This window comes from Danxiaibacter flavus (genome assembly GCF_041060425.1).
Taxonomy (GTDB): domain Bacteria; phylum Bacteroidota; class Bacteroidia; order Chitinophagales; family Chitinophagaceae; genus Danxiaibacter; species Danxiaibacter flavus.
In genome coordinates this window covers 57,672-115,342 of record NZ_JAULBC010000007.1, presented here as the reverse complement: position 1 = coordinate 115,342, position 57,671 = coordinate 57,672, and the positions used below count along the sequence as shown (strand labels likewise).

Annotated in this window: 44 protein-coding genes (2 of these 44 cut by a window edge); 22 read left to right on the top strand and 22 right to left on the bottom strand. The window is 41.4% G+C overall.

Going from position 1 to position 57,671, the window contains the following annotated elements; translation table 11 throughout:
- From QTN47_RS19905 to QTN47_RS19895, 3 genes are all read left to right on the top strand, one after another.
- Nucleotides 1-1,484, top strand: the 3' portion of a protein-coding gene (locus QTN47_RS19905; protein ID WP_369331172.1) for an FG-GAP-like repeat-containing protein. Its footprint begins 1,165 nt before the window's first position; only the last 1,484 of its 2,649 coding nucleotides appear in the window; the start codon falls outside the window, past its left edge; it ends in the stop codon at nt 1,482-1,484.
- A 483-nt stretch (nt 1,485-1,967) separates the two neighbouring features.
- On the top strand, nt 1,968-3,191 hold the full coding sequence (locus QTN47_RS19900) for a glucosidase family protein (protein WP_369331171.1): 1,224 nt from the start codon (nt 1,968-1,970) through the stop codon (nt 3,189-3,191).
- A 92-nt stretch (nt 3,192-3,283) separates the two neighbouring features.
- Complete coding sequence (locus QTN47_RS19895; RefSeq protein WP_369331170.1) at nt 3,284-3,643, top strand: hypothetical protein; 360 nt, start codon at nt 3,284-3,286, stop codon at nt 3,641-3,643.
- 405 nt (nt 3,644-4,048) lie between these two features.
- On the opposite strand, the gene QTN47_RS19890 is transcribed toward QTN47_RS19895, so the two are convergent.
- Nucleotides 4,049-5,308 carry a cation:proton antiporter gene (locus QTN47_RS19890; RefSeq protein WP_369331169.1) on the bottom strand — a complete coding sequence of 420 codons (1,260 nt, stop codon included), beginning with the start codon at nt 5,306-5,308 and terminating at the stop codon, nt 4,049-4,051.
- Between the two features lie 455 nt (nt 5,309-5,763).
- Between QTN47_RS19890 and QTN47_RS19885 the strand changes: the two genes are divergently transcribed.
- Nucleotides 5,764-5,913: a Sec-independent protein translocase subunit TatA/TatB gene (locus QTN47_RS19885; RefSeq protein ID WP_369331168.1), complete on the top strand. Its 150-nt coding sequence runs from the start codon at nt 5,764-5,766 to the stop codon at nt 5,911-5,913.
- 100 nt (nt 5,914-6,013) lie between these two features.
- Here QTN47_RS19885 and QTN47_RS19880 read toward each other — a convergent pair whose 3' ends face one another.
- The 4 genes from QTN47_RS19880 to QTN47_RS19865 form a co-directional block, all read right to left on the bottom strand.
- The gene (locus QTN47_RS19880) at nt 6,014-8,161 is read right to left on the bottom strand and encodes a catalase (protein ID WP_369331167.1); all 2,148 of its coding nucleotides are present in this window, start codon (nt 8,159-8,161) and stop codon (nt 6,014-6,016) included.
- Nucleotides 8,162-8,366: 205 nt separating this feature from the next.
- Nucleotides 8,367-9,323: a phosphate acyltransferase PlsX gene (gene plsX / locus QTN47_RS19875; RefSeq protein ID WP_369331166.1), complete on the bottom strand. Its 957-nt coding sequence runs from the start codon at nt 9,321-9,323 to the stop codon at nt 8,367-8,369.
- Between the two features lie 38 nt (nt 9,324-9,361).
- A complete protein-coding gene (gene rpmF / locus QTN47_RS19870; protein ID WP_369331165.1) occupies nt 9,362-9,556 on the bottom strand; it encodes a 50S ribosomal protein L32 in 195 nt (64 codons plus the stop codon).
- 21 nt (nt 9,557-9,577) lie between these two features.
- A complete protein-coding gene (locus QTN47_RS19865; protein WP_369331164.1) occupies nt 9,578-10,120 on the bottom strand; it encodes a YceD family protein in 543 nt (180 codons plus the stop codon).
- A 126-nt stretch (nt 10,121-10,246) separates the two neighbouring features.
- Here QTN47_RS19865 and QTN47_RS19860 point away from each other — a divergent pair, with 126 nt between their 5' ends.
- Nucleotides 10,247-11,332: a DUF3810 domain-containing protein gene (locus QTN47_RS19860; protein ID WP_369331163.1), complete on the top strand. Its 1,086-nt coding sequence runs from the start codon at nt 10,247-10,249 to the stop codon at nt 11,330-11,332.
- Between the two features lie 191 nt (nt 11,333-11,523).
- On the opposite strand, the gene dnaG is transcribed toward QTN47_RS19860, so the two are convergent.
- Both dnaG and pgi read right to left on the bottom strand, forming a co-directional pair.
- A complete protein-coding gene (gene dnaG / locus QTN47_RS19855; RefSeq protein ID WP_369331162.1) occupies nt 11,524-13,452 on the bottom strand; it encodes a DNA primase in 1,929 nt (642 codons plus the stop codon).
- Between the two features lie 492 nt (nt 13,453-13,944).
- On the bottom strand, nt 13,945-15,597 hold the full coding sequence (gene pgi, locus QTN47_RS19850; RefSeq protein ID WP_369331161.1) for a glucose-6-phosphate isomerase: 1,653 nt from the start codon (nt 15,595-15,597) through the stop codon (nt 13,945-13,947).
- A 270-nt stretch (nt 15,598-15,867) separates the two neighbouring features.
- On the opposite strand from pgi, the gene QTN47_RS19845 reads away from it, so the two are divergent.
- Nucleotides 15,868-18,261, top strand: coding sequence for a S9 family peptidase (locus tag QTN47_RS19845; protein ID WP_369331160.1), 2,394 nt, complete (start codon nt 15,868-15,870; stop codon nt 18,259-18,261).
- 328 nt (nt 18,262-18,589) lie between these two features.
- Here QTN47_RS19845 and QTN47_RS19840 read toward each other — a convergent pair whose 3' ends face one another.
- Nucleotides 18,590-19,603, bottom strand: coding sequence for a threonine aldolase family protein (locus QTN47_RS19840; protein WP_369331159.1), 1,014 nt, complete (start codon nt 19,601-19,603; stop codon nt 18,590-18,592).
- 342 nt (nt 19,604-19,945) lie between these two features.
- Here QTN47_RS19840 and QTN47_RS19835 point away from each other — a divergent pair, with 342 nt between their 5' ends.
- A complete protein-coding gene (locus QTN47_RS19835; RefSeq protein ID WP_369331158.1) occupies nt 19,946-20,803 on the top strand; it encodes a sigma-70 family RNA polymerase sigma factor in 858 nt (285 codons plus the stop codon).
- A 946-nt stretch (nt 20,804-21,749) separates the two neighbouring features.
- Here QTN47_RS19835 and nagB read toward each other — a convergent pair.
- Complete coding sequence (gene nagB, locus QTN47_RS19830) at nt 21,750-23,651, bottom strand: glucosamine-6-phosphate deaminase (RefSeq protein ID WP_369331157.1); 1,902 nt, start codon at nt 23,649-23,651, stop codon at nt 21,750-21,752.
- A 619-nt stretch (nt 23,652-24,270) separates the two neighbouring features.
- On the opposite strand from nagB, the gene QTN47_RS19825 reads away from it, so the two are divergent.
- The 4 genes from QTN47_RS19825 to QTN47_RS19810 all read left to right on the top strand — a co-directional run bounded on the left by QTN47_RS19825 (nt 24,271) and on the right by QTN47_RS19810 (nt 27,322).
- Complete coding sequence (locus QTN47_RS19825; RefSeq protein WP_369331156.1) at nt 24,271-24,810, top strand: CAP domain-containing protein; 540 nt, start codon at nt 24,271-24,273, stop codon at nt 24,808-24,810.
- A gap of 15 nt (nt 24,811-24,825) precedes the next feature.
- Nucleotides 24,826-25,587 (top strand): ABC transporter ATP-binding protein, encoded by a 762-nt coding sequence (locus tag QTN47_RS19820; protein ID WP_369331155.1) that lies wholly within the window; start codon nt 24,826-24,828, stop codon nt 25,585-25,587.
- A 469-nt stretch (nt 25,588-26,056) separates the two neighbouring features.
- On the top strand, nt 26,057-26,584 hold the full coding sequence (locus QTN47_RS19815) for a YfiT family bacillithiol transferase (RefSeq protein ID WP_369331154.1): 528 nt from the start codon (nt 26,057-26,059) through the stop codon (nt 26,582-26,584).
- A gap of 174 nt (nt 26,585-26,758) precedes the next feature.
- Entirely contained in the window at nt 26,759-27,322 is a 564-nt protein-coding gene (locus QTN47_RS19810; RefSeq protein ID WP_369331153.1) for an NUDIX hydrolase, read from the top strand.
- A gap of 109 nt (nt 27,323-27,431) precedes the next feature.
- Here the strand turns inward: QTN47_RS19810 and QTN47_RS19805 are convergent, their stop codons facing one another.
- The 9 genes from QTN47_RS19805 to panD form a co-directional block, all read right to left on the bottom strand.
- Complete coding sequence (locus QTN47_RS19805) at nt 27,432-28,124, bottom strand: LytR/AlgR family response regulator transcription factor (RefSeq protein ID WP_369331152.1); 693 nt, start codon at nt 28,122-28,124, stop codon at nt 27,432-27,434.
- A 103-nt stretch (nt 28,125-28,227) separates the two neighbouring features.
- The gene (locus QTN47_RS19800; protein WP_369331151.1) at nt 28,228-29,283 is read right to left on the bottom strand and encodes a sensor histidine kinase; all 1,056 of its coding nucleotides are present in this window, start codon (nt 29,281-29,283) and stop codon (nt 28,228-28,230) included.
- Nucleotides 29,284-29,386: 103 nt separating this feature from the next.
- Nucleotides 29,387-30,202, bottom strand: a complete 816-nt coding sequence (panB, locus tag QTN47_RS19795; protein ID WP_369331150.1) for a 3-methyl-2-oxobutanoate hydroxymethyltransferase — start codon at nt 30,200-30,202, stop codon at nt 29,387-29,389.
- Nucleotides 30,203-30,579: 377 nt separating this feature from the next.
- Nucleotides 30,580-31,467: a Ppx/GppA phosphatase family protein gene (locus QTN47_RS19790; protein WP_369331149.1), complete on the bottom strand. Its 888-nt coding sequence runs from the start codon at nt 31,465-31,467 to the stop codon at nt 30,580-30,582.
- A 198-nt stretch (nt 31,468-31,665) separates the two neighbouring features.
- Nucleotides 31,666-33,735: a polyphosphate kinase 1 gene (gene ppk1 / locus QTN47_RS19785; RefSeq protein WP_369331148.1), complete on the bottom strand. Its 2,070-nt coding sequence runs from the start codon at nt 33,733-33,735 to the stop codon at nt 31,666-31,668.
- Nucleotides 33,736-33,909: 174 nt separating this feature from the next.
- The gene (gene rfaE2, locus QTN47_RS19780) at nt 33,910-34,407 is read right to left on the bottom strand and encodes a D-glycero-beta-D-manno-heptose 1-phosphate adenylyltransferase (RefSeq protein WP_369331147.1); all 498 of its coding nucleotides are present in this window, start codon (nt 34,405-34,407) and stop codon (nt 33,910-33,912) included.
- The gene (locus QTN47_RS19775; protein WP_369331146.1) at nt 34,404-35,396 is read right to left on the bottom strand and encodes a lysylphosphatidylglycerol synthase transmembrane domain-containing protein; all 993 of its coding nucleotides are present in this window, start codon (nt 35,394-35,396) and stop codon (nt 34,404-34,406) included. Before QTN47_RS19775 ends, rfaE2 begins: the two co-directional genes overlap by 4 nt.
- A gap of 258 nt (nt 35,397-35,654) precedes the next feature.
- Entirely contained in the window at nt 35,655-36,713 is a 1,059-nt protein-coding gene (locus QTN47_RS19770) for an NAD(P)H-dependent flavin oxidoreductase (RefSeq protein ID WP_369331145.1), read from the bottom strand.
- A gap of 159 nt (nt 36,714-36,872) precedes the next feature.
- On the bottom strand, nt 36,873-37,217 hold the full coding sequence (gene panD, locus QTN47_RS19765; protein ID WP_369331144.1) for an aspartate 1-decarboxylase: 345 nt from the start codon (nt 37,215-37,217) through the stop codon (nt 36,873-36,875).
- A gap of 78 nt (nt 37,218-37,295) precedes the next feature.
- On the opposite strand from panD, the gene QTN47_RS19760 reads away from it, so the two are divergent.
- Nucleotides 37,296-37,760: a DUF6934 family protein gene (locus QTN47_RS19760; RefSeq protein WP_369331143.1), complete on the top strand. Its 465-nt coding sequence runs from the start codon at nt 37,296-37,298 to the stop codon at nt 37,758-37,760.
- Nucleotides 37,761-37,773: 13 nt separating this feature from the next.
- Nucleotides 37,774-37,935, top strand: coding sequence for a hypothetical protein (locus tag QTN47_RS19755; RefSeq protein WP_369331142.1), 162 nt, complete (start codon nt 37,774-37,776; stop codon nt 37,933-37,935).
- A 109-nt stretch (nt 37,936-38,044) separates the two neighbouring features.
- On the opposite strand, the gene panC is transcribed toward QTN47_RS19755, so the two are convergent.
- Nucleotides 38,045-38,893 (bottom strand): pantoate--beta-alanine ligase, encoded by an 849-nt coding sequence (panC, locus tag QTN47_RS19750; RefSeq protein ID WP_369331141.1) that lies wholly within the window; start codon nt 38,891-38,893, stop codon nt 38,045-38,047.
- 108 nt (nt 38,894-39,001) lie between these two features.
- On the opposite strand from panC, the gene QTN47_RS19745 reads away from it, so the two are divergent.
- The 9 genes from QTN47_RS19745 (at nt 39,002) to QTN47_RS19705 (ending at nt 51,057) form a co-directional block, all read left to right on the top strand.
- Nucleotides 39,002-39,817 (top strand): glycogen/starch synthase, encoded by an 816-nt coding sequence (locus QTN47_RS19745; protein WP_369331140.1) that lies wholly within the window; start codon nt 39,002-39,004, stop codon nt 39,815-39,817.
- Nucleotides 39,818-39,888: 71 nt separating this feature from the next.
- Nucleotides 39,889-41,142, top strand: a complete 1,254-nt coding sequence (gene metK / locus QTN47_RS19740; RefSeq protein ID WP_369331139.1) for a methionine adenosyltransferase — start codon at nt 39,889-39,891, stop codon at nt 41,140-41,142.
- A 389-nt stretch (nt 41,143-41,531) separates the two neighbouring features.
- Nucleotides 41,532-42,062, top strand: coding sequence for a hypothetical protein (locus QTN47_RS19735; protein ID WP_369331138.1), 531 nt, complete (start codon nt 41,532-41,534; stop codon nt 42,060-42,062).
- Between the two features lie 246 nt (nt 42,063-42,308).
- Nucleotides 42,309-45,974: a SusC/RagA family TonB-linked outer membrane protein gene (locus tag QTN47_RS19730; protein WP_369331137.1), complete on the top strand. Its 3,666-nt coding sequence runs from the start codon at nt 42,309-42,311 to the stop codon at nt 45,972-45,974.
- 12 nt (nt 45,975-45,986) lie between these two features.
- Nucleotides 45,987-47,447, top strand: a complete 1,461-nt coding sequence (locus QTN47_RS19725; RefSeq protein WP_369331136.1) for a SusD/RagB family nutrient-binding outer membrane lipoprotein — start codon at nt 45,987-45,989, stop codon at nt 47,445-47,447.
- 185 nt (nt 47,448-47,632) lie between these two features.
- Nucleotides 47,633-48,055: a PepSY-like domain-containing protein gene (locus QTN47_RS19720; protein ID WP_369331135.1), complete on the top strand. Its 423-nt coding sequence runs from the start codon at nt 47,633-47,635 to the stop codon at nt 48,053-48,055.
- A 66-nt stretch (nt 48,056-48,121) separates the two neighbouring features.
- Nucleotides 48,122-48,916 (top strand): phosphatase PAP2 family protein, encoded by a 795-nt coding sequence (locus QTN47_RS19715; RefSeq protein ID WP_369331134.1) that lies wholly within the window; start codon nt 48,122-48,124, stop codon nt 48,914-48,916.
- A 36-nt stretch (nt 48,917-48,952) separates the two neighbouring features.
- A complete protein-coding gene (locus tag QTN47_RS19710) occupies nt 48,953-49,951 on the top strand; it encodes a YncE family protein (RefSeq protein ID WP_369331133.1) in 999 nt (332 codons plus the stop codon).
- A 617-nt stretch (nt 49,952-50,568) separates the two neighbouring features.
- Nucleotides 50,569-51,057: a hypothetical protein gene (locus tag QTN47_RS19705; RefSeq protein WP_369331132.1), complete on the top strand. Its 489-nt coding sequence runs from the start codon at nt 50,569-50,571 to the stop codon at nt 51,055-51,057.
- Between the two features lie 297 nt (nt 51,058-51,354).
- Here the strand turns inward: QTN47_RS19705 and QTN47_RS19700 are convergent, their stop codons facing one another.
- The 3 genes from QTN47_RS19700 to QTN47_RS19690 all read right to left on the bottom strand — a co-directional run.
- Nucleotides 51,355-52,938 (bottom strand): Na+/H+ antiporter, encoded by a 1,584-nt coding sequence (locus QTN47_RS19700; protein WP_369331131.1) that lies wholly within the window; start codon nt 52,936-52,938, stop codon nt 51,355-51,357.
- A gap of 879 nt (nt 52,939-53,817) precedes the next feature.
- On the bottom strand, nt 53,818-56,241 hold the full coding sequence (locus QTN47_RS19695) for an ABC transporter permease (protein ID WP_369331130.1): 2,424 nt from the start codon (nt 56,239-56,241) through the stop codon (nt 53,818-53,820).
- 346 nt (nt 56,242-56,587) lie between these two features.
- Nucleotides 56,588-57,671, bottom strand: the 3' portion of a protein-coding gene (locus QTN47_RS19690) for a molybdopterin molybdotransferase MoeA (protein ID WP_369331129.1). It continues 110 nt past the right edge of the window; 1,084 of the gene's 1,194 nt are visible here — the last part of the coding sequence; its start codon lies off the right edge, out of view — the gene reads right to left on this strand; its stop codon occupies nt 56,588-56,590.

The window sequence follows — 57,671 nt, the reverse complement described above, 5'->3', positions numbered from 1 at the left end:
TAAAGTATACCGGCAATCTTCATGTTATCAAAAATTCGGCGACAAAACTCAGCGATATCAATATGGAGTTAGTCACTAATTATTACACTGGGGTGGGCCCAACAGCTATCAATATTTCAGACATTAACGGCGATGGTAAGCCGGATATTTTTGCATGTAACGAACACTACACAATAGCAGCTTTTGAAAATGCAAGTACAATCAACAATATTACATTTAATCCAAAGGTTGACTTTGCTGTACCTAAATTTATGCAGGACATGGCTATAGTAGACATTAATGGCGACGGTAAACCAGATCTGGTAGCTTCGCAAAATCCGGGCAGCACTGTCTATGTGTTCAAAAATCAACTGACAATGTCGGGAGCGGCACCCGTGATTACATCTTTTTTTCCGGACGGCGGCGGCACCAATGATACGATACTCATTAAAGGGAAAAATTTTACCGGAGTAAGAAGTGTTAAGTTTGGAAATGTTGACGCCACATATATCACGCCGCTGTCTGATAGTGCTATTACTGCAGTTATAGGCAGTGGCGCTACGGGAGATATATCTGTAACAACAGGCTCAGGAACCCACAGTCTGCCCGGATTTACATACTTAACGCAACCTAGAATAACCATATTTACAGATTCAACATCTGTTTGCCAGGGAAGCGTAGTTACTGTGCAGGCTATTCCTGAAAGGAGATATCCCGCTTACCATTATCAGTGGTACAAAAATGGCGCAAAGATCGGCGACCTTACCAAGCCTTATGTTACGACGAAATTGCTGGATGGGGATTCCGTGTGGGCGACTATGGTCAATCCAATGTATACTGGTAGTGTCAAAAGTAATATACTTCATTTTACGGTGTCGCCCTCAATAAAGCCTACAATTGTTATCTCAGCCGATAAACGAAGCCCTATATGCAAAGGCACGTCCGTTATGTTTACCGCAAAGATCACGAATGGCGGTGCTCTTCCCGTTTATCAATGGATGAAAAATCAAAAACCTGTAGGAACAAATGCGCCAACTTATACAGACGCGAATCTTCAGAATGGAGATTCGGTTTATTGTGTGTTGACTGTAGTGGAAAGATGCGCAGTAATTCCTGTAACCAGCAGGCCAAGCGTGTTTGCAGTAAATGATTGCAGTACTTCAGGTGCATTAGCTAACAACGCTGCGCGAATGATAAATAATCAGACACAATTTGCCGATAATGCAAACGTTGTATCAAATCAATCGGCGACATTTAATGTATATCCAAATCCGGCCAACAGTAAGGTAGCGGTTACGTTCTCCGGTGAACCCGGTGGTAGCTATGTTGTCCAGTTTTCTGACGCAAATGGCAGGATATTGCAATCACAAAAAATTACATTACAGAACGGCGTTAGTAATACACAATGGAATGTTGCAGGTTATGCACCGGGCGTTTATCATGTAACGCTTCTGAATAAAAACAAATTTGTAAACAGCAAACAATTATTAATCGGACATAAATAAATAAGAAGAATAAGAGATTAAGCCTTTCCGGTCGCAGAAACCGGAAAGGTTTTTTGTTTTCAGAAGGAGAGCTTGATCTTACTGAGGCAAGTGTTTGGTTTCTGACGCGAGTGTCCCGAAGGATCACACGTGTCTATTTGATGATTTTGTAGCCCCGGATCAACGGCGCGGGTGATACCGCAGAACACTCATGCCAGAACGGGAAAATTTATGAAGATTAATAGGAGAGTAAACCTTTGTATATTTATGACACAGGGGCTATTCAGGTAAAATGCAATAAGATTAGGACAATCAATTGTAGATATGATTATGGTATCTTGCACACAAATGATGCACGATTTTTAGCCTTCATATAAAACTCAAGAAATCAATTGCTATATGACCCGCAAATTTCTAACCATCCGCCCTTTATGTTGTTTATTTTTTTGCTGCTTTTTGCAGTTTTCTTCAGTGGCCACTGCACAACAGCAAACAGATTGCAGCGTGGCTAAAAAGGTTTTGTCTGACGCCAGGCTTGATACCATAAAGAACAGAGCCTTACGCTTATTGTCTGGTTTTACTGCAGGCACATCTTATGGTGAAATATGGATCCGCGATCTGAACACTTTTATTAACGGATCCCTGCAGGTACATGACAGGAAAAAAGTGAGAGACATTCTTTTGATGTTCTTTAAGATCCAGGGAAGCGATGGCAATATTCCCGACGGTATAATAGACACTGCAAAGGCCGGGGTTGGCTATCAATACCGCTATTCACCCTTATTGCCGGGTTGGGCAGCTCATAAAAATACAGTTGAAACAGACCAGGAGTCATCGCTTATACAAGCTGTAAAAAAATATATCGATGCCACGGGTGACCGGTCTATACTGGCAGTGAACATTGGGGGTGAAAGCGTGGCCACACGTATGGAAAAAGCTTTGTTATATATAATGCATGACCGTTGGTCCGATAAGTATAAACTTGTTACCGGCGCTACCACGGTTGACTGGGGTGATGTTCAGCCTGAAAAGGGGTGGGGAGTGGCCATTAACGACAAGACCAAATGGGCAATAGATGTGTACGACAATGCTATGTATGTAAAAGCGATCAGGGATTGGATGGATATGAAACCTTCCGGCTTCACTGCTAAAGAAGACTGGAAGGCAGTTGCCGCAAACATAAGATCCCAGGTAAGAAAGTTCTTATGGGATGATGAAGCAAAGAAATATATTCCACATCGTTATATTAACGGCTCTCCGTTCTCACCTGATTTTAACGAAACATCAATTATATACACTGGTGGATCAATTTGTGCAATGATAGCAGGCTTTAATACACCCGGTGAAATACAGGCCATTAACAGCCAGATTGTTGCAGCTGCGAAAAAAGAAAAATTCGCTACAATTGGCTTGACTGTTTATCCTCCTTATCCGGAAAAGGAATTTCCGAATATGAAACCATTTACATATCAGAATGGTGGCGACTGGACCTGGTTCGGTGCACGGCTTATCCTTGTGCTCATTGACAACGGACAGGCTAATGATGCGTACAATGAACTATTACCTATGATAGATCGCGCACTTGCCGCCAAGGGTTTTTATGAATGGTATGATGTGCTTTCCGGAGCCCCGAAAGGATCTGGAGATTTTCGTGGAGAGGCCGGCGTATTGTTTGACGCCATAACTGCTTTGCAGCGCTGGGCAATAAATAAATGTGGCCAGCAATGATAGCACTGATCAAAGTGGTTGTAAGAAACAGGCATGTTGTTCGGTTTGCTATAAAGAAGATGCATTGGTATTAAAAATAAATCATCCTGCCGATGAAAGGTCGTCCGGTTCCTGTTATTATTGTTGCCATCCTGTTTATCGTTACAGGTTGTATCGGCTTTGTATATCATGCAAAAGAGTTATTCGACCGGGATCATGTATTATCCGAAGTCATCTGGATTCTTGTTCTGCGGATCCTGGCTGTGCTATGTGGTGTTTTGCTTCTTTACAGGATTAATTGGGCACGCTGGCTTGCTGTCGCGTGGATGCTATATCATGTAGTAATTGGCGCATTGAATTCAGTTGATCAAATGATTGCTCATATCATTTTTTTAGTGATAATTGTGGTGTTATTGTTTTTGCCGGTGTCTTCAAAATACTTCCGGCTCAAAAATGGCGGTGCCAAAAAATAATGCTATTGGAACTCAGACTGAATAATACATGGTGTTTCGTGAGACACGAACCACGGCTGTCAGCTTTCAGTTTTAAGCTTTGGGCTTTAAGCTTCCCACTTCCCTCACACCTCCAGCTTCCTCTGCAGCTTCCTTCTCTGCCTTCTCGGCAATCGTTCAATTGAGAGTCCCTGTACAACAATAGAAAACAAGACAACACAATAAGTTGTAAACAGGAAAAGATCTTTATGCAACCCTTGCGAAGGACAGTGCCAATGCTGCTATGGCAATTCTTACGCCTTGGTTCGTGTCTCACGAACCAATTCTAGAACATCCTGACCGGGTAATACATGGTGTTTCGTGAGAGACGAACCATGACTGTCAGCTTTCAGTTTTAAGCTTTAGGCTTTAAGCTTTCCACTTCCCTCACACCTCCAACTTCCTCTGCAGCTTCCTTCTCTGCCTTCTCGCTAACCGTTCAATCGAGAGTCCTTGCACAACAATAGAAAACAAGACAACGCAATAAGTTGTAAACAAGAAAAGGTCTTTATGTAACCCTTGCGATAATGACAGTGCCAATGCAATCGAAATTCCTCCGCGAAGTCCGCCCCAGGTTAAGAACCACAGGATATACAAGTTCATTTTTTCCCGCAGCCTGATTACAAAGGACGGTAACCATAGCGATATAAAGCGTGCAAACAGCACAATGCCGATAGATGCAATTCCTGCAACCCAGTAGTATTGAAAATGTTTGATAAAGAGAATTTCAAAACCTATCAACGCAAATAAGATCACGTTAAGGATTTCTTCAATCAGCTCCCAGAACTTATCCAGGTAATCACGGGAAACGGGGGACATAGCGTATTTCTTTCCATAGTTACCAATAAAAATGCCGGCTGCGACCATTGTCAGCGGCGCGGAAACATTCAGTTTCTTTGCCAGCAGATAGCCGCCCATCACTACTGCAAGGGTAATCATCACTTCAATATTGTGGTCATCAATGCCCTTCACCGTTCTAAGCGCTATAAAGCCTAGCACAACGCCAAGAACCAATCCGCCAACAGCTTCTTTAAAAAAAATATAGCTGATCTCTTTGATTGTAATGCTTGCACCAGGATCGTGTACAGAACGTAATATGGTAAAAAATAACAACAGGGCTACGCCATCATTAAACAAAGACTCGCCGGCTATTTTTGTTTCCAGCGACTTGCTCATTTTAGCGTCTTTAAGGATACTCAAAACTGATACAGGATCGGTGGGAGAGATGAGGGCACCAAATAATAAACATTGCAAAAGAGGAACGTTCATATGAAGTGCCTGTAATATGATGTACATAAGAAAGCCAACGATAAAAGTAGAGATCACAACACTCAACGTTGAAAACAAAATAACTGAAAGCTGATGTTGATGAAGATCTGTTATACGAATGCGGATAGTTCCAGCAAAAAGCAGAAAATTAAGCAGAATGCTGATAAGTAATTGACTGAAATTAACTGTCTGAAGCAGTTTGAAACTATCTCTGAATAATACAGGAAATATGTTGCTTGTCAATAATAGAAGAAGGGACAGGATAGCAGCAATGATCATTACGCCGATGGCATTCGGCAATTTAAAAAACCGCTGATTGATGAAAGCCGTAAAGGCCGCCAGAACAATTACTATGGAAAAGGTGTTGTAAAGATCCATAGACGTTTTTTACAGAATAGCCTTCAGGCATATCAATTTTATTTTTGGTAAACTTCATCTTCCGCTTGCGGCATATTTTATTTGCCGCTGTAATAGGCGCGCACAGCGATATAAATAGATATAATGATGAAGGTTATTATTAAGATTCCGACGAGTATTGACGATAAATGTCTGGACAAGAAATTTTTTTTTCTTTCTGTTGGTTCACTTTTCGTTAACACAGTTTTCATAATATCTTTTTTAACTGTATCAGAAAAATATGCCATCAGGAAGGTTGAAAATTAAAGGACTGTAAATCAGTTAATTGTAGCCTTAGCTTCGATTGCTGGATCCTAATGATATGTGTATTATAATCACCACAGCGTAAAAAAGCGCTTTGGAAAAGTTATTTAAGGTCAACATTTACTATCTTGCTGTGGGTACAAACCTTTTTTCATCGTTTTAAATACAGCTATATGGGATTTCAGGAAATATTATTAATTGCAGTTGTGATACTGGTATTGTTTGGTGCTCGCAAAATACCTGAATTCATGAAGGGTGTAGGCAAAGGTATTCGCAGCTTCAATGAAGAAGTTGATACTGAAAAAAAGTCCGAAAAGAAATAACGATCATTGTCTTGCATCAACTTATTTAAAGGTTGCAGTTTAAAAGCTGCAACCTTTTTCACTTTTAGTAAATCTTCCTGCTACTGATAGCTGACTGCTACTACGCTGGCACTTTATGTAACTTCTCTCTTTCCCAAACCCTATGCTGCGCAATCGCCTTTATAAAAGCCTCAGGCGGTGAATTTAAAATCAATCCATCCTGGGCCAGGTTATCATTATCTTCCATCTTACTGTTCGCTGCGGATGCTTCCAGTAACTCAACACCATCATTATCTGCTGCAATGGCTTTGCAATGCCTGTAAGCTTCAGTAACAAAATGTATAGCGTCAGGCTCCTGTAATAAGGTGGCAGAGGCACCTCCCGGAACATATACTGCATCAAAAAACACGGAAGAGGACGTTAAAAAGCTTTGATCAATTTTCATTTCTTTTCCGCTTGCCGTTTTGAGGTATCCAAGTCTTGGAGCGATGATCATTGTCGTAGCACCTTCTGCCTCCAGGGCCTTTTTCATTTTATCAATCGCCTTATCGTCAGAACCATCGGCAGCCAGCATTGCTATCTGTCTTGATTTAATGGTATTCTTTATTGTATTTGCCATGCTTAAAGCTTCCGACCGCTCAATAGATGATTTTATCACTTTCGGTTGGTATTTTTTTGGATCAGCATCGGCCGGCATGCTGTGGTTCATTGGTTCTATTGGTTTTGCAGGTACTTTTAACCCCAGACCTGCAGCCACTTTTTCTGCCAGGATTTTATCAATTTTAGAAAGCAGGCCAAGCATTCTCTCCCTTATTTCTTCGCGGACAACTTTTCCCAATTCAAACCGCAGTGCGTCAATAATGTGATTCTTTTCGGGTTCTGACTGACTATTAAAGAACAAGGTAGCCTGACTAAAATGATCGAAGAAGCTCGAGCTACGTTCGCGTATTTTCTTCGCATCAATACGTTCTCCATAAGATGAGAATCCACCTTCTGCCATTTTCGCCTGGAACGGGCAGCCACCTCCTATAGAATTCGGGTGATAGCTTGCAACACCCTTATTGATCGTTTGACGCATATGTCCGTCGCGCTGATTATTATGCACCGGAACAACAGGCCGGTTGATCGGAATTTCATGGAAGTTCGGGCTTCCCAACCGGGATAGTTGTGTATCTAAATAGGAAAACAGTCTTCCCTGCAATAACGGATCATTGGTGAAGTCAATACCAGGAACAATATGCCCTGGATGAAATGCAACCTGTTCAGTTTCTGCAAAAAAATTATCCGGGTTTCTGTTCAGTGTCATTTTTCCAATACGCTGCACGGGAACCAATTCTTCCGGAATAATTTTCGTGGGATCCAGCAGGTCAAATTCAAATTTATGCTCGTCCTTTTCCGGCACTATCTGAACACCCAGTTCCCATTCCGGAAAGGCGCCATTTTCAATCGCTTCATACAGATCGCGACGGTGAAAATCCGGATCTTTTCCGCTAATTTTCAGCGCTTCGTCCCATGCCACGGAATGCACGCCCAGTAATGGTTTCCAGTGAAATTTTATAAACGTAGCCTCGTCTTTTTCGTTTACAAAACGGAAAGTGTGCACGCCAAATCCTTCCATCATTCTTAAGCTGCGTGGTATGGCCCTGTCAGACATTACCCACATGATCATATGCATGGATTCCGGCATTAGTGAAATGAAATCCCAGAACGTGTCATGGGCCGACGCCGCCTGCGGAATTTCATTATGCGGTTCCGGCTTTACGGCATGTATAAGATCAGGGAATTTTATGGCATCCTGAATAAAGAACACAGGTATGTTGTTTCCCACTAAATCAAAATTGCCTTCTTCTGTATAGAACTTGACTGCAAATCCCCGCACATCCCGCGCAAGATCAGTAGAACCTCTAAAACCTGCTACGGTCGAAAAGCGCACAAATACGGGTGTTTTTGCAGCTGAATCCTGCAGGAATTTGGCTTTTGTATATTTTGCCATTGATTCATATACCTGGAAGTAACCGTGTGCAGCAGTGCCCCTTGCATGCACAACGCGTTCCGGGATACGTTCGTGATCGAAATGGGTGATCTTTTCGCGCAGTATAAAATCCTCCAGCAGTGTGGGGCCGCGATCTCCGGCTTTTAAAGAATTCTGGTCGTCATTGATTTTTACACCCTGATCGGTTGTCATAAACTGATCCGCGCCTACCTCGATATCCGGTTGCAGGTCTTTGTCTTTTTCAGTGCCGCCTTTGGCATTCGGTTTACTTGGCATAGTTGTATGTTTAGGTGAACATGGAGAGATGGAAATCGTTCAACAAGAAACATACCTGTACAAAATAAGACGGATGAACGGCCTGGATGGATACCAAAGGAAAAAATAACCTCAGGTCAATTGTTGACTTTTGTACACAAGGGGATTATAGAAATAAAAAAAGGATAGAACATTTAGCTCTATCCTTTTTCAATATTATGTTTGTCTAGTCTACTTTTTCTGAATGAAAAGCGGATTTGATGATGTTACAAAAATCCGATTCCACCATTTTGACTGCCTGAAGGATCATATTTTTAAAAGCCACATCATTGCTGATGCCATGACCAATTAAAACTGGTTTTGCAACGCCCAGGATAGGAGTTCCTCCGTAGTTCTCATAGTGAAAACGATGCAGGTATTGATCGTCCTCCAGTTTTCTGTGCACTGCAATGTCATAAATGGTTTCAGCCATTTTAAGAATAACATTACCAGTGAACCCATCGCATACAACCACGTCTGCTTTATTCTGGATCAGATCGCGACCTTCAACGTTACCAATAAAATTGATGGACGCATTTTCTTTCAGCAGGGGATAGGTGGTCTGAGCCAACTGATTTCCTTTGCCTTCTTCTTCACCAATGTTCAGTAAGCCAACAGTAGGCTTGTCAATTCCAAGCACCTTTTGTGCATAGAGGTTGCCTAAAACTGCAAATTGATTCAAATGCTCCGGTTTACAGTCAACATTCAAACCAACATCAAGTAACAAACCTGTGGTGCCGTTTAATTTGGGAATAACAGTGGCAATAGTTGGACGTTGAACACCTTCAATGGCTTTGATGGTATACATTGTACCAACAAGCATTGCCCCGGTATTTCCGGCGCTTGCAAATGCATCAATCTTTCCGGAGGATAACAGGTGAAAGCCAATAGCAATAGAAGATTGCTGCTTTTCCTTCAACGCTTTGGCAGGATGTTCGTGATAACCGATTACCTCGGGAGCGTTAATTACTTTAATGCGCGACTGATCTATCTTGTGCTCTTCAAGCAAAGAAGTGAAATTCTCTTGCTGCCCGATACAAAATAAAGTAACCGGGCCAGTATATTCGTCTAGAAATAATTTAAGGCCTTTGATAGCCTCTAAGGGAGCGTAATCGCCTCCCATCATGTCTAAGCCTATATTCATGCCCGGCAATCTACAAAAATATGTTGGAAACTAAAAGGTTAAGCTTTCAAAGGTGCTTTCTCAGCCACTAATTTACCCTTGTAATATAATTTACCTTCACTAACATGTGCACGATGGCGAACATGTGTTTCACCTGTTGTTGTATCCTTGCTTAATGTAACAGTCTCAGCTTTATAATGCGTTCTTCTTTTTGCGCTGCGTTGCTGTGAGTGTCTGCGTTTGGGATTTGGCATAACTAACGATTTATTAAATAGTTATTCTAAATTTTTAAATTGATCTAAACCTTTCCATAATGGGTTCTTTTCCTCCTTCACATCATTTTCCATCTGCCTGAGTTTTTCCAAAACTTCTTTGTTGCATTTTGGTCCGCCCATTTCATCCTCTCCACACATCTTTTGCATCGGAATGCTCAGATTAATGAATTCATAGATCCAGTTGGCAATGTGCAAATGGCTTTCACCGCGGCTGATATAATAAACATCAGGATCTTCTTCCTGGTCGTTCATTTCCTCAGGATTGTCCACCATCTTCACTACAATTTTGAATTCATCCCACAATTGCAGCGGTAGAGGGTTTCCGCAACGGTCGCAGGAAACATCAACAGAACCTCCAATATCAAACTTCAGCAGCATAAAACCATTGTGCTTATCCAGTTGAAGTTTTACATTGGCGTTACAGTTGCTAAAATCCTGATCGCCATAAGGTATAAAGAACTTGTCCCTAATTTCATAATCAAACTCATGAATCCCCGGCTTTAAGCCCACAAATGCTATTTCAAATTCCCTCCGGTTACTCATCGGTTATTTTTTTAGGGGTGGCAAAGGTATGCTAAAAATACTAAATAGCAAAGGAAAATTGGTTTTATCCCTAATCTTTACTTAATTGTGAATAGATTTTACGGAACCAATAACTTTTGCACAAAGATGGAGATAAAAGCAGGATATAAATGGATTAAGACCGGAATATTGATTTTTATTGTTGTGCTGATCAGGATCTTTTCTGTTTTTGGTGATAGTGTTGAACGGTATTATTCAACAGGTTTCTTTCCCTGGTTCGCCCCAAAATTACGTGTAATCCAGTCCCATATACCTTTTAGCCTGGGCGATATTCTTTATGCACTTGTTGCCATATGGCTGATCAAGAGCCTTTTCTGGCTAATCATTGCACTAATCAGATTTCGGAAAGAAAAAGCTGCTTTGGCAGATTCAATTCGCATTGGCGTTAACCGGCTCTTATGGCTATACATCATTTTTAATGTTTTTTGGGGATTGAACTATGACAGGCTGGGGATTGCATACCAGTTAAAAATAGATCCGAGAGAATATGATGTTCCGGAACTGCAGCGTTTAACGGCAGATCTTTTAACAAAGGTGAATTCATGCCGGCGACAAATAGACTCTCAAAAGCTTGCCTATCCGTCAAACGAAAATATTTTCCACGGAACGGTTGAAGCTTACCAGTCCGTTCAGGCCAGCTTTCCTTTTTTGCGTTATGATCATCCATCAATAAAATCCTCGCTTTATGGCAAGTTGGGCAACTATATGGGATTTCTCGGCTATTACAATCCCTTTACTGCAGAGTCGCAGGTAAATGTTACGCCGCCGCGTTTTGTATTGCCTTATGTGACTTGTCACGAAGTTGCTCATCAACTCGGCTATGGAAGCGAGAGTGAGGCTAATTTTGTAGGTTATCTTGTCGCGGCAAGAAGTAAGGATGTCCGTTTTAATTATTCCGTTTATTTTGACCTTTTCAGCTATGCAAACAATGAACTGTTTATGCGTGACAGCGTTGCAGCCCGGGCAAATTATAAGCAGCTGGATACACTCGTTAAACTCGATATAAAAGAATACCGCAAATTTTTTAAACAATACAGAAACCCAATTGAACCTTTTATTAAAGTGTTCTACAGTAACTACCTGAAAGCCAATAATCAACCAAAGGGCATTGACAGCTATAATGAAGTGGTAGGGTGGCTGATTGCGTACAGGAAGAAGTATGGGGTTATTTAAGTTGTACGTTATAAGTTATACGTTTTACGTTGAAGACCAGATTGGTGCCAGCTTAAAGCTCAAAGCCTAAAGCTGAAAACTTAAGTTCCTCGAATGCCTGGTGTTTTTGATAGAAATAATATAATTGTGTCTTTGCATTTTGCTGATAGCTAATAGCTAATAGCTGACGGCTGACAGCTGATAGCTGCCAGCTACTTAATAATTACACTACCTATTATTTTCGTAAGCTCTATTTCAATCTTCTTAAGGTGCTTGTGAATTTCGATGAGACGCATTTGGTCCTCGAAGCTGGTCGCGTGCTCCATATCGTGCTGGTTCTGATCAAACATTTTTTTGATCTTGCTTAGCTTCAGATAGTTTACGCTTGAAATGGCATCCTGTATGCGGGTATCTTTGATAACAGAGATAATGCTTTCCATCTTTTCATCCCAGCGCTTACTTAGCTCGTGCCTGAAAAGCGTAAGATTCACGATCAGGTCGCGGATCTGTGCATCTTCATTATACAGAAGGGTTTTGGCAGACGGTTCCAGTCCCTGTTCGTATTGCGCCTTGTAGAGATCAAATACTTTTTCGAGCAACGGTGTTTCAATATGAAATTCCTCTAACTCGTCAAATATATATTGTGCGATCGTTCTGCCTTCTTCAAATTCATCCAGACCATATTCAACCAGAACACGCAATACACTTTTTTCATTGATCTCATCGCGTTGCAACAGATCTGCCCCATCGAAAAATTCTTCCGGCGGCGGAGGTTCCTGGAGAAAAGGATCATGAGCCGGAGCTGCAGCTTTCTTCTCTTCTTTTGCTAACTGATCCCTCTTGTACTTGTTGACAAGATTGGTGAGACCGAGTTCATCAATTTTCAGGATGGACGAACACTGCCTGATATATTCCTGCTGCTTGGTAAAATCCTCAGCACGGTTGATTTTGCTCAGGGTTTCCGCGACGTGGTTGACAACATCATTCTTTTTGCTGACATCATTACCGGCTTCCCTGAGCATTACCTCAAGCTGGAAAAGAATGAAATCCTTTTTATTGCCTTTAATGAATTCACGGAACTGGTCCGCACCGACCTTATTTACATAGCTGTCCGGATCTTCCTTGTCAGGAATAAGCACCAGCTTTACGTTCAGGCTTTCTTCCAGGGCCATATCCAACCCGCGCAGGGCAGCCTTTACACCCGCAGCATCGCCATCATAAATGATGGTCAGGTTGTTGGTGTATTTCTTGATCAGTTTTAACTGATCGATGGTGAGAGACGTACCACCGCTGGCCACAACGTTTTCTATGCCGGCCTGATACAGCGAAATAACATCCGTATAACCTTCAACCAGTAAACATTCGTCGTTCTTGTCTATTGCATGGCGTGCAAAATAGGATCCGTAAAGGATTTTACTCTTTACATAGATCTCATTTTCGGGTGTATTGATGTATTTGGGCGCCCGGTCAGCTTTGCCAATCACACGAGCACCGAAACCAATTATTTTGCCGCTGTTGTTATGAATGGGGAAAATGATGCGTCCGCGGTAATTATCAACCGGTTCTTCATACCGGTTAACAACAAGGCCTGATTTAACAAGTACATCAATATTGAACTGCTGTCCCAGTGCTTCTTTTACCAGGGCATTCTTTTCCTGTGGATTGTAACCCAGCTGAAATTTTTTTATAATATCATCCCGGAAGCCGCGTTCTTCAAGATAACTTAACGCAACACTCTGACCTTCATCGGAATTGAACAACTTATCTGCAAAAAACTTTTGAGCAAAATTGTTGATGATATATAAACTGTCAGCCGCCTGTTGATGTTGCCTTACTTCATCGCTTACTTCCGTTTCTTCTATTTCAACATTATAGCGATTGGCCAGCCATTTTAGCGCTTCAACATAGCTATATTTCTCCAGGTCCATCAGGAAGCTGATGGTATTGCCGCTTTTTCCGCATCCAAAGCATTTGTAGATCTCTTTCGCAGGAGAAACCGTAAAAGAGGGCGTTTTTTCGCCATGGAAAGGGCATAACCCCAGGTAATTGGCACCGCGCTTCTTCAGCTTAACAAACTCTCCGACAACATCAATTATGTCGATGCGACTTGTGATCTGTTGTATGGTTTGTTGTGTAATCATGATTAAGCGACAGGTTAAGAGTGCAAATGTAGAGAAAGTTGGAAGTTTTACGTTGTACGTTTTACGTTTTTGAATATATGCAACAAGTTCTGATTATTGTTTGCGTAACACCACAAATTGAATTTACTATCCATTTGCTTTGAAAGAAGCGACAATAATAATATTATATAAATTCGTACTACGAATTTATATTTTTGATGCTAGCTAAGCAAATAATACAAATAATCAAAGTATTTTCTTCAGAAGAAAAGAAAATTGAAAAGCCAAGAATGCTTATAAACTCTGTAGAAGATGAGTTTATCAATTTTTTAATGAATGGGCCGGTTTACAAAACAAAGGACATTCAAATAATACAGAAGAATCGTAAAAGTATCGCAGCATGGCGAACAAAAAGTGTGTAGGTTGTGTTGAATTGCCTTCCAAACAAGAAGAGAAGTTGTACGTTCTACGGTTCTTCAACGTAAAACGTACAACTTATAACTTACAACGTAACTATCGCATTTGCTTGTACAAATTAATCAATCCGTTGGTGGAAGAATCGTGAGATGCGATAACATCTTCATTTTCCAACTCCGGCAATATTTTACCGGCGAGTTGTTTGCCAAGCTCAACGCCCCACTGGTCAAAAGTGAAAATGTTCCAGATCACACCCTGAACAAAAATTTTGTGTTCGTATAATGCAATAAGGCTACCCAAACTTTCAGGTGTAATTTCTTTAACAAGAATAGAGTTGGTCGGTTTATTGCCTTTAAATACTTTGAATGGAAGTAATTTCTTTATTTCTTCCTCTGATTTGCCAGCCTTAACTAATTCCTCTTTTACTTCTGCTTCGGTTTTACCATTCATTAAGGCTTCTGTTTGAGCGAAGAAATTGCTTAGCAATTTTACATGGTGATCCCCAATTGGGTTGTGGCTAATTGCAGGAGCGATAAAATCACAAGGAATCAAAACAGTGCCCTGGTGAATCAACTGGTAAAATGCATGCTGGCCATTTGTTCCGGGTTCACCCCAGATCACCGGTCCGGTTGAATAATTTACTTCGTTGCCATTTCTGTCTACATACTTTCCGTTGCTTTCCATATTGCCCTGCTGGAAGTATGCGGGGAAACGGTGCATATATTGATCGTACGGTAAAATAGCTTCTGTTTGCGCACCAAAGAAATTGGTGTACCACAAACCGACAAGCGCCATTATCACCGGAATGTTTTTATCAAAAGCTGTTGTTTTAAAATGCTCATCAACAGCATATGCGCCCTTCAACAAAGATTCAAAATTGTCATATCCAACTGTAAGGGCAATTGAAAGACCGATTGCGCTCCACAAAGAATAGCGTCCGCCAACCCAATCCCAAAACGCGAACATGTTAGCAGGATCAATACCAAACTTTGTTACTTCTTTTTCATTTGTGCTTAATGCTGCAAAGTGTTTGGCGACCTGCGACTCATCTTTAGCTGCTTCAAGAAACCAGTTTCTCGCAGTATGTGCGTTTGTCATGGTTTCCTGCGTTGTGAATGTTTTAGATGCAATCAGGAAGAGCGTTTCTTCTGCCGTTACTTTTTTCAAAGTTTCAGCTATATGCGTACCATCAACATTACTTACAAAATAGGTTTCAATGCCATCTACCCAATAAGGCTTCAGCGCCTCTGTAACCATTACCGGTCCAAGGTCACTACCACCAATGCCGATGTTCACTATATATTTGATCTTTTTGCCGGTATAACCCTTCCATTCGCCGGAATGAATAGACGCGCAAAAGTTTTTCATTTGTTCCAGCACTTTTTTTACATCCGGCATTACATCTTTCCCTTCACTCATAACCGGCTGCCCTGAAAAATTCCTCAGCGCAGTATGTAAAACGGAACGTTGTTCTGTTTCGTTAATGATCTCTCCGGAAAACATGGCATTGATGCCATCCTTTACTTTACATTCCTCTGCAAGCTGCTGCAATAGCTGAATAGTCTTTGGCGTAATGATATTCTTGGAATAATCAAACACTATGCTATTTAATGTAATCGAAAAGTTTTTGAAACGATCTGCATCGTTCTTGAACAAGTCTTTTACTTTGGTTCTTTGCATGTCTTCCTGGTAATGTTTTTTAAGAAGCAACCAGGCCTGTGTAGTTGTGGGATTGATTTTCGGGAACATATTGATCGTTTAATTTCGTTGATGCTGAAACAGCGCCTGCGAATGTAAAAAAGAATCCCGAAAAAAGGTTAATTGATCTTCGATATGATTAACCGGTTTGATGAACAATCCGGTCATTGATTCATAAAATTGTGCATTGCATTATCTCTGTATCGAAATTTTTTCGACCGGCACCGGACACGCCGAGCCATTAGCCTGGTGCGTTCCTTAATTTAAATTGAAACTGCGCGTATTTGAAGAACTTCTCCTTCAACGATAAAACGGTCAATTATGGGATATAAGCAGTTAAAATCAGGCGGGCAAATTCTTGTTACTGATGTTATTTTCATAGTTCATTTTATTCAAAAACGTTCCATGTTTGCAAGAACCAGCTTAAGATTATTCTACTTTGCAATTGCTTGTACAAATATTGTTTTTGTCTTCGCACAAAAAGCTCCGTCAGCGCCCTACGTCCCTTCCCATGAAGAAATGATAAGAAGTTATCGTTCGGTGGAGGCAAAAGACAGTGCAGTAAAAAATTCAGTTTACAAGACTTCTGTTGACGCTCATTGGCTGCCCGGTAACAAAGCATTTTGGTATCGAAACATATTACAGGATAGCACAACCGAATATCTGCTGGTGAACGCGGAAACGGGCGTCAAACGAAAGGCATTTAATGAAGCTGAACTGGCTGGCGCGCTAAGCAGAAATACCGGATCGGCAATCAAACCGGAACGTCTTTTCCTGGATAATCTTTCATTTAACGCAGCGGGCTCATCAATGACATTTGCCTGTCAAAATAAGTACTACCGGTTTGATATCAAGAAGAATGCGCTGAAAGTAATAGATTCGTTGCCACATATTGCTAAGAACAATCATCAGTTTAATCCTCCACCCAGCCGTTGGGAGAACTTTGCAACAGACAGTCTTTCTCCAAACAAGCAGTATACTGCATACATTAAAGACAACAACATTTTTGTTAAACCAGTCAATGGGGGCGAAGCCGTGCAGTATACCAGGGATGGTTCAAACGCTCATCCATACGGTTCGTTGGCATGGAGCCCGGATAGCAAATATGTGATCGGATATCATATAACACCGATAGAGGACTCCGCAGTCTATTATGTGCTGTCATCTGTCAGCGGTACTACCCGCGGCCAGTTGAAATCCCATCCTTACAAACAACCAGGCGATCCGTTCACTACTTATGAGATGTACATTTTCCCTGTGGTACAACCATCAGCGGTAAAAGTGAATACGGCAGTGATTGATTTTTTTGATGCGCCAAGGTTATACTGGACAAAAGACAATACTCATTTTTATTATGAAAAAGTTGATCGCGGTCATCAACGATTCAGAATTATTGAAGTTGATGTGACCAGCGGTAATGCACGCACTGTGTTGGATGAGCAGGCTAAAACATTCATTTACGCCAACCGGATTTACACACACTATATGCCTGAAACTAATGAAATTTTGTGGACATCGGAGAAGGATAACTGGAGGCACATATACCTGGTGGATGCAAGAAGCGGAGACATTAAAACTGAGATAATCAGGGGTAATTATGTAGTGAAGAACATTGACAGTATTGATGAGAAAAAGCGTGAGATCTGGTTTTCAGCAAACGGTGTGAATGACGGGGAGGACCCCTATTATGTACATTACTATCGCATTGGATTTGATGGTAATGATCTGATTGATCTTACCCCGGTCCGGGCCAATCATAAAATTGTGTATTCTCCTGATAAAAAATATTATCTGGATACTTATTCAGAAGTGAACACAGCACCTGTAACTGAATTGCACAACACATTAACAGGACAGAAAATAGCGGAGATCGAGCGTGCGGATATCGGCAAATTCCTCGCAATAGTAAAACGGCTGCCAGAGCCGTTCCTGGCAAAGGGACGTGATGGTAAAACTGATATTTATGGTATTGTTTGTTTGCCTGCTGACTTTGACAGCACAAAGAAATACCCGGTAGTTGAGAATATTTATGCGGGACCGCAGGATGCATTTGTGCCAAAGAGTTTTATGCCATACTATTCTGAAATGCAAAGTCTGGCCGATCTTGGTTTTATTGTTGTTCAGATTGATGGTATGGGTACAGCAAATCGCAGTAAATCATTTCATGATGTTTGTTGGAAAAACCTGGCTGATGCGGGTTTTCCTGACCGTATCCTGTGGATGAAAGCGCTTGCAGCTAAATATTCCTATGTAGACACGTCCAGGGTGGGGCTATACGGAACATCTGCCGGCGGACAAAATGCATTGGGTGGTTTACTGTTTCACCCGGAATGGTATAAGGCTGGCGTGGCTTCGTGTGGTTGTCATGACAACCGTGTTGATAAGCAATGGTGGAATGAGCAATGGATGGGTTATCCGATCGGATCGTGGTATGAAGAACAAAGCAATATTACAAATGCATCCAAACTGTGTGGAAACCTGCTGCTGATGGTGGGAGAAGCCGATACCAATGTACCGCCTGAATCAACTTACCGTGTGGCAGACGCACTCATTAAGGCTAATAAAACCTTTGATTTTCTTCCGATCCCGGGCTCGGATCATACAAGTGGCGGAGCTTATGGAAAATTGAAAAGACGCGATTTTTTTGTAAGAAACCTACTGCATATAGAACCACCACAAAGGAATATGGGAGAGTTGTCGATGCTGACTAAATAGGCCCTGAAAAAGTTGTCCTACACTTTCAAAGTGTAGGACAACTTTCTTCAGAGCAAATCCCGAAGGGATGAAATTATTATAACAATAGACGAAACATTTATTTAAACCCTGAAAGGGTGACACTGTATAATGTCAACCCCTGCCCGTTCGGTCAGGCGGGCTTCGGGTTTTAACGAATGGTGATAATAATTTTCTATAATAATTTCATCCCTTCGGGATTGTGCAGGTCAGCGTAATTATGTTTCTGTAAACTCAGTTGTAACGCAAGTCTCATAACTTATGATTCATTTGTTAAACTTTCGTAGACCGTAATTATCTTCAACATCAACTAAAGACTGTTGATCACATCAATTGTCTTTTGCACCATGCTTTCTGTTACATCAAGATGCGTAACAATTCTTATTTGTGTAGGAGAGATGGCAATGACTCTTATATTATTTTCCAAAAATTTCGCAGCTAGTTGTGCTGCAGTAAATCTTCCTTTCACTTCAAAAATGATGATATTGGTTTCAACGGGTAAGATGTTTCCGGTGAAATCTTTTTGCGCCAATGCATCTGCAATCAATTTTGCGTGCAGATGATCCTGGGCCAGTCGCGCGACATGATTGTCCAAAGCATAAATACCTGCCGCCGCGAGAGATCCTGCCTGGCGCATGCCTCCGCCAAATACCTTTCGTATTCTTCTTGCCTTTCGGATAAATTCTTTCTTGCCAAGTAATACACTACCGACAGGCGCACCGAGACCTTTACTGAGGCAGATAGAAATGGATTCGAACGCTTTCCCATATTGTTCAGGCGTCTCTTTTTTTGCAACCAGGGCGTTGAATAACCGGGCGCCATCCAGGTGAAAATGCAGCTGATTTGCTTCACAAACCTGCCTGATAGCTTCTATTTCAGCGAAATCATAACAGCTTCCGCCGCCACGATTGGCTGTATTTTCAAGCGAAACCAGGGTCGATACCGGTTTATGTACATCATCAGGATTGATGTTTTCAATCACCTGTTTTGCTGTAATTCTGCCCCGGTCGCCTTCAATCAAGCGTACAGAGCAGCCTGCGTTGAAAGCTATACCACCAGCTTCGTATTGATAGATATGGGAAAGTTTATCGCAAATAACTTCGTCGCCGGGTTGAGTGTGGCATTTTATGGCTATCTGGTTGGTCATGGTTCCACTCGGGCAAAAGATCGCGGCTTCCATGCCAAACAGCGTAGAGATTTTTTCCTCCAATGCATTAATTGTCGGGTCTTCACCAAAAACGTCATCTCCCAAGGGAGCATCATGCATTGCTGTCAGCATTCCGGCCGTTGGCCTGGTAATTGTATCTGATCTGTAATCAATCATGCGAACGAAGATATAAATGTTTGGCTCAATTGTAGATGGATACGTATAAGGAATAAAATAATTGAATGGTTTAACAGAAAGGCATCAACAAAGAAAAAAATTGCATGTTATTATAATAAGAGGGGCGTTTAAATGGGATTTTAATTGAGTTTTCTTTAACAAATTGGCAAAAATAAGTGGGTTTTACTAACATAAATGTTGTTTTTTTACACATTTATTAGTATATTATAGCAAACCGTTGTACTTTTGCAGCTTTATTTTGTATTTTGGATATATTTTGCACATACACTATAAACGTTCCTATAAAGCTTTTGTCAATAAGTAAAACAAGCAATACCAATTATGAGGCAGCTTAAAATTGCCACCCAGATCACCAACCGTGATTCGCAGGCAGTAGAAAAGTATCTGCAGGAAATCTCCAAGATTCCTATGATCACTCCTGAAGAGGAAACCACACTGGCCCAGCGAATTAAGATGGGAGATCAGAGAGCTTTAGACAAATTGGTGCAGGCCAACTTACGTTTCGTGGTATCTGTTGCTAAGCAGTACCAGCACCAGGGCCTTTCCCTTAGCGACTTAATTAACGAGGGTAACCTCGGCCTTATTAAAGCGGCACAACGCTTTGACGAAACCAAGGGTTTCAAATTCATCTCATACGCAGTATGGTGGATTCGCCAGTCCATTTTACAGGCGTTGGCAGAGCAGGGTAGATTAGTCCGCCTGCCTCAAAACAAAATTGGCACCTACAACAAGGCTAATAAGGCTTACATGGCTTTTGAACAGGAACATGAAAGAGAGCCAAGTACAGAAGAATTAGCTGACATTTTGGAAATGAGCGAGACCGAAATCAACAACATTTTCCAAAGTAACACACGTCACACATCATTAGACGCGCCGGTTCATGAAGCCGAAGACGTAGCAATGGGCGACCTTCTTGAAGGTAGTGATGATACAGATGATGATGTGATGAAAGATTCTCTGAGAGAAGAAATACGCCGTGTATTAAAGTCTCTTAGTCCGCGTGAAGCTGAAATAGTAAATGCTTACTTTGGACTGGATGGCGAAAATGGTGTTACCATCGAACAAATTGGTCAGAAATATGATCTTACCAAAGAACGTATTCGCCAGATCAAGGAAAGAGCTATTAAACGCCTTCAAAAAGCGCGCTATAGCAATGCTTTGAAAGCATACTTAGGATAATAATTCCGAAATGTATAGAGAGAAAGCCTTCCGGTTGCGGGAGGCTTTTTTTGTGTGTATGATGTACGATGTTAGATGTACGATGTGGGGGAAAGTCAAAATTCAAAAGTAAAAAGGCAAAACATTGCCTTTTTGAAAGGCTGAATTAAATCTTATGGGGGCGAAAACGAGTCGTCCCAAAACACAAGAATAAAAAAGTGTGAAAAATACACAACTGGCGCGGGTTTCGCGCCTTTTTTATTGGTTGCCTGATTTTAAACGAAATGTCCAATTAGCTGGATTGAATTGTATTTTGCTTGCATTTTTGTTTGTCTTACTGTAGTACATGTGGGGATAGATTAACCGTAAAGTACTGTATTTATTGGGGCTCAATGGTGCTTTATATGATATATGAACAGCCTTTAAAGGCTTTGCAACAACAATATGCGAAGGCTAATTGCATGCCTTTTGGGGAGTTGGACATACTGTTGGACATACTAAAAGAGTAGTTAGACAAGGAAACACATAAAGCAATATAATGTTGCCCAATGCGATGTTTTTTGGTTGGGTGGACAGTTGGGTGGACAGTTGGGTGGACATGGTGTTTTAGCGGGGAATGGTTTAAAATAGATATAGTTAGTTGAAAAAGTATTTTAACAAGTTTTAATACAAGTGGAGTGCAAAGTTGTATTACAGAAAACTGCTAAATTGTTTGTCCGCCACGTAACCATCACTTTTTTGGGACAGTTGGTTTTTTATACTGGTACATTTCGTTTTAGCGATTATATTTAAATGCACCTGTTAGTGATGGAGCTTTTGAATTTTGACTTTTTAATTTTGACTTGAATAGCGTCTATTAAATAAAAAGCCCGACGATTTTATTCGCCGGGCTTTTAAATATGTTGCCATTAATTAAACTGATCAAAATTGAGCCTCAAGCTGACAGCTGATAGCTCATAGCTGACAGCTAATAATGCCATCTCTTAAATGCTTCCATCGCCGCATATTTAGTAAGACCCAATGCTGCGTACAAGCCTGCTGTGTTGGCGTTACGCTCTTCAGCTCTCTGCCAGAACTCGCGGGCATCTGCACCCTGGAATGGAACCATGTCTTTCTGGCTCTGGTGAATGAAAATGCCGAAGCGCTTTTTCATTACCTGGTCAGGGCTCATTGGAATAGCCATTTCGATATCATCAATATCCCATTCCTGCCATGCGCCTTTATACAACCAAACCCAGCAGTCTTTGATCCATTCGTCACCTTCGGCTTTTATACGTTTCAGGCTTTCAAATACGATGTCAAGACAAACCTTGTGTGTGCCATGCGGATCAGCTAAATCGCCGGCGCAATAGATCTGGTGAGGTTTTAACTCTCTCAATAATTTTATGGTCAGCTGTACATCTTCTTCACCCATTGGTTTCTTTTCAATGGTTCCTGTCTCGTAGAAAGGCAGGTTCTGAAAATGCCATCTTCCTTCAGGCAGACCAACATATTTACAGGTAGCTTTTGCTTCACATCTTCTGATCAATCCTTTAATGCTACGGATTTCCTGTGTGTCCATATCATTCTTCTTTTTAGAAGAAAGGAATTGCTGTGCCTGGGAAAGAATCTCTGTGCTCTTCTTGTTATCAATTCCAAACATGCCTTCAAAACCAACAGCGAAATCAAGAAAACGTGTAACGAATTCATCAGTTACGGCAATATTTCCACTGGTTTGATAAGCAACGTGTACTTCATGTCCCTGGTCGTGCAGACGCATGAAAGTGCCGCCCATGCTGATAATATCATCATCCGGATGCGGAGAGAAGATCAGGCAGCGTTTGGGATAAGGCTCGCTTCGTTCAGGATGCGCAGGTATAACCGCGTTTGGTTTCCCACCCGGCCAGCCTGTAATAGAATCGCGAAGCATATAAAATACCTGGAGATTAATTTCGTAAGTATCTCCTTTTTCAACGAGCAGGTCACCCAGGCCGCTTTCGTTATAGTCAACCGTTGTAAGACTTAATACAGGTTTGTTCAATTTCAGGGCCATGTTAACCACCGCACGTTTAATCATTTGCGGGGTCCATTCAATTTCGCCTGAAAGCCAGGGGCTTTTAAAGCGGGTCAGCTCTGCTGCTGCAAATTCGTCGATTACAAAAGTGCAGTTATCATGCTGTTGCAGAATACTGGCAGGCACCTGTTCTGTAACATTGCCCTCAACAGATTTAGCAACAATCTGTGCTTTACCCCATGCCATCAATAAAACTCGTTTTGTTTTCATGATGGTGCTGATACCCATAGTAAGCGCCAGCCGGGGAACTTTGGTAATGTTGATGAATTCTCTTGAATTTGCTATACGCGTGCTGTTATCAAGATTAACAACGCGTGTTTTTGAAAATATGCTGGAACCTGGTTCGTTAAAACCAATATGTCCGTTGTTGCCTATGCCCAGAACCTGAAGATCAATACCGCCGGCATCTTCTATCATTTGTTCGTAATCAAGGCAATGTTGTTTAATATCCTCTCTTGAAAGTTCGCCATTTGGAATGTGAATGTTTGAAGGATCGATATCCACATGATTGAACAAGTGGCGATGCATAAAGCTCCAATAGCTTTGAAAGGCATCTTTCTCAATAGGGTAGTATTCATCAAGATTGAAAGTGATTACATTCTTGAAACTTAAACCCTCCTCTCTGTGAAGCCTTACCAGTTCTGCATACATGTTGATGGGAGTAGAACCGGTAGCAAGGCCTAAAACACAGGATTTGCCTTCCTGTTGTTTTTGCCTGATAAGTTTTGCAATTTCATTTGCTACAAAAACAGAACCTCCTTTGGGGCTGGAAAAGATCTCGACAGGAATTTTTTCAAATGAGTCGACCATTTTCATGAGTGATTATTTTAATAAGAGCGTAAAAATATCAATTAGCGGTGAATATAAAGTATTTCAAACGTTTGCTTTCATTTTTGACAGTGAAAGATAATATTCAGCTAACATTTTTTGTGATCAACGAATTTGATGATAATTGTAATCGATTGTAGTTAAAAAACATCAAAGAAATCTCTGATGTCTGATTTGATCATCGCTGATTTGTTCAGGTGCAGCACCGAAATTGTAAAAGGGATACAATTTCAAACCTCAAATCAGAACCTCATCTGAAAACATCAAAGAAATCTCTGATGTCTGATTTGATCATCGCTGATTTGTTCAGGTGCAGCACCGAAATTGTAAAAGGGATACAATTTCAAACCTCAAGTCAGAACCTCATCTGAAAACATCAAAGAAATCTCTGATGTCTGATTTGATCATCGCTGATTTGTTCAGGTGCAGCACCGAAATTGTAAAAGGAGACAATTTCAAACTTCAAATCAGAACCTCACCTGATTGTACGTTGCAAGAGGATAATTTGACTGATAAAAACGGAACAGCAGCTGATTGCTGATAGCTGACAGCTGACAGCTATTTTGGTATAAAAGTTGAACTTATGATTTGTAAATCGTTGAAACGTATGATGAGATATTTTGTTAATGTAATTACCGTAGCCTTTTTTTCAGTATTGTTATTTTCATGCAGCAAGCGTCATCACCCTGCTAAATCCAACAACCCATCTTCTGTCACCGTAACACCTTCGGGTGGTAGTTCCTCATCAGACAATAGTGCACCGGACATGAGCACTATGAATAATGACATTTTAACTTACATCAATCAGTATAGAACTTCATTAGGCAAAACACCTTTAAAAATGGTGCAGGCAGCTTCAACCGAAGCAACCAAACATAGTTCGGGAATGGCCTCTGGCAAGGTGGCTTTCGGGCACGACGGCATGCAGATAAGGGTTACCAACGTTGCCAGGCAAATAGGGCGTATTTCCGCAGCGGCTGAAAATGTTGCGCACGGAAAGCTTAATGCGCGCCAGGTGGTAGATGGTTGGCTAAATTCCCCCGGCCATAAGAAAAATATCGAAGGGAACTATACACTAACAGGCATTGGTGTTGCGCAAGGCAACCGTGGGGAAATATTTTTCACCCAATTATTCCTTCGCAAGTAGTAATTTGCCGCAGTTATGCAAAAAACGATTATTACCGTTCAGGATCTCTATAAAAATTACGGAAATTTTGAGGCAGTAAAGGGTATCAGCTTTGATGTTAAAGAAGGGGAGATTTTCGGTCTGCTGGGACCCAACGGCGCAGGGAAATCCACCACATTGGAAATCATAGAAACCTTGCGTGACAAGGCAAGTGGGAAAATAACAGTGGACGGATTGGATCTTGATATATCACCCAACGAAATCAAAAAAATAATCGGCGTTCAGTTGCAGACATCAGGCTATTATCCCGGACTCAATCTTGTTGAACTGATTCATCTTTTTGCAGGCTTATACAACGAACATGTTGACCCGATGCAATTGCTGGATAGCGTAAACCTGAGAGATAAAGCCAAAAACAAATTCAAAGAACTCAGCGGCGGTCAGAAACAGCGTTTCTCTATAGCAACAACACTTATCAATAAGCCTAAAATTATCTTCCTGGATGAGCCAACAACAGGGCTCGACCCCCAGGCGAGAAGAAATTTGTGGGACCTGATCCGCGACATAAGAAGCAAAGGCACCACCGTTATCATAACCACTCACTACATGGATGAAGCGGAAGTTTTGTGCGATAGGGTAGCGATTATTGATTCCGGTAAAATCATCGCATTGTCAACGCCTGATCAACTGATCGATGATCTTGTTGCTACGGGTTTTGAACGGCCGAAGGAAGTAAAACAGGCTAATTTGGAAGATGTGTTTATTCATTTGACGGGGAAGCACCTGAGGGAAGAGTAGAAGACCGTAAGACGTGTAAGACCGTAAGACAGTAAGATAGTAAGATAGTAAGATAGTAAGATAGTAAGATAGTAAGATAGTAAGAAGGCGCGTGAACAGGAGAGCTGACTGAATAAGAAAGCTGAAGGCTGATGGCTAATGAATGGGAAAGAGAAGTAAAACAGACCAACACGTGAAGGAGGAATAGAAGACCGTAAGACGTGTAAGACCGTAAGACAGTAAGATAGTAAGAAGGCGAGTGAACAGGAGAGCTGACTGAATAAGAAAGCTGAAAGCTGATAGCTGACTGAATAAGAAAGCTGAAGGCTGATGGCTAATGAATGGGAAAGAGAAGTAAAACAGACCAACACGTGAAGGAGGAATAGAAGATAGTAAGACAGTAAGATAGTAAGATAGTAAGAAGGCGAGTGAACAGGAGAGCTGACTGAATAAGAAAGCTGAAAGCTGAAAGCTGACAGCTGATAGCTTGATGACAGACGACTTAAAATATCCCATCGGCAAATTTGTGCCGGAACCTTTTTCGCATGAGCAAAAGGAAAAATGGCTGCTGGAACTAAAATTCCTTCCGGATGATGTAGAACACGCCATTTTGAATCTTGATGCACCTCAGTTAGATACGCCTTACAGGGAAGGCGGCTGGACTGTAAGACAATTGGTGCATCACATTGCAGACAGCCACATGAATGCCTACATCAGGTTCAGACTGGGGCTTACGGAAAACAATCCCAACATAAAGCCTTACGAAGAACAGGAATGGGCAAAGCTGAATGATACTGCCATCGTTCCGGTGAACGTATCTACTACATTGCTTCACTGCCTGCATCAGCGCTGGTTCGCATGCATAAAAGATCTTACTGAAGATCAATGGGAGAGGACAGTTCATCACCCTGCTCTCAACAAGAATATTAGTTTGTGGGAGCTGCTTGGCATGTATGCATGGCACGGCAAGCATCATGTTAAACATATTACTGCACTGAGAGAGCGGAAAGGGTGGTAATTAATTGAGAATGTGCGAATGTGCAAATTTGCAAATGGGTGAATGTGCGAATGAGTGAATGTGCAAATATGCAAATGTGCGAATGTGCGAATCTGTATATGAGTAAGAGCGAGAAATGTGAACTTCTCGAAGCCGGTGATTTCAAATCTCAAATTTCAAATCTCAAATTCTAACATGGACGATCAGTTAAAATGGAAAACGATATCTTCAGAATATTTAAGTCACGAGCCTTGGTTTACGGTCAGGAAAGATGTGTGTGAAAAGCCGGATGGTAAAATTGTGAATGATTATTATGTGTTTGAATTTCCGGAATGGGTTACCTGTTTCGCGATGACAGAAGACGGAAAAGTTATCCTGGAGAAACAATACAGACATGCGGCAAATGAAGTGTGTATTGAATTGCCGGGTGGTTGCGTTGACAATACAGATGCAAGTCTTGAAGATGCGATAAGACGCGAAATGCTGGAGGAAACAGGCTACTCCTTTGAAACTGTTCACTACCTGGGTAAAATATCTGCCAACCCTTCCACCAATGCCAATCTGATGCATATGTTCGTAGCAACAGGAGGAAAACTTATCCAGGAACAGCAACTGGATCACAATGAAGAAATTGAAGTTTTCCTGGCTTCTGTTGAAGAAGTGATGCAGCTGGCGGAGGAAAAAAGAATCCTTCAATCAATGCACTTAAGTACGATCTTTTATGCGTTAAGGTACCTCGATAAGATAAAGTATGTTTAGCAGGTAAATCGTTATCAGTGCGGGTTGGCATGCAAGAAGCGCATGCATCATTGATGCTGACCCGCATGGTGCTTTTACGGAATGCTATTGTGCCGGTAACACAAAAACACTAATCCAGTTTTTTCTGCAATAATTCCGTTACCTGTTTCTGGTAAGTATAGCTGATAGGAATTACCTTATTGCCGATGTTTATTGTGTTCTTGTTCCAGCTTTTGATCTTGTCAACGGGAACTATGTAAGAACGGTGAGCCCTGATAAACTTACTTTCCGGAAGCTTTTCACTTACGGCTTTCATGCTCATGTGGACAAGAATAGGTTTGGGTTCAACGTAGATCTTGATGTAATCATCAAGGGCCTCAATCAGCTCAATGTCCTTGTAATAGATTTTAGTCCATTGGTAATTGTATTTTACAAACAAAAATCCTTCGCTGTTTTCCTTGTTCTGGCGGTATAATGAAAAATCTTTAGCCTTATTTACAGCCTTTTCAAAACGCGCATAGTCAAAGGGTTTTAGCAGATAGTCTATCGCATCAAGATTAAAACCTTCCACCGCAAACTGGCTGTAAGCGGTAGTAAAAATTACCATCGGTTTGTTCTCCAATCTGCTAAAAAATTGCAGGCCGTTTTCATCAGGCATCTGAACATCAAGAAAAAGAAGATCAACAGGATTCTTTTCCAGGAAATCTCCGGCCTCAACGGTATCCGTAAATTTTGCTACCAGCTCAAGACCTTCTGTTTTTCCGATATAATTCTGTACGAGTTGCAATGCCAGAGGCTCGTCGTCAATTACAACACATTTCATGTCATCTGATTTTTAAAAAGCTGTAAGCCATCTGCGGATCTGCTTTCAGCTGTAGTATGCTAATTCATTTACCAATCCTTATGCGGGTCACTTCTAAGTTAAACTAATTCTCAATTATGAGTTTTACGCTAAAGCTATTTGCTGTATTTTGAATTTCAAGCGTGTGTTTATCTGGGTACAATAATTCCAGTCTTCTTTTTGTATTGCTGATGCCAGTTCCGGTACCACTTTGTTTAGTGGCTCCGGGAATGATATCATTATAACAATTAAAGGCGATGGTCTTATTATTCACGCAGATCTCAACCTTAATGGCAGAGCTTAGATGTGTGCTGATACCGTACTTGAAAGCATTTTCTATAAAGGGTATAAATAACAGCGGCGCAATCAGAACCCTGTCAACCGGACCATCTGTATTAAAAACTATCTTCGACTTTTCAGTCAGCCTTACTTTTTGAAGATCAATATAGCTGTTGATAAAATCAATTTCCTGGGAAAGCATCACCTTATCATTTTGTGATTCCTCCAGCGTATACCGCATTATCTTTGAAAGCTTTAAAACAGCATCGGGAGTTTTGTCGCTATTACTAACGGACAAAGAATAAATACTGTTTAAAGTATTAAAAAGAAAATGTGGGTTCACTTGCGATTTAAGCAGAGACAATTCTGTTTGCAACTGCTGGCGGCTAACTTCCTCCCTGATTTCATCTGCCTGGAACCACTCATTTACTACCTTAGAACCTGCACCGATAATAAACACCAAAAGGAACAACGTCATTGGTCCAGTGGCAAAAAGCTTTGGACCGCGAAGATTCATTTTTTGAGCAAATTCACTTTTCAGGAACTCCCTTGTTTCTGCTGACAACCATGCAATGTTATACATCAAGGTCAGGTATAGAAAGAAACAGGCCAGTATAATGAGAATGTACGGCACCGGTTTCTTGGTTGCCAGGATCCTTGGTATGAATGTTCCTTTATTGATGTAAAAGAAAATCAGCAGGAAGATTGCCGACCCAAGGTACTGGTTAGTAAATCTCTGACTTTGAAAAGGCGGCTCGCTCCGGTTATATTGAAAAAAAACAAACGGCAGCAGCAATATGATGGCCCATGCCGTTACGTTTATAACAATTTCTGCAACAAGTTTCTTTTTTGTTGGTAGCATAATAAAATCATCCGCACTTTTAGTAAATCTAAAGTGAAGCTGCTAAACTTATAGCTAACGGCTCTTTTTTTTAGATTAAGAGCAATATTTTATCGGTTAGTAATTAGTAAGATTCTTCGCTATTGGGGAAATCGCGTGCCTTAACATCGGTAATATATTGTTGTACCGCACTGGTAATCTGTTCGTTGAGATTTAGGTACTGCCTTAAAAACCGGGGTTTAAACTCTGTGTTAATACCCAGCATATCGTGCATTACCAATACCTGCCCGTCACAATCACCACCCGCGCCGATCCCAATCGTTGGCACAGAAAGGTTCTCGGAAACCTCTTTTGCAAGGGTGGCAGGGATTTTTTCCAGCACAATGGCAAAACATCCGGCCTGCTCAATTAATTGAGCATCAGTACGTAATTTCTGCGCTTCCGCAGCTTCTTTTGCGCGTACATTGTATGTGCCGAACTTATAAATGCTTTGTGGAGTTAAGCCAAGATGGCCCATTACAGGAATGCCGGCAGAAACAATACTTTTTATGCAATCAACAATTTCAATACCACCCTCAAGCTTCACTGCATGTGCACCGGTTTCTTTCATGATCCTGATCGCCGAAGCCAATGCGATTGATGGATTCGACTGATACGATCCAAAAGGGAGATCCACTACAACAAGACTTCTGTTTACACCGCGGATAACAGATTGTGCGTGATAGATCATTTGGTCCAGCGTGATGGGTAAAGTCGTCTCGTGGCCGGCCATCACATTACTTGCACTGTCGCCCACCAGCAATACATCTACTCCGGCGTCATCGAATATTTTAGCAAATGAAAAATCGTAAGCGGTAAGCATGGAGATCTTCTCTCCGGCAGCTTTCATTTTCTGGAGCGTGTTGGTGGTAATTTTCTTAACCTCTTTGTTAACTGACATGATAAACGTAGGTTTAAATTGACTAAGAAATTGAACATGTGCCTACGTTAGAATAAAACATATTCAATGAAAGGGATGCAAAGATAGAAAAAAAACTCTGGTAAGCGCAAAGCCTAAAGCCCAAAGCTTAAAACCAGGGGATGATTGGCGTGAGGCATAAGGCTTGAGGGGTGAGGTAAAAGACGCATGTGATTGTAAGACCGGGAGACAGTAAGATCGTAAGACGTGTAAGATCGCAAGACAATAAGATCGTAAGATTTTAAGACAATAAAATGGTTCGAAAAAGGGAGACCTGATGCACCTTTCACTATTGACCATTGACTATTGACCCACGCCCCCTCTTACACGTCTTACTTTCTTACTGTCTTACGGTCTTCTTACTGTCCGTTTTTAATTTCTTCATACAAATGCTGTACAAGGCCATCGGCGAGACCTATTTTGGGGACGTAGATCTCATCAATATTGGCCCAGCGCATTACATTTACATAGATCTGCAGGGCAGGCACAATAACGTCGGCGCGGTCGTCGCGCAGTTTGTAGATCCGCATTCTTTCCTCTACGGTAAAGTTTGAAAATTCCTTGTAGTAATCTTTCACTAAATCGAAGGAGAGGGGCTTGCCTTCTTTCTTTTTACTAAGTGAGAATATTTTGTTGATGTTTCCACCTGACCCGATGGCTGTAACAGGAAATTTGGTTTTCAGGTTCTGTTTCAGCTTATCGCGCATATCGTCCCAGTTCTTTTCAGTAACAAGGTTTTTAAGCAACCTGATGGTACCAATATTGAAAGATTCTTTATACCGCAGTTTTCCCTCGGCAAAGAAGGTTAGTTCGGTACTACCACCGCCAACGTCTATATAAAGGTAAGCATGCTCTTTATCCAGGTTCTCTGCAATATGGTTTTCATAAATAACCGTTGCTTCTTCATCTCCGCTTATTACACTTATTTCTATTCCTGTTTCCAGTCTGATCTTGCGAATGATATCCGCGCTGTTAACCGCATCGCGCATGGCACTGGTGGCGCAGGCCTTCACCCTTTCAACTCCGTATACATTCAACAAATGCTTGTATGCCTTCATCGTCTGAATGATCATCCCGATTTTAGGTTTACTTATTTCACCCTTCTCAAACACATCAAATCCCAGTCTTAAGGGAACCCTTACAAGATTTATCTTAACAAACTGCGGTTTGCTTATGCCATCGTCAATAACATCCGCTATTAATAAGCGGGCTGCGTTACTTCCAATATCTATTGCGGCAAGTTTCAAATCAAATTATTTTATACAAACTTAAAGTAATTGCGTTGTTCAGCGTATGGATTTAAGATTTGAAATTTGATATGCAAGGTGCGCTTGCAATCATTCGGATGATTTCTCGCATTTGAGACTAAGCGGCTACCTGATCATTATTTATCAGCCTGTCTGCACCAGACCAATTTCAAATTCCAAATCTCAAATTAAAATCTCCTAAACTTTGACTGCCTTTTGCTGCAGAAAATGAAAAGTATCCACCTGCGAGCGAGTTTTCTTTTTGCCTGCAGATGAAACATATTCATTTGACAGATGATTATCCAGCCAACGCGCTTTTACATTGTCTCTTAGTTGAATGTCGATAATGCTCTTCAATTCATCTTTAATTTCTGAATTTGCGATTGGCACCGCTGCTTCAACACGATGATCCAGGTTCCGCACCATCCAGTCGGCAGAGGATATAAACACACGTTCCTTGCCACTATTGTGAAAGATCAATACCCTTGCGTGTTCCAGGAATTCATCGACTATGCTTATCGCTGTTATGTGCTTTTTGTATTTTTTATTTTCCACTTTAGCGCAAAAAATTCCACGAACCACCATTTGTATGTCCACACCAGCTTCTGCAGCTTCATAAAGTTTATAGATCAGATCAGTGTCGCTAATGGAGTTTAGCTTGATGGTTATCCTTGCTTCTTTTTTTGCTTTGGCATTTCTTATTTCACGATTGATCAACATGAGAAGCTGTTTTCTCATAGTAGTCGGACAGATCACCAGCGTTTTGCAGGCTTTCAAAAATTTTTCACCCGTTTTGTAATTTTCCAGGTAGCTGAAGATGCGGTTTACGTCCGCCATAATGTTCCTGTTACTTGTTAAAAGACAATGATCTGCGTACACGCGGGCAGTGCTCTCGTTCAGGTTTCCTGTGCTTACAAAGCCGTATTGTGTTGTTTTGTTGCCGATTCTTTTCTTAATCACACATATCTTGGCATGCACTTTCATGTTAGGAACGCCAAGTAATACTTTTACGCCTTCATCTTCCAATACATTTTTCCACTCAAGGTTGGCCTCTTCGTCAAACCGGGCCCGTAATTCCAGCATAACGGTTACCTGCTTGCCATTGCGAACAGCATTAACAAGTGCATTAATGATCTTTGAATTGGAGGCGAGGCGATAAGCGGTGATTTTTATAGTAGTTACATCCGGATCCATTGCAGCCTCGCGTAAAAGGTCAATCAGCGGATCAAACGAATGGTAAGGGAAATGGAGCATTACATCCTGCTCTAAAATAACATCTGTTACACGTAAAGAATTCTTTAGCGCTGGATGCCTTATAGGAGAAAGTCGGGTTGTCTTTTTATCAAATACATCCGGAAAATCCATAAAGTGCCGGAAGTTATGAATGCGCCCGCCTGGTATTATATTATCGCGTCTTGAGAGATTTAAACGCCTGATAAGGTATTCCAGCAGTCCGGCGTCCATTTCTTTGTCATATACAAATCGCACGGCTTTTCCTTTGCGCCTGTTCTTCAGGCCGTGCTCGATTTTCTGAACAAGTGTGGTTGATACATCATTATCTATGTCTATTTCGGCATCCTTCGTTACTTTAAATACATGTGCATCAAAATAATCATAGCCAAAATAGGAGAAGATATAGGGCAGGTTATATCTCACAACATCTTCCAGCAGAATGATCTGCTTATCGTCTGTTTTTGAAGGCAGTTGCACAAAGCGTCCCACGGTTTTTGAGGGAATCTCAATCAATGCATATTTTTGATCGTATGCTGAATCTTCCTTGCGCATTACAACACCCAGGTAAAGACTTTTATCGCGCAGGTATGGCAACGCCGGTAAGCTTTCTATAAGCAAGGGAATGATATTTGAACGCACTTCTTCATCAAAAAAAGTACGCACAAAATCTTTCTGTTCTTTGGTTAATTTCTTTTCAGTAACAAGAAAGACCTTCTGCTTTTTCATCTCATCCTGTATACCATCCCAGATGCGGTTAAACTCATTTTGTTGTTGTAAAACAATTGTCTGAATTTGATCCAGTATTGCCTGTGGGTTATCTTCAAAATGCATGTTGGCTTTCTTGCCTGCCAATTCAACCATGCGTTTAAGTGTGGCTACGCGTACTCTGAAAAATTCATCCAGGTTATTCGAGTGTATTCCTAAAAAACGGATTCTTGATTTTAACGGAACGGTAGGATCATTTGCTTCCTGCAGAACGCGGGCATTAAAACTCAGCCAGCTGATATCCCTTGCTATCAAATTCTTCTTATGCATATGTGAGGTGTGAGGGACTAAGCTTAGAGCCTAAAGCTCAAAGCCTAAAACTTGTACTGTCTATCTTGATCTTTATTAATTTATAGGGAAGCATGAAATCATCGGCGGAATAAACCACAATGAACCGATACAGCCAGCTTTAGGCTTTACGCTTTAGGCTTTAGCTTTCAGATCTCATCCCAGTTTCCTGATCTTCTCGATCAATCCCGTTGTTGAAAATCCCTGAATGATCGGGTTAATAACCACACGGCCACCATTAGCAATTACTTCTTTTGCTCCTGCAATTTGCTCTACGGTATAATCGCCGCCTTTTACAATAACATCTGGCATAATAGCGGTAATCAGATCACGGGGAGTTTCTTCGTCAAAGATCACAACGGCGTCAACCATTAGTAAAGAAGCCAATATGAGTGATCTGCTCTGCTGATTGTTAACCGGCCTGTCCGGGCCTTTTTTCAACAGCTTTACACTCTCATCTGAGTTCACACCAACAACAAGAAAGTCAGCCTCGCTTGCCGCCTGCGATAAGGAGAAAATATGTCCTTCGTGTAAAATATCAAAACAGCCATTGGTAAAAGAAACTGTTTTTCCGTTGAGGCGCCATCCTTTCATTAGATGCTGCAGCCGAACTGCTGTTACGATTTTCTGGGATATATAAGAAGTGTTCTTCATTTCTTCTTCTTTGAAGTTGTAATAAAGATGTATGCCAAGGTTCCAAAAACAATAGTAAAAATAAACTGTGCCAGCCATAAAAGCCAGCCCACAGCCAATCCTATGTTCTCATTTATATTATAAAGCGTTAATGTTTTTTGAATAGCTATGGGATATGCGCCGAGACCACCCGGAGCGATAATGATGCCCACGGTTCCAAAGATCAGCAAGGCAACTCCCGTTGTAATGCTTAATCCGGCTGTCTCCTGCAATGCAAAACAACCCAACCAGGTTGAGATTACATAACAGCCCCAAATAAGAACGGTATATAGTATAAAAAGAAACTTGTTTTTTACTTTTCCAATACTAACCAACCCTTCCCACATGCCTTTTGCAACCCTGTTAAGAATTGTTCCCCATTTTGTTTTACGGAACCGCCTTAAAAGATACACACATAAAGCAATAACTGCTACAATAATAACTATTGTTATCCAGCGCGACGAGCCTCCTTTTTCCACATTGCTTTCTGCCTTCGCAAATATTTCGCTGGCATATTGCTTTATAACATCATATTCGGCAAAAAACACAATTACGGAAAGTATTGCAAGACACATCAGATCTATTACCCGCTCTGCTATGATTGTACCGATCAATTTTTCCGGGGGGATTTTGTTGGGTCGTGCAACAACAGTACAGCGTAATATTTCTCCTGCTCTTGGAATAAGCTGATTACCAAGATAACCGACGAACAAACCACAAACAAGATGAAAAAGGGGGGGATCATATCCCATGGATCTAACCATTTGTCTCCACCGGATGGAACGGAACAAATGGCTGGTCAGTAAGATTAGAAAAACCGGTATGAGCAACCAGAATCTCGCTCTTAACAATGCCGTTTTTATATCTGCTTTGTCCTGAACCGTCAATCCCTTCAGCGACCACCAAACCAAAAAAGCACCTAACCCAAAACTGATAATATACTTAACTAATACAATTACTATTTTTTTCATTAAACAGCAGAAGTTGATTGTTTTGTTACATGAAGGACATTTGGGTAACATTGCAGGCACACATACAAGCCAGCCCCTTCTGAAAACATATTACATTTTGTGCCACCTGAAACCCTCTGTACCGCAAAATACAAATACTATTGGCTTCGCAGAGCATAACAGTTATATATAAATGTTATTTATTGGTCTGAAACACAATAAGCTCTGCTTTGTAAAGTAAGCATTTATGCAGAAAGTACGAATTCTGGTAATGGTTGGTTAGATAGCTTCGGCTTCCTGAACAAGCGTGGCAAAAATTTCTTCAGCACTTTTTGTCTTTGCTTTAAAGGCTGACTGGCCGGCCCAGATAACCATCAGGTCTTCGTTGCCCGCTTTTTGCCCTGCATTTCTTGCGAAGATGGTCAATGGTATTTGATAGGGGTAAGGTGGAACAGTTAACGCCGATTGTTCAACCTGGCGCATGATTTCATTTCTTATTCCGCGCGCCCATCGGCCGGTGATGTTTTTGGTAAGAATAATATCGGTATCAGTTGCGTTAATTAGTTGCTTTTTATGGGAAGGCGATGCACTGCTTTCATTACAGGCGATAAATGCGCTGCCAGCCTGAACACCTTTAGCACCCAGAAGAAAAGCAGCCCGTAACGCTTTTCCATCCATAATACCTCCGGCGGCCAGCACCGGTTTCTTAACCGCATCAACTATTTCTGGGATCAGCGACATCAGCCCGATCACCGGGATCTCATCATCGTGCAAAAAAGTCCCTCTGTGGCCGCCTGCTTCAATTCCCTGTGCTGTAATGATATCAATTCCTTTATCGGCCAATAACTGCGCCTCCTTAAGGCTGGTTGCTGTTCCGATAAGAATTGTACCGTTATTTTTTAGCCTGGCAATAGCTTCATCACTCAGAATACCAAACGTAAAGCTAACCACCGGGATCTTCTCATTAATTAATATATCGATCTGCTCTTCCCATGTGAAAAACTGTAATGACGAAACAGGTTGTTTGGTGAAAGACAGTTGCCTTTTTATTGCAAACTGATATAAGAATTCCTGCATGTCCAGGTATTCCTGCTCATTAACGGCGGGAATGGAATGTGCAAAAAGATTTACTGCAAAAGGCTTATGCGTAAGCGCCCTGGTTTTTTGAATAAGATCTGCAACAACCGTCGCGCTTAAACCGCCAACCGGTAAAGACCCAAGACCACCGGCGTTAGATACGGCTGCAACCATTTCGGGCGTTGATACACCCAACATTGGCGCTTGCACGATAGGATAATCAATTCGTAAAAGATCAGTTACGGTGTTTTTCCATTGCATGTAGCGGTCAGCTGTGAGCTATCAGCTATGAGCTTTAAGCGTTGAAAATGCACTATAAAATACTTGCCTTTTACAAGGCAAACATTTCATTTTTACTTCGGGTTCCTTACTTATAACGTAAAACGTACAACGTACAACGTATAACGTACCACGTATAATTTACAACTTATTCCCTTCCTTCGGAAATACAACCATCGGCTTGTATGTTTTGGCTTCTTCAAAGTCCATGGTAGCATAGGAAATAATGATCACCACATCGCCAACAGCACCTTTACGCGCTGCAGGTCCATTCAGGCAAACAGTTCCGCTACCGCGCTTACCTTTAATAAGGTAAGTTTCCAGTCGCTCGCCGTTGTTTACGTTTACTACCTGAATTTTCTCATTCTCAATGAAATTCGCTGCATCCATCAAATCTTCGTCCAGTGTAAGACTTCCTACATATTGAAGATTTGCCTCAGTTAATACGGCACGATGGATCTTTGATTTTAATACTTCTATTTGCATAGCGGCGCAAAGTTATTGAATAAGAAGAAAGGAACAAGAATATTACTAATTTTGGCGTGCAGACATTAAATGTGGTGATTGAAAATAAGCACAGAAATTATGTTGGACGGGCATTATTACCTAAACGCTTCTACAGATTTTACTTCTTTCGAATTTGACAGTATTGGTCCAAGAGGAATTATCCGGAAGGTTGTCTTATATACTGAACTACATATCAGGAGCTTTTTTAATCTCGCTTTTGGCGATAAAGATGTTCATACAGGTCTGATTTCAGATTTGACCGTTAGCAATAATAATGATAGTGAAAAAGTACTTGCAACAGTTGCAGCAACCCTGTACCTTTTTACCGAATATTACCCGAATGCAACTGTTATTGCCAGCGGAAGTACAGACGCCAGAACCAGGTTATACCGCATAGGTATTTCAAATAACCTGGTGGAAATACAAAAAGATTTTATAATTATGGGACTATGCAACGGAGGTTGGGAGTCTTTTTGCAAAGACCAGGCTTATACCTCTTTTTTAGTGCGCAGAAAACCATAAATTTGACATTGGTATGAAGAATAAGAAACAATCAAAGACATCAAAAACAAAGCGCTTAAAAGGCTTCACGGTTGACCCCGCTTTAGATCATAAATATGATAATCATCCTTTTTTTAAGGAAAAAGCGGAAAAAGCAAACGCTATTCTAAAAGTAGCAGGATTACCCAAATTGTAATAATCCATCAACTGTAGCTGGTTCCAAACGCTCACATATCGCCAATTCTATATGACTTTTCAAGTGGAATATCATTGCTAATACCCCACTTATTGTCAAATGCTTCGTCTTAATTCAGTGTCATATTATCAATCAGCCTCACCGGGTCTTTAAACGCGGCAATTAATGCAACAAGTTTTTGCCCGGGATCATATTTTTCTACCGGCTCAAGTGTGTTGGCATCGGCTATTGCAACATAATCAACTTTTGAAAAGCCTTCGTTTAAGAGAAAATCGGCCCCATTTTGTGTGAGTTCTTCGAAAGATGTTGATTGTATATTATTCTTAATGTGATTGAGCGTTTTATATATAGCCAGCGCTTCTTCTTTAGCGCCATCACTTAACCGCATATTTCTGCTGCTTAAAGCAAGCCCGTCAGCTTCTCTTTTTGTGGGAACGATGATCAGTTCTGTATTAATTTGCTCTATTTCCAGCAATTTTTTAATGACCATGCATTGCTGGTAATCTTTCTGACCCATGAAAAGAGCATCAGGTTGCACAATTTCCAGCAGGCGGTGCACTACCTGGCATACGCCCTGAAAATGTCCGGGCCTGTATTTGCCCTCAAGTATGTTTTCCAGGTAGCCGAGCTCATAATGTTTAACCTCATTTACACCATTGGGATATATTTCTATAACAGCAGGCAGGAAAAGTATGTCCACTTTTTCCTGTTCCAGTAACATTATATCTTTTTCTATTGTGACGGGGTACTTCTCAAAATCTTTAATATCATTAAACTGGGTCGGGTTTACAAAGACGCTGCAAACGGTAACATCAGTTTGTTGTTTTGACTGCCTGATAAGTGACAGGTGTCCCTCGTGCAAAGCACCCATTGTTGGAACAAAGCCAATTTTCTGATTTTTTTCCTTAAGTGTTTTGATCTGAGAACGAATGTCTTGTACGGTTTTATAAAGTATCATACTCACCTAAAAATATGGGTTAATAATCCAGGAATGATTAGTATTGCAACCATTTCTTTACCTTTGCAAATTAATTTGTGGTTTAACAAGCCTAAATTCTGCATAAGAATGTCAACAAAGAAAAGAATTTTATTCATTGCTACGGAAATGTCTCCGTACCTGGAGCTTACGGAATTTGCTGAGATTGTGAACAAGCTGGCAATAAAAAGTAACGAGAGCGGATTAGAAGTTAGATGCATTATGCCACGTTTTGGCGTAATTAATGAACGCAGACACCGGTTACACGAAGTTGTACGTTTATCGGGTATCAATGTTTCGGTTGATAATGATGATTACCCGTTGCAAATTAAGGTTGCATCACTCCCCAACGCCCGCTTACAGGTTTATTTTTTGGACAATGAGGATTTTTTCAAACGCAAGTTCATTTTTACTGACGAAAATGAGCAGTGGTTTGATGATAACGGATTAAGAACCATTTTTTTCTGCAAAGGCGCACTGGAAACAGTAAAAAAATTCGGCTGGCCTCCGGACCTCATCCATTGCAGTGGCTGGATGACCGGTTTAATCCCCATGTACCTGAAGACAGCTTATAAAAAAGAACCAGTGTTCTCACATAGCAAAGTAATCTATACCATCGGTCAAAATACTTTCAAGGAAAAACTGGGAGCAGACTTTGTTGAAAAGGCGAATATCCATGCCAATATTAAAGACAAGGATCTTGAACCTTTTAAAGAAGCTAACAATACTGCACTTTTCAAAGGCGGCGCCACTTATGCAGATGTAATAACTTTTGGGGCCGACAAGGTTGAAAAGAAACTGGTGGAGGAATTTTCTAAAGTAAAAGGTAAAAAGGTAATTCCTTTTGCCGGATGGGACAGCGATTTAACTGAATATATTGATCTGTACCAGGAACTTGCAAAATAATCCTAACAAAATTTATTGCGCGAATATTAAGCATTCAATCTTATATATTTGCATCTCTTTAAAAAAATAATATGCCATACTTATTTACCTCAGAAAGTGTATCTGAAGGTCATCCGGATAAAGTTGCCGACCAGATCTCTGATGCTTTGATAGATAATTTTTTAGCATTTGATCCAAACAGTAAAGTAGCCTGTGAAACATTAGTAACAACCGGACAGGTAGTACTGGCAGGCGAAGTGAAAAGTAAAGCTTATTTAGACGTGCAGGAAATTGCGCGTGGTGTGATCCGCAAAATCGGTTACACTAAAAGCGAATACATGTTTGAAGCACACAGTTGTGGTGTTTTATCTGCTATTCACGAGCAATCTGCTGATATTAACCAGGGCGTTGACAGGACGAAAAAAGAAGAGCAGGGTGCCGGCGACCAGGGTATGATGTTTGGCTATGCAACAAATGAGACTGAAGATTATATGCCTCTGGCATTGGATCTTGCGCATAAATTGTTGCAGGAACTGGCTGTGTTGAGAAGAGAGAACAAACAAATTAAGTATTTGCGTCCTGATGCAAAAAGCCAGGTTACGTTAGAATATGATGATAACAACAAGCCTGTTCGTATCGATGCTATCGTAGTATCTACCCAGCACGATGACTTCGACACAGAAGCTAAAATGCAGAAAAAGATCAATGATGATATCATCAACATTCTTGTTCCCCGCATTAAATCAAAATACAAGAAATACGCAAAACTGTTCAACGATAAGATCAAATATCACATTAACCCAACAGGAAAATTTGTGATCGGTGGTCCGCACGGTGATACAGGTTTAACAGGCCGTAAGATCATCGTAGATACTTACGGTGGTAAAGGAGCTCACGGTGGTGGTGCATTCAGCGGTAAAGATCCCAGTAAAGTTGACCGCAGCGCTGCTTATGCTACACGTCACATTGCAAAGAACCTGGTAGCCGCAGGTGTTTGTGATGAAGTGCTGGTTCAGGTTTCTTATGCTATTGGCGTTGCAGAACCAATGGGAGTTTATGTAAACACCTACGGTACTGCAAAAGTTGAACTAAGCGATGGCGAAATTGCAAAGATCGTTTCAGGCATTTTCGATATGCGTCCTTACTTTATTGAACAACGTCTTAAACTGCGTAATCCTATTTATAGCGAGACTGCAGCTTACGGACACATGGGCCGCAAACCTGAAGTTGTAAATAAAGAATTCGCTTCTCCAGATGGTAAAGTGATCAAGAAGAAAGTAGAATTATTTACCTGGGAAAAACTGGATTATGTTCCTAAGGTGAAGAAAGCTTTCGGAATTAAGTAAGCCAGAAAAACTTACGTATATGGCCCTGGATAACTCCGGGGCTTTTTGTTTTAGCCACAGAAACACTGAAACACGGAATTTTTGAACCACAGAGTTAATGGAGTTTTTTCACGGAGTTTCACAGAAATTGTTCTATTGTGACTTTCATAAAGACCCGGTTAGCAATGGTTCAAAAGCAACGAGTTGTTCTAAAATTTTGGATCACTCAGTGCTTCAGTGCCTCTGTGACTATTGAATATTTTCCCCGTTACTCTGTGAAAAAAACTCCGTGCCATCTGTGGTAAAAAAACTCGCGTTAGCGAGTCCGTCGTTACATGATTCAAAATTTCTAACTTTACAACACAAGTTTTAATATGCACGATATAGAACCTTTTTTTAACTGGCGGCACATGTATACATCTGAAGAAGATCCGCGCTCACCGTTCTATGGTAGAACGTACAGCGAGTTCGAATTTTCGCAGGCTGTATATAATTATTATATCCACCCGCAGTGGGATGAGTTTGGCAGCAGGACGCTTTATATGAAGATCATCTACGCCGATTATGAACTCAACTTTGCCGTGCTTGAATTAATTGGTGAATGGAACGATGCTATCGAAAATGATATTATGACGCTTAAGCGCGATGTGATAGATAAACTGTTTGCAGAAGGCATCACCAAATTTATTCTAATAGGAGAGAATGTATTAAACTTTCACAGTGGAGATCGTGATTATTACCAGGAATGGTTTGAAGAAGTGACTGATGAAAATGGATGGATTGTTATATTAAACATGCCTGAATCTACTCAACATGATTTCAGAAAGAAAAAACTTAACCACTATATTGAACTGATTGATTTGCCCGAATGGAGAACATACAAACCTTATCACCTGTTCAGAAAGATAGATAACGACATCAGCAAGCGATTAGATATTTAATGCGCATTATAGCAACGTGTGGAATTCTTAATGCTCATTCAATACAATCGAAATACCTCCTTAATATTATCTTTGACCGACTTCTCATTTTTTTTTATTACGATTTTATATCTACTGTATCAGTTGACGGGTATGCGTTTGAGCATTTGAACCTGTTAGTATTTTGTGGCACGCGTTAATTTTTTGGCAACGTTTTTGAAAACCTAGCCCTGGTTACCATATTATTTAACGCTCACTCTCACAGGTATGCTAAGAAAATTTTACGCATTTATCCTGGTAGCTACTTCTTTGTTTTGTTCAATCGCTTCATTAGCTCAAACAAGCTCAAGAACAGTAAGTGGTAAGTTATTGGGATTAGAAGGCGCTCCTCAACCGGGGTATGTGCTACAATCAAAATCTTTATCTGATTCATCAACAACTGATGATACAAGAAAGTTCTCACTCAAAGTTGCATCGGCAGATACTATTTTTATTTTGTATCAGTCTGCTCAGCTAGGATCTTTTAAAGTGCCTGAAACAGATAATTTCCAGGTACAATTTGCTGAAGGCAATAAGTTTAAAATTACTGCGATCAGTGCAGCAGAAGCAAAGCCTGCTGCGCAAGCTGATTCGCTTCCGCATGCGACAAAAGACTCTGCGATGAAAGACAGCCTGGCTGCTGCACCCGCTCCCGATAGTTCAAACAAACAAGCGGTTACAGGTGACTCAACAAAGACAACTGATTCAGTTTTCGTTACCGGTAAAGTAACAGATCTCAACAACAAGCCGATTGCTTTTGTTGCGATATCAGTTAATGGAAAGTCTTATACTTCTGAAGAAAACGGAAGCTTCAAGATCCCATTCAAACCCGGCTCGTCTGTTAAGTTTTCCGCTGTCGGGTTCAGTGGAAAAGAACAGGTAATAACGGCCTATGACAAGCCATTGTTGATACAATTGGCTTCAGCCAAAAACACACAGGATCTGCAGGAAGTTAAAGTAACGGCCCTTGGATTATCGAAGAAAGGTAAGGCTGTCGGTTATAGTGTGCAGGAAGTAAAAGGAGATGTTGTGCAGGTTGCTAAAGAGCCCAACTTTGTAAATGCTTTACAAGGTAAGCTGGCCGGCGTACAAATCAATGGCAACACGGGTTCCATGGGTGGTTCATCAAAAGTTACCATACGCGGATCGAAATCAATTACCGGTAATAACAACGCATTGTTTGTTGTTGACGGAATTTTTATGGGCAATAACAATTCAGTGCCAAGTTACAACCAGGCAATTGGTGGAGGCGGATATGATTATGGAAGCCCGATACAGGATATAAATCCGGACGATATTGATCAGATCTCCGTATTGAAAGGCGCTGCTGCAACTGCATTGTATGGAAGCCGCGGTTCTAACGGCGTTGTGCTTATTACAACCAAGAAAACTTCGGGCAGTGGAAAGCTTGGTATTACATATAGCCTGAACGCGCAAATGGACCAGGTATATGTGCTTCCCCATTACCAGGATAAATTTGGCGGTGGTGGAGCCGACCTGACGAACCCCGGCTTTGTGTCGTCAAATTTTGATACGCTGTGGTATAATCAGCATCCGGAGCAATTTTTAAGCAGTACTTCTCCAACCTACCAGGATGCTGTAAGAGGAGGGTATGATCTGATGCCGCAGTATGCTGTGGATGAATCGTGGGGACCAGCACTGAATGGCCAGGTGATCAGACCTTATTATTCGTTTGACCGCAATAAGAACAATCCTTACTTCGGACAAACATCCACATGGTCACCACAACCAAACAATGTAAGAGATTTTTATAGAAACGGCCTTACGCTCACCAATAGCATTAGTGTTGGAGGAGCAGGGGATAAGGGCACATTCAGGCTTTCTTACAGCAATATGACGCAAAAGTTTGTGTTGCCTAATTCTGATATGAGCCGCAATAACATTGGCTTTAACGGAACATACAAAGTGAATAAGGCAATTACAGCTGTTGCGAGCGCCAACTATTCTTACAACAGGGCTACGGGCCGACCTGGTACTGGTTTTTCAGGAGCAAACCCGACGGAAATATTCAGCATGTACAGTCAACGCCAACTGGAAATTGATAAGCTGAAGTTCTATCAGTTTGCAGACGGATCGCAGGTAAGCTGGAACCGTAAATCTTTTGATGATCCTACACCTGCATCTGCAACTTCTCCTTACTGGACAGCCAATAAAGGTTATGAAAGCGATAGCAGATCACGCTTGTTCGGTATGGCAGGTTTTGAAGTAAAGCCTGTTGACTGGTTGAATCTTTCTGCCAAAGTATTCATGGATCAATTCACCACTTTGCAGGAAGAAAGATCGCCAAAAGATTACCAGGCAGGCGGCTACACGAGAACAGACAGAAACTTCCAGGAACTGAACTACCAGTTTCTTGCAACCGCCAGAAAAGACCTGAGTAAAAAGCTTGATCTTACTGCAACCATTGGCGGTAACATTATGCAACAACAGGATGCGGTTAACATCGGAAGTTTTACAGGATTAATAGTGCCTGATATCTATAATTTCAGAAATGCTGCGGGAAGGGTAACATACACGCCATACTTGTTTAAAAAGCAGATCAATTCTGCATTTGGTGATGTTTTGCTCGGATATGACAATACTGTATTTCTTGAAATTACGGGACGTAATGATTGGTCCTCAACACTAGCGAAAGGCAACAATTCATATTTCTATCCTTCAGCCTCATTATCCATGGTATTCTCCGACTGGTTGAAATGGAAATGGTTAAGTTTCGGTAAAGTAAGAACAAGTGTTGCACAGATAGGAAGCGACACAGATCCCTACAGAACTTATCTCGCTTATAGTGTTCCAAATCTTTTTGGCAGCGATCCAATCATCACCAAAGATCCTTATTTAAATAATGATCAGCTAAAACCGGAGCGTAGCACTGAAGTTGAAGCGGGGCTTGAATTGAAATTTCTGCATAACCGTGCGGGCCTTGACGTAACTGTGTACAACAGGGAAACAAAAGATCTTATCATGCCATTGCAGGTTTCTCAAACAAGTGGTTACAATTACTACTATGCTAATGTTGGCAGGTCAAGAACAAAAGGTATAGAAATACAGTTAAGCGGCAGACCAATAGAACTGAAGAACAGTTTTACATGGGACATTGGGGTAAACTTTGCGCTTAATCGCAGTAAACTGCTGGCACTGAATGTACCAAACAACCCGGATGTTGACCGTTACATTGTTGGTACAGAGAGAAGACGCAATTCGGTTTCAACAGCCGCAATTGTAGGACAGCCTTTATTTGTGCTGACAGGAACAGATTATACTTATGATAACAATCACAATAAAATAGTTGATTCAAGCGGGCACTATGTTCCTTCAAGTGCTACAAATATCATAGGAACTACGCAGCCTGATTTTATTGGTGGCATATCTAACACTTTTAGTTATAAAGGAATTTCATTGAGTGCATTGATCGATTTTCAAAAAGGTGGCAACTTCTTCTCCTACACAAATATGTATGGACTGTCTTCCGGTTTATTGTACGAAACTGCGGCAGATAACATCAGGGAAAACGGTGTTGTGCCCGAAGGTGTGACTGCTGACGGTAAAATGAATACAACCCATATAAGCGCAGCAGATCATTTTAAAAACAACTTCGGAACAAAAATAAACAAGGCAAATGTGTATGATGAAAGCTACATCTACCTAAGAGAAGTTCGCCTTGGTTATTCCCTTCCTGAAAAATGGGTGAAAGCCATCCGTGGAAAAAATGCCACATTATCTCTCTATGGCAGAAACTTGTGGTTGATCCAGACCAACGCGCCAAATGTTGATCCTTCCAATATTATCAATTCAGACAGCAATATACAGGGACTTGAGGGTGGTGCATTGCCTTCTATCAGGTCTTATGGTGTAAACTTAAATATTGGCTTCTAATAATCTAATAATATGAAACATACACTCATTATAAAAACATGTGGTTTAATTATAGCAGCGTGCATGTTGCAGTCCTGCACCAAAAGTTTTGAAGAGCTCAATAAGGATCCAACCAAACCAACTGATGCACCGGCAGAGAATATCATTACCGGTGCGGAAAAGGCTGCGTCCGATGTGATGTACAACAACTATGTGAATGGCAAGATTGGTATGTTGTATTCACAATTCTGGTCACAAACACAAAAGGAATCTGATAGTCAGTATCAGTTGGACGAAGGCTGCAACAATACTTTGTGGGGATTATACAGTGGAGCGCTTTCAAACCTTGACCAGGTAGTACAATTACACAACGCAAATCCGGAGGCCGTTACGCAAAATGAAGCCGCCGTTGCAAATATTCTTAGTGTGTGGCTATTTCATGTGTTGACGGATGTTTATGGAAATGTTCCATATGCCGATGCACTAAAGGGGCTTGAAAACTTCACCCCAGCTTATACGGATGCTGCGACCATCTACGATAGCCTGTTGCAAAAACTGGATGTGCAGATTGCCATGTTTGACACTACAAAAGCCACTTTCAAAAGTGGTGAGCTGATCTATAATGGTGATATCACGAAATGGAAAAAACTGGCCAATTCATTAAAGCTGAGAATTGGTATCAGGATGGCAGATGCAAATCCTGCAAAAGCTAAACAGGCCATAGAATCCGCCGTGGCATCTGGTGTGATTGTTTCAAATGATGACAATGCTTTGTTTCCTTATTATACTACCATTCCCGATCAGTTCCCGTTTAACGAGCAATCAGGCGCTGGAACTCCAAATGATTATGTGATGAGTGAAACGGCTGTAAACTTTATGAAGCAGATCAATGATCCACGGTTGGCTATATATGCGAGACCTGCGAAGGATGATGATGCGATCAGGGGAAAAGTTTATGGACAGGGTTCGTTTTCTAATGATTTCACTTACTATTCCTACCCAGGTACGAAAGTGTATTCACCGGACTTTCCTGGTATAATTATAACCGCGGCAGAAGTGGAGTTTGCTTTAGCCGAGGCTGCTCAGCGAGGCTTTAATGTGGGCGGTTCGGCAGCAGATCATTACGCAAACGGTATAAAGGTGAGTATGCAATTCTGGGGTGTTAGTGATGCTGACGCCACCGCTTATCTCGCCAATGTTCCATATCAGGAAGCCAGGTGGAAAGATTGCATTGGTGCACAAAAATGGCTGGCACTCTATATGCAAGGCTTGCAATCCTGGGCAGAAAGAATACGCCTGGATTTTAAAAATCCGGTTGACGGAAGCGAGATCTTTGCCAAGCCCAAGAGTCTAGACCCGACTGTTACCACGGTTCCATTTAGATTGACTTATCCGATCTCTGAAGGAAATATTAATCGGGTGAATTACCAGGCAGCAGGAGAGGCCATTGGTGGCGACGCGAAAGGAACGAGGTTGTGGTGGAATAAGAATTAAAGTAAAAATTCAAAAATCAAAAGTCAATTAAGAAGCTCCGCAAATAGACAGGGTTGCGGGGCTTTTAATTGCTGGTATGAATGCCGGATGTACTAATAGAATTGACTTGAAAGCTGTTTGTTTGGTTTTTTCTACTACTAAAACGCTTCAGAATTGGGTTGGAGGTTTGGGTAAAATATTTCATTATGAAAAGGACTTTTTTCGTGATTGCAGCAATGGTAACAACATCTGTTTTTGCGCAAGACAAGCAAACAAATGTTCCTGTAGAAGTAAAAAATGCATTTAAGAAAAATTTTACAGGTGTTTCAAATATCAAATGGGAAAAGGAAGGAGGTGAGTATGAAGTAAGTTTTTCTAAATCAGGAAAGCAAATGTCCGCGGTATATAGCGCTGGTGGTAATCTGAAGGAAACCGAAGAAGTGATTGCAATTAATGAATTGCCCGTGGGTATAGATGCTTATGTTGCACAACATTATAAAGGAAGCAAAATCAAAGAAGCTGCAAAGATCAAAAAGGCAAATGGAGAGATTAACTACGAAGCGGAAGTGAACAAAGTTGATGTGCTTTTTGATAGTAAGGGCAAATTTCTGAAGGAAGTAAAGGAATAAGAAAACTGGATCCGTCAGCTTTTTATTCTTCAGAAAATACTCAGAATCGTTATCCATCTTTGGATAATGAGTAAGGTTTGCAGCGTGTTCTTTTTTTGCATTTTGTTTGGAGCGGCAAGTGTTAGAGGTCAGGCAGATTCATCGCATGTTCAATTGTCATTGCAAGACACTGTAACTGTTTCGCCCAAAAAAGCTTATAACCCCTACCGCTGGACGGTCGCCGGCACTATTATACCTGCCGGCTTGATTTCTTACGGTGTAATTGCCTTGCACAGCGGGTCGCTAAAGGATGTGAATGAATATTTTCATGACCGAATGTGGACGAGTCATCCGCATAATCCGGTACATGTAGACAATTACCTGCAATGGGCACCTGCTGTCGCGGTATACGGACTAAACCTTGCCGGTGTAAAAGGGTACCATAATTTGAGAGACAGAAGCATAATTTACGGCATGTCCCTGGTTATTATGAGTTCTGTGACTGTTGTCACTAAAAATATTTCCCACGAATGGCGCCCCGATATGTCTGATGATAAATCTTTTCCTTCTGGTCACACAGCGAATGCCTTTGCAGCTGCAGAATTTATGCGGCGTGAATACAGCAACGTTTCTCCATGGTATGGAATAGCCGGATATGCTGCGGCAGCTGCTACAGGTTATTTCAGAATGTACAATAACAAGCATTGGTTCAGCGATGTGGTAGGAGGGGCTGGTGTTGGCATTTTGTCTACTAACGTCGCTTACTGGGTTTATCCATCCATAAAAAAATGGTTATTTAAAAATGATAAAACCGGGCATACGATGGCTTTGCCTTTTTACCAAAACGGTGTAACGGGACTGGCATTTGTGCATCAATTATAGTATGTTGAAAATCAGTAACATTACAAATCCTTCACAATGAAATATAAGTTCTTCAAAAGTGCCCTCGCTGCAGTCTTTATATTTACTGGTTTGGTTACCAAGGCTCAACAAAATGATTATCAATTAAAACAAAAGTTCTACATAAGCGGAACGGGAGGTTGGGATTATCTTGCTGTTAATGCAAACAAACTATATGTGTCTCATGGAACTCAGGTAGATATTGTAGATAAAGCGACGGGAGATTCCCTCGGTGTTATACCAAACACAGACGGCGTTCACGGAATCGCGTTTATAGACTCCCGGAATAAAGGATATACAAGCAATGGCAAGCTGAATACAATAACTGTGTTTGATTTGTCTAACGGCAAGGCATTGACGCAGATAGTAGTAGGTCAGAATCCTGACGCAATTATGTATGAACCTTTCATTAAAAAAATTATAACCTGTAATGGCAGAAGTAATGATTTGAGCATTGTTGATCCTAATGCCGAAAAGCTGGTTGCTACAATTGCGGTAGGTGGCAAACCAGAGACCGCCGTCAGTGACGGTGCTGGAAAATTATTTGTGAATATTGAGGATAGAAATGAAGTGGTTTGCATAGATCTGAAATCCCTCCGGGTGGAAAAAAGATGGAAGCTTGATCCGGCGGAAGGCCCGACTGGTTTGGCTTATGATGCCGACGCTAAACGCCTTTTCGTAGGTTGCGAGAAGAAACTGGTGGTTCTTAACGCATCTACTGGTGCCATAGTTAAGCAGATCACTATCGGTGATGGTTGTGACGGGGTTGTTTTTGACAGAACCACCAAAACCATCTTTACTTCCAACGGGGAGGGGACAATGACTGTTATTGAAGAAAAATCAGCGCAGGAATATGTTGTGAAAGAAAATGTAGTAACAAAGAAAGGAGCACGCACTATAACGATTGATGAGACCACGCATTCTGTTTATTTGCCGGTTGCTGAATACGAAGAAAGCCCATCTCAAGGCAGACACGTAAAGCCCGGAACATTTCATGTGATGGTTTTCAAAAAGTAAAGATAGATTTTCCGTACACCTTAGCGCCGTTGCTTCTTTGCGTTCTTTGCGTGAAAAAAAAACGTTTCACGCGGCGCACGCGGAGAAGCAGCGACGCAGCGAGTTTGGTATGTACACCTTAGCGCCGTTGCTCTTTTGCGTTCTTTGCGTGAAATAAGGTTTCACGCGGCGGTCGCAACGGAAAGGCGACGCGGCGAGTTTCCGCTTAGCCTTCGCCATTGCTCCTTTGCGTTCTTTGCGTGAAATAAGGAGGGTTTCACGCGGCGGTCGCAACGGAAAGGCGACGCAGCGAGTTTTTCCACTTATCCTTAGCGTCGTTGCTTCTTTGCGTTCTTTGCGTGAAATTTTTCCACTTACCCTTTGCGCCGTTGCTCCTTTGCGTTCTTTGCGAGAAATAAACAGAGGTTTCACGCGGCGGTCGCAACGGAAAGGCGACGCAGCGAGTTTTTCCACTTAACCTTTTGCGCCGTTGCTCCTTTGCGTTCGCTGCGAGAAATAAATACTCAGATACTCAGAATATACACCTTTTCAGGCGGCTGACAGCGATTTTACTGTAAAACATCAGGATGTCTTTTTTCTTAGGTAATAATTGAGTTTCTTTCCAAAAAGTAAATCAAATGAAACACTTATTACTCGCAATTTTCGGTCTTTATAGTATCGCCTCTACTTATGCGCAAACATCCGATGCGGAGGCTGAAGCGCTTGTGAATTTGTTGGGGATTCAAAAAAAAGAAGCGGTAAGCAAATTGGTGTCTGTTACCGGAAAAGATTCAGTGGCTTTCTGGAAGATCTATGATGAATATCAGAAAAAGAATAATGCCACAGCCAAGGCGAGGATCAAACTATATGAGCAGACCGCGCATTCTTATGGAAACATGACCCCACATGTTGCAGATTCTCTTGCGACCAAATACTTTGCGAATCGCGTTGATCAGGAAAAAACGCTGGAAGAGTATTATCAAAAGATCAAAGCGGCTACAAACGCCGTCGTAGCTTTTGAGTTTTACCAGTCCGAAGTGTATTTGTTAACGCAGATAAGAGCATCGATCATGCAACAAATTCCGACATACGGCCAAATTCAGCTTGCTGCTAAAAAGAAGGAATAATGCAGTTTCACGCAGCGGGCGCGGAGAAGTGGCGACGCAACGAGCTCGTCTTAACTTTTGTGTTGAAAAAAAACGAAACATAAAGACTCGAAGAACACAAAGCAGCACTAAGTCTTGTTTTTTAATGTTTTTGTCTTTGTAAGCACCCTTTTTTCATACACTTGTGCAACAAAAAATCGTCGTGTTTCTCTGTGCCCTCGTGCCTCCGTGGTCCCTCTTTGTGCTTCTTTGAACCTTAACGCCTTTGTGGCAAAAAAACCGCCGTGTTTCGCCGTGTCCTTGTGCCTCCGTGGTTCCCTACCCACTGTACATTTCCATTTTCAACCGCGTTTCTTCCAAATCGAGTTCACGTTCAATTTTGCGAAGCACTTCTTCGCTGGCTTTTCCCTGGCGGTGAAGGTGGTCAAGCGTTTGTCTTTCAACGCCAATCAGGTCTATCTGTATTTGAGAAAACTGGTTGAAAATATCTGCCGGCTGGGTGTCTTTCTGACCAAAATAATTTGCCGGCAGGTCCGTCTTCTGCAGCCGGTTATATTTTATTTCATATTTACTCTTGATGTTATTCAACAGCTCATCATTCAACAGCGACAGGTTCTCTTCAATATGAGTGATAGTGTTGGTTACAACCTGGTTCCGAACTTCATATTCTTCCAATGCAATTGTATAAACAGGAAGTTTCAGTTTTCTGATGACCCATGGTAAAGTTGATCCCAGCAGTATGAGCGTTGATAAGATCACGCAAAAGGTCAAATATATAATCAGATTTCGCTGCGGAAAATCCAGCGCCAGCGCCAGTGCAGCGGCCATCGATACAACGCCGCGCATTCCCGCCCAACTGAACACCACAAGATTTTTTGGATTAAACGGTTCGTTCTTCCTGATACGTTTGCTCAATATTCGCGGCAAATATGCTGCAGGCACAACCCATATAAAACGGACGATGATTACCACAAAACTTATTGCAATGCTGTAAAGAACAAGCTCTGTCTTTGTATAAGCTTCAATGCCCTGCATAATGCTGCGCAGCTGAAGCCCGATCAGCACAAATATTAGCCCGTTAAGTATAAAGATCACTACATCCCAAACGGCATAGGACTTGATCCTGCTCTCATGCGTAAAAATAACCGCCGAGTTATAAGAAAGAAACAAACCGGAACTAACCACCGCCAACACGCCGGAAACATGAAAATGCTCTGCCAGCAAATAGCAGGCAAAGGGTGTAAGAAAAGTAAGTGTCACTTCAATTACCGCGTCGCAAATAAATTTCTTATGAACGAAATACATGATCGAACCAATGGCTAATCCTATCGCAGTGCCACCCGCAACCACTATCAAAAAGTTTAATCCTGCTTCCCAAAACACGAAATTGCCGTAGGTTACCGCTGCAATGGCGTATTTGTAAGCGATCAATCCGCTGGCATCATTAACAAGACTTTCCCCTTCCAGTATCGCATTCATCCTCGGCTCAAGTCCAAGGCCCTTTGTTACAGATGTCGCGGCTACTGCATCAGGCGGGGATACAATAGCACCCAATAAAAGTCCGAGTGGCCATGTCATACCCGGAATAATGGCATGCGCCGTGGCTGCCACAAGCACCATCGTAAACAGCACAAGCCCGATAGCGGCAAGTGAAATAGGCCGAAGGTTTGCTTTAAAGTCGTGCCAGCTTGTATTCCATGCAGCCCCGTATAATAGCGGCGGCAGAAAAATGAGAAACACTATATCCGGTTTGAGTGAGATAACAGGCAAACCCGGAATCAAACTGATCCCGACACCACAAAGCACCAGAATAATGGGAAAAGGAAATCTGTATTTATTGCTTAGCACACCTAGAAACGTAATGCCAAAAAGCAACATAACAATTAAGGCGATGTTCTCCATACGGGGCACAATATAAGCCGAACACGGGAAATAGCATAGCCACAGGGGCGCGCGGGAGGTTTCACGCAGAGAACGCAAAGGAGCAGCGGCGCAAAGGAAAACCTAAAACCGCCTAAATTAAAGTCAGTTCGTACTTCGTACTTTACAATTAAACCGGCCTTCAATTATATAAGCCTGGCCGCACTCAAGTACTTCGTAGTTCGTACTTTTTACTTGCAACTAAGCCTGCTCTTAATTAACAAATCTGCTGCACTCAAGTATTTTGTAGTTCGTACTTCGTACTATTCTGTTCTCAAGCTCTTCACGGGGTTGGCCATTGCGGCTTTTAGCGATTGAAAATATAAGCCGAACGCGGGAAATTGCATAGCCACAGGGGGCGCGCGGAGGGTTTCACGCAGAGAACGCAAAGGAGCAGCGGCGCAAAAGAAAGCCTAAAACCGTCTAAACTAAAGTCAGTTCGTACTTCGTACTTTACAATTAAACCAGTCTTCAATTATATAAGCCTACTCGCACTCAAGTACTTCGTAGTTCGTACTTCGTACTTGCAATTAAGCCTGCATTTAATTAAATAAACCACGTACGCTCAAGTACTTCGTAATTCGTACTTCGTACTTTACAATTAAACCAGCCTTCAATTATATAAGCCTATCCGCACTCAAGTACTTCGTAGTTCGTACTTCGTACTTGAAACAAAACCTGCTTCGATGAAATAAGCATGTCCGCACTCAAGTACTTCGTAGTTTGTACTTCGTACTTGAAACAAAACCTGCTTCGATGAAATAAGCTTATCCGCACTCAAGTACTTCATAGTTCGTACTTCGTACTTGAAACAAAACCTGCTTCAATGAAATAAGCATGTCCGCACTCAAGTACTTCGTACTATTCTGTTCTTAAGCTCTTCACCGGGTTGGCCATAGCGGCTTTTAGCGATTGAAAGCTTACTGTTATAAATGCAATAGCGATAATAGCAATAAACGGCAATACAAAATAGGCCCATTGCAGACTGATACGAAATGCATAACCTTCCAGCCATTTGGACGTGCTGATCCATGCAAGCGGAACAGTAATAAGAAATGCAATTGTCAACAGCAATGCAAATTCGCGGTAAAGAAGATTTAAAATACTGCCTACAGAAGCACCAAGCACTTTTCTTATGCCTATTTCTTTTGTGCGTTGCAACGTGGTGAAAGAGGCAAGACCAAACAATCCCAGGCAGGCGACAAGTATGGCAAGACTGGTAAACAATCCGAATACTTTGCCGAATCTTTTATCCGCTTTATACTGATCATCAAAGTGATCATCCAGGAAGAAATATTCCAGTGTGTTTCCGGGGAAAAACTTGCTCCATTCATCTCTTACTGCGGCTATAGTTTGGGCTGCATTGGTTGCAGGCGTTTTTATGGAAATAGATCCGTTGACATCCGGAATTAAACGAATGATCAGCGGTTCGTAAGCTTCCCTTAGTGATTGCTGATGAAAGTTTTCAGTAACACCTTCTATGGTGTATTGATCACCCCAAAAATCAATTCTCTTTCCAATCGCTTCTTCCGGCTTGTTGAATCCGAGTTGCTCAACAGCTTTCCGGTTGAAAATAACAGAGTGTTTATCTGATCCGAATGATTTATCAAACGCACGACCCGCAATAACTTTCAGGTCATATGTTCTCAAATAATCGTAATCAACACCAATAACACGATATTGTTTTTGTTTGGATTCATCCTGCCCCACAAGCTTTATTCCGCCGGCATTCCAGCCAACAGCTTCTCCCGGAATGCTGGTAGAAACAGTTATCCGCTGAATAAAAGATTTTTGTTGAAGTTCTTGTTTAAAAGCGCTCATCTTTTGCAAAAAAGTGGAATCAATGCCAACGATAGGCGGTGATACTATCAGTGTCTGTTCAATGTTTATTCCCAGCGATTGCTTCCGCATATATTGTATCTGGCGATAAACAGTAACGGTACCTATGAGCAAAAACAAAGACGCTGCAAACTGAAACACCACGAGCGATTTTCTTAATAACGATCCGCGGCTTGTTGTTCCCATTTTGCCTTTTAATACTTCAACCGGTTTGAAACCCGAAAGCACGAAGGCCGGATACAAACCTGAAAAGAAAACGCCTATAAGGAACAGGCTGATCAACGCAAGCCAGAAATTTGATTGCATAAACAGGGAGAAAGAAAGTTGTTGTCCGGATAATGCATTAAATCCCGGAATGGCAATTAAAACGATGATTATTGCCAATAACAATGCGGACGCATTAAGGACTGCAGATTCAGAAAGAAATTGTACGATTAATTGTCCGCGCTGCGAACCCACGGCTTTGCGTACACCAACTTCGCGGGCCCTTGTGATGGCACGTGCGGTTGCCAGGTTTATATAATTAACCCAGGCGATTACTACAATAAAAAAAGCAATGCCCAATAACAGGTAAACTGTTTTGCCATCGCCATTCTCACCAGGTTCCATCATGTAATGTGAGTACAGATGAATATCTTTTAACGGCTGCAAATGATAAGTTACAGCTGCGTTGTATTTTTTCATATCTTCCTTAGTGAACTTGTTCACTACGGGGATAAATTTCTTTTCAACTACCGCAGGATTCACATTTTTTCTCAATAAAAGATAGGTAAGGCACCCGTCCCACTGCCATGCATTCTCCGGCCCGTTACCGGTAGAATCAGTTGTGAATTTCAAAAAGCTTGCATAGGATAATAACATATCAGGCTTAAGCTGGGTATTTACAGGGGCGTCTTTGTAAACGGCAGTGATTGTATAATTGCTGTTGCGGTTTAAAGCAAGTCTCTTACCAACCACGTTAGTGGTTCCATATATTTTTTTGGCTGTAGTTTCAGAAAGTGCAGCGGTAAATGGTTCTTTTAAAGCTGTCGTCTTGTTGCCGGAAAGCAATGGATAGGTAAAAATGCTAAAGAAAGATGCGTTGGTAAAATATACTTTTTCAATTTTTAAGGGCTGGTTATTTACGTCTGCAGTAACGCGACCATTGCCTACAACCTTTACATAATCTTCAATTTCGGGAATGGCATCTTTAAATGAATTACCTACTGCAAATGCGCCCGCAGCCCATTGTGTGCTTAGCTTGCCATTGTCGTATCTGTCCTGCTGAACACGGTAAATACGATCCTTGTTCACCTGGAAATTCTCAAAGCTCAATTCAAATGAAACGTATTGCAGAATGAGTAAGCAAGCTGCAATGCCGATAGCTAACCCAAAAATATTAATGGCTGAATAAGCTTTGTGGCGCTTGATATTGCGCCAGGCTATTTTAAAGTAGTTCTTAAGCATACAGACGTTTCTTCAATGTTTATGTAAGGGACTAATCCTTTAAGCAAGAATAAAGTCAATTAATATTTGTGCATTATCTCTAACGTTACTTCTTCTTAAAAGTTACCCGACAAGTGATCAAATGATATACTAAGTGTCAGAACTTTGGTTATCAATTACTTAGAAAGGAAAGGAATTAATACTGTGTTCGAAAATGAAACAGTTGCTGTTCGTTTTTGAGACAGGCATTTGGTGGGTTAATGTCCTACGGACAAGAAATCAGCATCGTTCAAAATTCTATTGAGCTTGATGCCCTACGGGCAATCACATATCTTAGGATAAAAATCACGTTACCTATAATTCTCCTCTATCTGTAAAACCAGGCATCATATACTTCCCCTTTTTTAAAAATATCTTTTCCATCAGGAAGTTCAAGGAAAGCGTTTGCTGAAGTTAACGTTGCATAATCGCCCGATCCGTTGGTGAGATGCGGGTCAGCAATCAAAGTACCATTGTTAGATGTGGTAATGTGTACGGGCGGAAAGAAGGTAAGTGGTTTATCAAACAAAATATCTTCTTTTAAAACTGCTTTCAAAGGCTCAACCGGCGTTTTTATGCCAATTGTTTTATGTATCCAGGGAATTACATAGCGATGCAGGCACATAAATCCTGATACAGGATTGCCGGGCAGGCCGAAAAACAGCACATTGTTTTTTGAAACCGCAAACAACAATGGTTTTCCGGGCCGTTGTTTTACTTTATGAAATTTGATGTCAACGGCAAGCTCAGCAAGCACTTCGGGTATGTAGTCCAGTTTTCCCGCAGAAACGCCTCCCGAACAAATGATCAGATCGTATTCGTTAAACAAGCTTGAAAACGATTGGAGAAGTTCTTTCTTATCATCATTCAGGTGTAAGATCGTGCAGGTTGTGTTATGATTATTCAGCACGGCTTTTAATGCGTACACATTGGACATTCTTACCTGGTGAGCCTCCGGACGTTGATTAACAGGCACCAGCTCATTACCTGTAGCAACCAACGCGACTTTGAGTTTTTTGCTTACGGTAACCTGCTGTTTACCTACGGATGCCAGTACAGCAATTTCTGCTCCGCCAATGCATACCCCGTTATCCAGTAAAACTTCACCCTCACCAACATCGCTGGCTTTGCGATGAATATTCTGTTGTTTTACTACTTCATTTGTTACGAGAAATGTGTTGTTGACCTGTTGGAGATGTTCATAAGGGATAACTGTATCTGCATTTGCGGGAAGAACAGTTCCCGTCATTACTTCAATACAACAACCGTCGGCCAGCGTTTTCTGCGGATCGCCGGCTGCCTGCATGCCCTGTATGGCAAAGCTGCGTTGGCCGTTCCCATAGTCATTATAATTAATGGCAATTCCATCCATCGTGATCCTGTCAAAAGGAGGGAAGGGGCGGTCAGCTATT

Excerpts from the sequence above, each read along its gene's own strand:
- QTN47_RS19885 (WP_369331168.1), top strand. The coding sequence starts at position 5,764 with ATGGGATTTCAGGAAATATTATTAATTGCAGTTGTGATACTGGTATTG.
- QTN47_RS19730 (WP_369331137.1), top strand. The coding sequence starts at position 42,309 with ATGCTAAGAAAATTTTACGCATTTATCCTGGTAGCTACTTCTTTGTTT.
- QTN47_RS19800 (WP_369331151.1), bottom strand. The coding sequence starts at position 29,283 with ATGCTACCAACAAAAAAGAAACTTGTTGCAGAAATTGTTATAAACGTA.
- rpmF (WP_369331165.1), bottom strand. The coding sequence starts at position 9,556 with ATGCCAAATCCCAAACGCAGACACTCACAGCAACGCAGCGCAAAAAGA.
- QTN47_RS19895 (WP_369331170.1), top strand. The coding sequence starts at position 3,284 with ATGAAAGGTCGTCCGGTTCCTGTTATTATTGTTGCCATCCTGTTTATC.
- QTN47_RS19745 (WP_369331140.1), top strand. The coding sequence starts at position 39,002 with ATGTCAACAAAGAAAAGAATTTTATTCATTGCTACGGAAATGTCTCCG.
- QTN47_RS19770 (WP_369331145.1), bottom strand. The coding sequence starts at position 36,713 with ATGCAATGGAAAAACACCGTAACTGATCTTTTACGAATTGATTATCCT.
- QTN47_RS19705 (WP_369331132.1), top strand. The coding sequence starts at position 50,569 with ATGAAACACTTATTACTCGCAATTTTCGGTCTTTATAGTATCGCCTCT.
- QTN47_RS19860 (WP_369331163.1), top strand. The coding sequence starts at position 10,247 with ATGGAGATAAAAGCAGGATATAAATGGATTAAGACCGGAATATTGATT.
- panB (WP_369331150.1), bottom strand. The coding sequence starts at position 30,202 with ATGTCAGTTAACAAAGAGGTTAAGAAAATTACCACCAACACGCTCCAG.
- QTN47_RS19810 (WP_369331153.1), top strand. The coding sequence starts at position 26,759 with ATGGACGATCAGTTAAAATGGAAAACGATATCTTCAGAATATTTAAGT.
- ppk1 (WP_369331148.1), bottom strand. The coding sequence starts at position 33,735 with ATGCATAAGAAGAATTTGATAGCAAGGGATATCAGCTGGCTGAGTTTT.
- QTN47_RS19880 (WP_369331167.1), bottom strand. The coding sequence starts at position 8,161 with ATGCCAAGTAAACCGAATGCCAAAGGCGGCACTGAAAAAGACAAAGAC.
- QTN47_RS19755 (WP_369331142.1), top strand. The coding sequence starts at position 37,774 with ATGAAGAATAAGAAACAATCAAAGACATCAAAAACAAAGCGCTTAAAA.
- rfaE2 (WP_369331147.1), bottom strand. The coding sequence starts at position 34,407 with ATGAAGAACACTTCTTATATATCCCAGAAAATCGTAACAGCAGTTCGG.
- QTN47_RS19715 (WP_369331134.1), top strand. The coding sequence starts at position 48,122 with ATGAGTAAGGTTTGCAGCGTGTTCTTTTTTTGCATTTTGTTTGGAGCG.
- metK (WP_369331139.1), top strand. The coding sequence starts at position 39,889 with ATGCCATACTTATTTACCTCAGAAAGTGTATCTGAAGGTCATCCGGAT.
- plsX (WP_369331166.1), bottom strand. The coding sequence starts at position 9,323 with ATGAATATAGGCTTAGACATGATGGGAGGCGATTACGCTCCCTTAGAG.
- QTN47_RS19735 (WP_369331138.1), top strand. The coding sequence starts at position 41,532 with ATGTATACATCTGAAGAAGATCCGCGCTCACCGTTCTATGGTAGAACG.
- QTN47_RS19845 (WP_369331160.1), top strand. The coding sequence starts at position 15,868 with ATGGGATATAAGCAGTTAAAATCAGGCGGGCAAATTCTTGTTACTGAT.
- QTN47_RS19820 (WP_369331155.1), top strand. The coding sequence starts at position 24,826 with ATGCAAAAAACGATTATTACCGTTCAGGATCTCTATAAAAATTACGGA.
- QTN47_RS19805 (WP_369331152.1), bottom strand. The coding sequence starts at position 28,124 with ATGAAATGTGTTGTAATTGACGACGAGCCTCTGGCATTGCAACTCGTA.
- QTN47_RS19720 (WP_369331135.1), top strand. The coding sequence starts at position 47,633 with ATGAAAAGGACTTTTTTCGTGATTGCAGCAATGGTAACAACATCTGTT.
- nagB (WP_369331157.1), bottom strand. The coding sequence starts at position 23,651 with ATGAAAATGGTCGACTCATTTGAAAAAATTCCTGTCGAGATCTTTTCC.
- QTN47_RS19710 (WP_369331133.1), top strand. The coding sequence starts at position 48,953 with ATGAAATATAAGTTCTTCAAAAGTGCCCTCGCTGCAGTCTTTATATTT.
- QTN47_RS19725 (WP_369331136.1), top strand. The coding sequence starts at position 45,987 with ATGAAACATACACTCATTATAAAAACATGTGGTTTAATTATAGCAGCG.
- panD (WP_369331144.1), bottom strand. The coding sequence starts at position 37,217 with ATGCAAATAGAAGTATTAAAATCAAAGATCCATCGTGCCGTATTAACT.
- QTN47_RS19695 (WP_369331130.1), bottom strand. The coding sequence starts at position 56,241 with ATGCTTAAGAACTACTTTAAAATAGCCTGGCGCAATATCAAGCGCCAC.
- QTN47_RS19835 (WP_369331158.1), top strand. The coding sequence starts at position 19,946 with ATGAGGCAGCTTAAAATTGCCACCCAGATCACCAACCGTGATTCGCAG.
- QTN47_RS19865 (WP_369331164.1), bottom strand. The coding sequence starts at position 10,120 with ATGAGTAACCGGAGGGAATTTGAAATAGCATTTGTGGGCTTAAAGCCG.
- QTN47_RS19825 (WP_369331156.1), top strand. The coding sequence starts at position 24,271 with ATGATGAGATATTTTGTTAATGTAATTACCGTAGCCTTTTTTTCAGTA.
- QTN47_RS19815 (WP_369331154.1), top strand. The coding sequence starts at position 26,057 with ATGACAGACGACTTAAAATATCCCATCGGCAAATTTGTGCCGGAACCT.
- QTN47_RS19890 (WP_369331169.1), bottom strand. The coding sequence starts at position 5,308 with ATGGATCTTTACAACACCTTTTCCATAGTAATTGTTCTGGCGGCCTTT.
- QTN47_RS19840 (WP_369331159.1), bottom strand. The coding sequence starts at position 19,603 with ATGATTGATTACAGATCAGATACAATTACCAGGCCAACGGCCGGAATG.
- panC (WP_369331141.1), bottom strand. The coding sequence starts at position 38,893 with ATGATACTTTATAAAACCGTACAAGACATTCGTTCTCAGATCAAAACA.
- QTN47_RS19775 (WP_369331146.1), bottom strand. The coding sequence starts at position 35,396 with ATGAAAAAAATAGTAATTGTATTAGTTAAGTATATTATCAGTTTTGGG.
- pgi (WP_369331161.1), bottom strand. The coding sequence starts at position 15,597 with ATGTTCCCGAAAATCAATCCCACAACTACACAGGCCTGGTTGCTTCTT.
- QTN47_RS19700 (WP_369331131.1), bottom strand. The coding sequence starts at position 52,938 with ATGGAGAACATCGCCTTAATTGTTATGTTGCTTTTTGGCATTACGTTT.
- dnaG (WP_369331162.1), bottom strand. The coding sequence starts at position 13,452 with ATGATTACACAACAAACCATACAACAGATCACAAGTCGCATCGACATA.